Genomic DNA, 57,671 nt, shown 5'->3' with positions numbered 1-57,671 from the left:
GTGCAATTGATAATTGTGGGGGAATTAAAGTTGACTTTCCAGGGCGTTTTTCAATCATTCCTAACAGCAGTTCAACCATTGATTGGGCAATTTTTTTAAGCGGTTGCTGTACCGTGGTTAAGTATTGTAATGAAATCTGATTAATAAAGACGCCATCAAAGCCAGTTACTCCAACGTCAGCGGGAATTTTAATACCCAAGTGTAAAAGTTGTTGTAAAGCTCCAATTGCAATCCGATCAGTGGCCGCAACAATCGCACTATTATCAGTTATAATTAATTGCTCGATTAGGTTGGCTGCTGTCTGTTCAGTATTATCGATCCGAAAAATAGTTGGCATTTTATTTAATTCCGTCATGGCTTGCAAATACCCTTCCTCACGCGAAATCGCAAAAGCCTCGTTCAAATCAAGTCCAAAATAAAGCAAGTTTTGATACCCACACTTTGCTAAATAGTGTGTCATTTGATAGGTGCCTTGGAAATTATCAATATCAACATATTTAATCGTTTGATCAAGCTGACCATAAGATACGATCGGATCAGATGACTTGGTTAATAATGGCAAGTCTTGTTGTCTTGCACCGCTGACAAAGGTTCCATCAACTTGACTAGAATGATCAGTCAAATCATGACTAATCTCCAATGTATAACCTTGTTCACGCAAATAATCTGCAATATATAACAATAGCTTGGCATAGTATGGATCGACTTGTTGAATATCTTCTAAAATTAGAAATTGAATAGCAAATTGGCGTTGCTGTGATAAAGCTTGTCCAACTCGACTAGGCTTATAACCTAACTTGCTAATAGCTTGCTGAACAGCTTGTCTGACTTCATCTGAAACCTGTTCGGGATGATGCAACACTCTTGAGACCGTCATCGTTGAAACATGTGATTCTTTGGCAACATCAGCTAATGTTATCATGAACCTCACCTCCAAAATTATTTTACTATACTCTGTTAGCCGAAAAATCTTGTTAGCGCTAACAGAGTTTTAAGCGTTTTCGAAATAAAATTAGCGTGCTACAATTAATTTGTGAAATCGATTTCAACTATTTATTTTAGGAGTGTCTACAATGGAAAACAAAAATAAAACTACTTTGCCTAATTTGCCATTATCCACCATTTGGATGTTAAGTTTTGGTTTTCTCGGAGTTCAAATGGCGTTTTCTTTACAAAGTTCTCAAATGGGAAGAATTTTTCAAACTCTTGGAGCAGACCCAACCAAGCTTGGCTTCTTCTTTATTTTACCCCCATTAGCAGGAATGGTTGTCCAACCAATCGTTGGCTATTTATCTGATCGAACATGGAGTAAACGCTTTGGACGGCGAATGCCTTACTTGCTAGTTGGCGCTTTAGTCTCAGTTATTGTAATGTTTTTATTACCAAATTCAGGCAGTTTCGGCTTCAAAACTTCAACTGCCTTATGGTTTGGCGCAATTGCTATTTTATTTATGGATTTGAGTTCAAATGTTGCTATGCAGCCATTTAAGATGGTTGTTGGTGATATGGTCAACGAAAAGCAAAAATCATATGCTTATTCAATTCAAAGCTTTTTGTCCAATACCGGTTCTGTTTTAGCAACAATTTTTCCTTACCTTTTGACAGCTATCGGTGTGGCTAATACAGCAGCTGCAGGTCAAGTTCCTGATTCTGTTCGAATTTCATTTTATGTAGGAGCAGTAATTCTGGTTATTTTTTCTTTAATTTCAGTTTTTTCAGTCCATGAATATGATAATGATACTTACAAGAAATATCATGGTGTAGCTTTAAATGAAGACAACGCTAACGAAAAAAGCAAAAGTATGCTGCAGTTATTAAAAGAAGCACCAAAAACTTTTTGGAGTGTTACTTTAACTCAATTTTTCTGCTGGATGGCTTTCCAGTATCTTTGGACTTATGGTGCTGGCGACGTTGCGGCAACAGTCTATCATGCTGCTGATCCAACCAGTTCTGGTTATCAAGCTGGTGCTAATTGGTTTGGAATCTTATCAGCCGTTTATGCAGTTGCTGCTGTTATCTGGTCACTGGTTTTATCAAAAATTCCGGCTGGTAAAAATAAACTTGGCTACACCTTATCATTATTTTTAGGTGCAATCGGCTTTATTTCAGTTTTCTTCATTCATTCACAATTTGGCTTGTTATTCTCATTTATCCTGATTGGTATCTCATGGGCTGGCATGATGGCTTATCCTTTCATTATGGTTACCAACGCACTTGATGGTTATTCACATATGGGAACTTACCTTGGTCTATTCAATGGTTCAATTTGCTTACCACAAATTGTTGCTTCAGTCGCTTCGTTTGCAATTTTTCCAGCAGTTGGAAGTAAATTTCCTGCAATGATTTTAATCTCAGGAATTTTAATGTTAATTGGTAGTCTTTCAGTTTCATTAATTAAAGAAAAAATATAAGATAGAGAAAAAGGGAGCTGATTTAGATGACAAATACTCGTTGGTGGAAAGGTGAGATTGTCTATCAAGTTTATCCACGTTCATTTCAGGATACAAACAATGACGGAATTGGTGATCTACAAGGAGTCATTCAGCATTTAGATTATCTAAAATCACTGGGAGTTACCATGATTTGGCTTTCTCCTGTTTACCAATCACCGATGGTCGACATGGGATACGATATTTCCGATTATCAAGCAATTGATCCGCAATTTGGTACTATGGCTGACTTTGACCAACTGTTGGTCGAAGCCAAAAAAAGAGGAATCAAATTGATTATGGATTTAGTTGTCAACCATACCTCAGATCAACATACTTGGTTCAAACAAGCATTGGCCGATCCAAGCAGTCCTTATCGTAAATATTATATCTTCAAAAAAACTACCGATGGAAAAGTTCCGAATAATTGGCGCAGTATTTTTGGCGGTTCTACTTGGACAGAGGTCCCCAATGAGCCCGGAACTTATTATTTTCATACATTTGCTCCGCAACAACCGGAACTAAATTGGGAAAATCCTAAATTACGGCACGCAATTTATCAAATGATAAATTGGTGGCTCGATAAAGGAATTGCTGGTTACCGAATTGATGCGATTACTCACCTGAAAAAGGATCTTGATTGGGCTAGTCTACCACCAGACGGTGATGATGGTCTAGTTGCTGTAACTAAAAAGGGGCAAAACCGACCTGGTTTAAATAAGTTCCTTGATGAATTAAAGGCAGCTACTTTTGATAAATATAATGCCGTTACAGTAGGTGAAGCCTATGGTGTTCCGGCAGGTGATTTACCACAATTCATTGGTCCTGATGGCTATTTCTCGATGATTTTTGATTTCAGTTACCTTAATATTGATATTGCCAATGTTGACGAATGGTATCGTGGTAAGGCTGACTGGTCGATTAAAGAGTTGAAAGACACCATCTTTTCGGCCCAAAAATCAATTAAGCAAGCTGGTGGCTGGACGGCCAATGTCTTAGAAAACCATGACCAACCTCGCGTTCTATCAAAACTAATTCGCAACAAAGCTGAACAAACTCCTCAAGCTGCCAAAGCTTTAGCGGCCATGTACTATTTCTTACCAGGAGTTCCATTCATCTACCAAGGTCAAGAAATTGGCATGAAGAACTTTCAGCGAACTAAAATTTCTGAGTTTAATGATGTTTCATCAATTAACAATTATCAAATGGCTCTCAAAGCTGGCTTCCAGCCACAACAAGCACTAGAGCTTTTAAATGATCGTTCTCGTGATAATGCTCGGACACCAATGCAATGGGATAATACCAGCTTTGGTGGTTTCTCAAGGACTCAGCCTTGGTTAAGCATGGGAAATGATCGCCAAAAAATTAACGTAACAGATGAAAATTTAGATCCTACATCTGTACTGAACTTCTATCGAGCAATGGGAAAATTACGGCATAATCCGCACTATCGGTCAACCTTAATCGATGGCAAATTAATTGAACTCCCGGTTCCTGATGACGTCATCGCCTATCAACGCCAACTGGGAGAACAAATAATTAGTGTTTTCGTTAATTTGTCTGCCGAAAGTCAAAAAGTCTCCCTTCCTACCGGCTCACTTCTACTTAACAGTCAAACCAACTTAGTTCAAGATGCTACTAATTTAATTTTGCATCCTTATCAAGCGGTTGTTTTTGAAACGGATTAAAATTGTTTTCAAGCGGTAACTACAAAGTCAAACCTTTTAACTTTGTAGTTACCGCTTTTTTAGATTCCTTCTTATTTTTAAAAGGTAGATTGCAAATTTAATCCGAATTTTTGGACAAATTTGTCAGCATAACCTGATACGGTGTTTGCCAGTCGAGTATTTTAAGCGGTCGCTGGTTAATTTGGAGTAACGTCGTCGTTAAATCTTGAGCACTAATGTGCTCAAAACGAGTCCCTTTAGGATAAAAATAACGTAAATTCCGATTAAAGCGTTCATTACTACCACGTTCAGCTGGAGTATACGCCAACGGCAAGAATGTCAACCGCACATAACTAGCATCAGTGACTTGAAAATCGATTTCAGCACCCAAATTAGTGCTATACATCACGTCTCGATCCGCAATTTGCTTGACCGCCCAACGCCCCTGAAAGTATGCCGGCATCAAGGGTTGATTGGCCTGCGTTATTTGATAATCCACGTTTTTCCCTCCTATACCTCTTGTTTACTCAAACTCGATCATCCTATTTATTCTTCCGTTAACTTGTCATGAAACATGGTTAAAACGTGTTATTTAGTTGGCTTACTGTTCGTCAGCCGATGTGCGTCCTATGCCGACTTCCTGGGCTGGGTGCCAATTGCTGGAACGTAAGCCGACGTCGATTTGAGCTAACGCAGGCTTCAGTGGCACCGAGCACGTTTCGGTAAGCCGCTCGAATGGCTGATAAACAACCACCGAACTTAGCGCAATTTATCGTTGACTATTTTGATACTGGAACTTTAAACAAAGTGTTAGGTGCATTAGCACTTTGTCGGGAGATTAAATCTTACTACGCTGATTCAGAATTAGTGAGTTATCTCAATATCAATTTCAGTCTGACAGTCGATTGACACAATTACCGGTTATGAAAAGCAACGACAAAGCCATCAAATGTTAGGTACATCTTTGTCCGCCATTCGAACACTGTCCCGACTGGAAGGCGTTTCGGCCAATGCTCAGCGGTGAAATTCCACTTAGCAAGCGTCCTTGGCTTGGTTAGTGGAAGACCAGTATTTAAGACGTGGTCTTCGGCTTAAATCTGTGTCCACCGCGTTCCAGCAATTGGCAGAAATTCCTGGAAGTCGGTGTAGGACGCGCCAACTAAGCAATTTTACGCTAACTCGGACTTTTTCCAGCGGGCCTAAGCTGGCTGCTTTTGGATTTAAAAAATAGCACGTTTTAATCATAATCACTGTCAGCAATAATCAGCCCATCCGAAATTAATACTGTTATTTTGCAAAACTTGACGCCTATCAAGTTGCCATCAAGCTGAACTCACTATACTAGGGTCATCAAATCAAATAAGGAGTTGCAAATTATGAAATTCCAATTATTTCTCACTAAACATACGAATCAAATTACATTAGTTACGGGGATTCTGATTGTTCTTGGGATGCTCAGTAAATATCTCTTACAATTTACGCTCGGTTACCAAGTCATTTTAGCAGTTGCTTCAATTATTGCCGTCATTCCGATTGCGGTTCGTGCTTGGAGCGCACTTCGGAACAAAGTTTTCAGTATTGAACTGTTAGTTAGTATCGCAGTGATTGGGGCATTCATTATTGGTGAATTCAACGAATCCGCAATCGTTACTTTCCTCTTCTTGTTTGGCTCCTATCTCGAAAACAAGACCTTGCAGAAGACGCGGACCGCAATCAAAGGCTTGACTGACATGTCACCAACTACCGCAACTTTAGTTACTGATGATGGCACCGAAGAGGTCGACGTTGATGATGTGGACGAAGGTGACGTTGTCCTAGTTAAAACCGGGAGTCAGGTTCCCGTTGACGGGATTGTTGTTGAAGGTAACGGCTACCTTAACGAAGCCTCAATTACGGGTGAAGCACGCCAAATCAACAAGCAACTCAAGGACTCGGTTTACTCCGGAACAATGGTTGAAAATGGCTATCTGAAGATCAAAGCGACTCAGGTTGGCGACGACACGACTTTTGCAAAAATTATTGAATTGGTTGAAGAAGCTCAAGATACCAAGTCCAAAGCTGAAAAGTTCATCGACCGCTTTGCTCAATATTATACGCCTGCTGTCCTCGTTTTAGCAGTCCTAGTCTTCGCCTTCTCCCGTGACTTCCGCTTAGCAATCACTGTACTAGTTCTCGGTTGCCCAGGTGCCTTAGTTATCGGCGCCCCAGTGTCAAACGTTGCCGGAATTGGGAATGGCGCCAAGCGCGGTATCCTGATCAAGGGTGGTGAAGTCGTCGATACTTTTGCCAAAGTCGATACCCTGGTCTTCGATAAGACCGGTACTTTAACGGAAGGTAACACTGCCGTTACAACCATGCACACTTACACAAACAATGCGGATAATCAACTAGCTATCGCCGCCGCTATTGAGGGGGTTTCCGACCATCCGTTAGGCCAAGCAATCGCCAGTTATGCCGACCAGCAGTCAGCGGGGGGTGCTCCCGTCCTAGATGACACTGAAACCGTTAAGGGCCAAGGAATCTGCGCACAAGTCGGTAAGCAAGAAGTTGTCATTGGTAATCAAAAGATGTTGACAGCTCATAATATCAAACTAAATCCTACCCAACTCAAAGATCTCAATGATTTACAAGCTGTTGGTCAATCAACCGTTATCATGGCAGTCGACGGACAAGTTCAACTCATCTTCGGTATTGCCGATACGATTCGTCCAGGCGTGAAGGATTCCCTCGCCGCATTAAAAGCCCAAGGAATCAAAAAGCTCATTATGCTAACTGGAGACAATGAACTCACCGCTCAAGCCGTTGCTAACGAATTGAACCTAGATGAAGTTCACGCCAACCTCTTGCCAGAAGAAAAAGTCGAATACGTTAAGAAACTAAAAGCAGCCGGTAACACGGTCGCCTTTATTGGAGATGGAATCAACGACAGTCCTTCAATCGCTAACGCCGATATCGGAATCGCAATGGGTAGTGGGACTGATGTTGCCATCGACACATCCGATGTCGTCTTGATGCAATCAAGCTTCCCCGCATTAGTACACGCCCACGGTCTCGCCAAGAAAACTGTCTCGAACACTCGTGAAAACATCTTCATCGCCATTGCCACCGTGGCCTTCCTACTGATTGGGCTAATCTTCGGTTATATCTACATGGCCAGTGGGATGTTTGTCCATGAAGCTAGTATCTTAGCCGTTATCTTCAACGCTATGCGGTTAATCAATTTCCAAACCAGGTTCGACAAGCACCAACCAACTAAAACCATTCAAGCAGCCACAGCTTAATCAAGTCTCCCCAACTTGGTTACAGGCCTAGCCACCAATAGCGGCCCACCAACTAGTCTTCCCAGCTAGTCGGGGGGCCGTTTTAGGACTGGTCACATCTGGACAAATAACTTTCTTATAAATACCCAGGGGGTATATTGTTTAATGAATAATAATTACTAAGGAGTCATTCAAAATGATTAAAGAAATACATGACCAAGATTTTGCCAAAGAAACAGATACTGGTATCGCCGTTATTGATTTTCGCGCAGACTGGTGCCCACCATGTCGCATGATGGACCCAATTCTTAAGTCCCTTTCTGAAGACCCAGCTTACAAGGATCAGGTCAACTTCGTTTCATTGAACATTGACCATGACCAAGCTACGGCCAGTCAATTCCAAGTTCAAGGAATTCCAACCTTCCTGATTAAGAAAGATGGCCAAGTCGTCAGTCACATGGTCGGAGCACGTCCTAAGCCTGATTTTGAAGCCGAACTCAAAAAAGCACTTGCCTAATTACGAAGGGGGCATCATGAATCATGGCAACTACTGAAGAATATGTCACTAGCAAGCAGATCAAGACCCGGCTGAAACGCTCGGCTGGTCAACTGGACGGCGTTTTACGTATGATGGACGAAAATCGTCCTTGCGAAGATGTCTTGGTTCAACTTTCAGCAGTGAAATCAAGTATCGACAAGGCCATGAAACTCGTCATCGCCCGTAATATTAATAATTGTGTAGATGCGATGACCACGGCTGATGTTCAGAATCTTGAACACTCCTTGGATCTACTGCTAAAAACCAAATAACGCAAAAAAGACGGTGTCGTCAATCTCGCGGTAAAGCGAACCCCCTGATCTGGAGTAAATCCAAACTCAGGGGGTTTATTTTATTCCGAAGAAAACAATTTTTTGCTCCAGATTTATCAATCATTCGTCTCGTGAATTCTCACAAATCTACAAATGTGTTCACACTATATTTGCAGGCCTGTCCTATAAAATGAATGATTCTGATCTCTTATAAACATTTTCTTAGCCGGAGTATTCTGTGCAGAAAATCAAAAATATCTACGCTTTCCAAGCCACCATTAAACCCGGCGAAAGAAGCCATAACTGCTCAGAGTAACTATCAAAGTCACAGATTAAACTTTTCTGGGAAACAATATCATGAAAAAAATTCATTTAAATCTTCCTAATCATAATACGGAAATTTTTTGTCAAAATATCGCTGAATGCTTCGATAATGTTGTTTATTAAAGATTTCTGGTAAATCCCCTTGAGCAAAATATTGCAACTTGCTTGTCTCAGGGCTAGTCACATTCTCATGCCCACCAATTAACCGCACAACAAATTCGATAACAACGGCCTGTGCAACATCACCATTTGGATATTCTTGGATGTGATTAGTAGTGACTCCAAGTAAAGAATTGACTTCAACAGAGAGACCAGTTTCCTCTAGGTATTCTCTTTTACATGCTTCTGGGGCTGTCTCGCCAAATTCAATTGCACCACCTGGGAGACCCCATGCATCAAAATCTGTTCGTCTTTGTAAGAGAATCTCATGTTTATCATTTTCTAATATACCACCCGAAAATGCTAAAATAATCGGTTGGTGTCCAACACTTTTTCTCAAAGACCTTATATAATCAGTTCCCATTGAAGTTGCCTACTTTCTATTTGCAATCATCTTTTTGTGAATTCTGTTAGGTGTACTGGAATCTTGTGGAGTTTTGGTTATACCGTCTTTTTAGTACCAGTTGACGCAGTTAAACATCGTATCTGTCAGGCAACTTATCGAGTCAATCTTTCCAATCGCCCTTTTTCCAGTCATCATGGTTCCAATCATCGTCGTCATCACTGTGGGACTGCTCAGCATCCTTGGGCGCTCGTTTTGCTCGTTTCAACAGCACCGCCGTTGAAACCACCGTTACGAACCCAGTCGCAATAATAAAGACAAATGTCCACATCACAATATCGCTAATCGCCATCTCGGGGCTCTCCCATTAATTTAATTGTCGTTAGTATAGCGCAGGCCCGTTGTAATAGCAAAAACGCCCTGGATAGTTTGCCCACACAGTCGCTATCCAGAGCGTTTAATTTTTCAGCGACAACGACCTAATCGTTGTCATCCTCATCTTCTTCCTCCAAACCAGTTCGAGCATCGTTACCAAGATAAGCTTGTAATTCCCGAATATTGCAATTGTTACTGCCACGATAAGCAACTAACCAAGCCGCCAGTGCCGGCCGGGTTTCTTTTTCAGCAAGCTTGATAGCCCGGTCAACGAATAGGTTTTCCGTATCAAAATCCTTGATTGTTGCAGCCACGAGTTCATCAGCAGATTGATACTTGAAAGCCCCATTTTCTTCCAACATGGAATACTTGGTTAATTCAGCCGTTGTGGAAGATGGCTTCTGGTTTTCATCTAGGAGTAATTCGCCTAATTCAGCAAACTGACGGACATTCTGATCTAACAAACGTTGATATGCTGTCCGCAATGCCAATGATTGTGGTCCTTTAACGTACCACTTCACTTGGGTCAACTTAACATAAGCAACCATTAAGTTAGATAAAATGTGATTCGTCATTGCGCCCGCTGTTGGGACATGGTGATCAATGTCACTCTGTTTTAATTCCGCTGCGTATTGTTCGTCGATCGTCAGTTCACTCATCGTTTATTCCTCCTACTTAACCTTGACGTTTTCAACTTCGTAACCAAGTCCGGTAACAACTTGTGCCAAATCATCGGCATTCGTCACTTCAGGATCAAAGTTAGCCTTGACCTTGCTGGCATTGAATAGCACCTTAACATTCTCAACGCCGTCATGGTTAGCAACGGCCTTTTCGATCTTGGTCATGCATGATGGGCAAGTCAACGTTCCTAATTGCATAATAATTTTCATAATCAATTACCTCCGTGTCGTTCATTTGATGGTTCCATCATAACCGGATTTGATTGATCAGAACTTGACGGCCGTCAAGAAATTCAAAAAAGTTTTACGCTACAATATAGTTATTAAAACAGTAGGAAATTTAAAACGTCAAACCCTATCTACCAAGCAAAATCTGTTATAGTTAGGGTGAATTTATTCAGGAGGTGGGCCTTATGGCAGAACATGAATGTGTGCAGTTAGTCCCAATTTTTAGCGAACTCGGTAGTGAACAATTAGACACCATCGAATCGATCGTTCGTCACCACCACTATCCAGCCGGCAGCACTTTATTTGGTGCTGACGATCCACTGGATTCACTGATGATTGTTGCCAATGGGCAGGTTAAAGTCTATCAGCTAGCTGCCAATGGTCGCGAGCAGTTACTATACCTATTACAAACTGGTGATATCGATGGCGAAGCTGCCTTATTTAAAAATCAACGGCGAACCTCATTCGGTGAAGCCTTAGTAACGACGGATGTTTGCAGTATTCGCCGTTCAGACTTTCAAGACTTGATGCAAAAATATCCCAGTATCAGCATCAACGTCTTAAACGTCTTTGGCAAACGTCTCAGTCAACTGGAACGTCAAACAACCAGCACGGCCACTGAATCCGTCGAAGCCCGTTTAGCGAACTATATCACTGAAACAGCGGCAGCGCTCAAAACCGACACGTTTAAACTACCATTAAAGAAAAAGGACCTGGCGACGTTCCTCGGCACCACCCCTGAAAGCATCAGCCGTAAGCTCGCCTTATTCGAGCGTCAAGGCCTAATTACGCAAAAGCCTGGCAAGGTCATCGAAATTAACGATGCCGACCAGCTATTATTAACTGAATAATGACTACTAATTAAATTATCCTTAATCCCCCGGATGACTAGCGAAATCACTGTTAGTCATCCGGGGGCTTTTACGTCAACCATCACGCTGCCTCATAAGGTGATTTACAGGCACTAACAGCTCCTGCATGCCGATAATTCAGAAGTAATCTTGACCTTTACATTAACATTCACAACCCATCAGCTACTAATTCAGGACTATTAAGATGGTAGATTTATGCTGCCAATATTTTTCTTGTTATTGTGCAGTGTATCTGCATTAAATAAGTTAAGAGAGTTCGATAACTCCAGTGTTAGTGTAAAATTTTACTCGGTAGGACGTTCGGCCTTAACAAATTAAAAGAAGACCGTTAATCTTCTAATTGAGTCACTACAAACAATTAGGAAAGAAGAACGGTCTCCATGTCACAAATTGTAGCAGTTATTTTGAATAGTTTAAAGGGCGAATTGTCAAACTAAGTGCAACGGTTTGTCAATTCGCCGTTTTACATTTAAATTACAAGTGCATACCCCCATCTTCATGCCGGTTTCGAGTTTGGTGTTGCCGTTGCTTTTTCGTCATTTCCCACTCAGTCTCTTTTAAGCCGCGTGCCTGTTTTTGTCGTTCGTAATCTTCATCACGAGCATATAGAACAGTCATGATCGCGTCACTAAAGGCCGTCTTTAAGTAATAGTCTGGACTAACTGGCTTGTAATTTAGCGGTTGATAATGCCCCATATTTGCTTTTCTGTACTGGTCGTCCTTGGCTTGTTGCTCTTTTAACTGCTTTTGGATTTTCTCGATTTGACTGTTCTTAATCGTCGGATCAGCTTTGCATTCGCCAAAAAAGAGTTGTTTAGTACCATCATGCTTTAAAACCCGTTGTAGGTGATGATTCTCTAACTGATCTAAGCTCAGCTGTCCCGATAAATAAGCTAGTCCTTGTTGATGTTCTTGGGGACTGAACACCTGTGGTGGATTTGCTTGCCACTGTTCAATTGTTTCAGCCTGACATGGCTTTAAAACAGGATCATAGTACATCACGGCTGTATAGGCTTGTTCCTGTTTAATCATTGGTAATTCATTAAAATTGCCGTTAGGAAAGGCTCTTCTTAAAACTTCCTGGTATTGGGTTTGAATAACTTGCTTAACAGCCATGATTGTTCGCAAATCTTTGACTGCGCGAGTAATCTTTTGCTGCTCGGTTGGTGAATACTTTTCTAGTAGAGCTTGATCAACGTGTTCTAGACTTTCTAAGCTATCATCATGAATCATCAGCGTATATTTAAGCTCGATTTTGACTTCCTTTTCTTGTTGCATTAATAACTTCCAGCCAACGTATGGCCGTTTGGTAAAGGTCAATAATTGTCGGGTCAATAAATCATCACGAATATTCATTAAACGTTCGTTTAATTCACTGCCTTTGAAAATCGTTTGTTCACTATTAGTTTCTTTAATCAATTCCCGTCGTTCAGCCGCGGTTGTCTGTTCAAAATCAAGCTCTGGATAAAGTTTTTTAGTCGTGCGATCAACTACTTTATTTAAGAGCTCATCTGCTTTTTTTAGTGAACTTTCTTGTTGGTTAATTGTCAATAATTGCTTAGTGACATCTTCACCAACAGCGTGCTTAATTAAGGTACTGTTTTTCCAATTAAATAGCATGCGCCGCTTATCATCTAAACTTTCCAAACTAATATAAGTTTTCAGTTCGTGGCTTAACTCTTTGACCACTTTTTTCTCGTTAAACGAGAAGTGTTTACTTAGGCTATCTAAGTGACCTCGATTAGCTACTTTTTCCTGCATATTTTTATAGCTAGCTTTGGACTTACGATAGTTCTTAACTTGTTGATTAAATGCCTTTCTTTCATGCCGTTTGCTATTGATTCCCTCGTGTTGCATTGGTGTGTCAGCTATTCCCTGTTCCACAAATGATTTTTCACTGATCCGATCAGGAATGTTTTTTTGCTCTAAAGCCTGATTTACACTTGCCGCCCAATTGTGCCGCCATTCAGTTATTTTTTCTTTTTTATCCCAATCAACCAACCAAATTTTTCGGTTTCTCACATTCCCTGCAGGGGTCTTAGTTTTATTACCATGACTATCTAAAATGTATTCTGTTTTTGTTTTCTGTCCCCAAGTACCATCGGGGTTAAATGGGCGATTGGTTAACATCACGTGTGCGTGTGGATTATCTGGGTGATCACGATGAATCGCTACATCGGCTACCATGCCTTGATCAACAAAGTTTTCTTGCACGTATTTAGTTAATAATGTTTTTTGTTCATCTACACTTAACTCAATTGGTAAAGCCACGTTAAACTCTTTTGCATACCGTGAGTTTGATTTACGGTCTTTCTTTTCAACTTCATTCCACAACTGCTCTCGATCACTCGCCCATTCAGGTGAATTTTTTGGCGTCAAAATAAAGCTTTCTGGCATGATCGATCGGGCATAAAAATAGTGGCGACCTTCCTTATCATCAAATAGCTTTTCACCACTTCGATAAGCAGCACTGGCAATGGCACTTCGTCCTTTACCGGCACTAATATTACTAAAACTCATATGAAAGATTGCCATATCAGTCACCTTCTCACTTTGGTTCTATGGGTTTAACTTTGTTGTCGCCATCGGCGACTTCTAATACAGGTTTTAATGGGTTTAGCACAACGTCATTTTTGATGACGTGTAAGTGCGCATTGACCTCGTTTAACTCGAACAATGATTCCTTAATATCTATTATTATTTTACTATTTTTTTAGTGGGTATTCAACTAACCAGTTGTCATTAATTATTTTTAGTGATAATATTTAAGTGACTTTACTAAGCGATTTAGGAGGAAACTGTTATGTCATTAACCAAATTTCAAAAACAACAACAACAATTTGAAGAACTTAACCGAAAAATAAAGGCTGAAAAAGTTAAGATTGAACAGAACTTAGGTAAGCAAATTATTAAGCAAGCTAATTTAGACTATGCTAATTTATCTAATGCTGAAATAAAAGCCCTCGCTCAAAAAGTTTCTAACTTTCTAAAAAATAATCAAGCCTAAATTGGTGGTGTTTCAAATGACTAATCAATATGAAAAGTTGGTCAACCAGCAAGCACGTTTAAAGAAAAAAATAGAACAAGAGAATTTCAAACTTCGCCAATCAGAATATTATGAAAATGCTAAAAAAAGAAAAGAACGAACTAGATTATTAATTCAAAAAGGAGCACTCTTAGATAAATACTTTGAAATCGACAATCTTAATACTGATGAAACAGAACAATTTTTGAAAATTTTTTCTGACTATGTGAAAAACAAAAAGCCTGATAAGTTCAAAAAAGACAATCCTACAAACTAGGGCTGTATTTTTTGTTCTCTTTGTTTTTTTGTAAGCCTATTTCTGGATTCTTTTTAGCAAACTCTTTAAGTTGATTTTGAGTTCTATTACTGATTTCTTTTCTAATTAAATCTATTTCTTTTTGTTGCTTAGTATTTGCCTGATTCAGCTTAGTATACTCTTCATTCAATTGGGTATCATTTAATTTCTTTATTCGTTGTTCTTTAGAAACGGCTTCGTGGTCTTTTGAAGTAAATTGAACTCTTTCTTTTGAAATGCTTTTATCCTCTCGGACGTTTGATAAAAATTTAGCATACGTTCTCGTTCATTAGTTAATTTGTTTTTTGCATATTCAACTAGTCCTGGTACATCTTCGTTAACTTCATATTGGATATATTCATCACGATTTTTTCTTTCAATAACCAATATCGGTTCTTTTTTTAGAACCAAGCCATAATCAATCAACATCCTTCCTGTTCTACCATTACCGTCACTAAATGGGTGTATTCTTTCAAATTCAATATGTTTTTCCATTAAAGTAGTCAAAGTATCATCAAGGCTTTTATCAGTTTGAAATGCTTGATTAAGTTGATCACACCAGGCTTGTATTTTGTTAGATACCTCAAAGGGTTCTGCCGTTTTAAACTCCGCACCCTGAATATAGTTCGGCAGACTCTTATACTGTCCGCCGTCTGGTAGTATGTGATCGGTTAATAATCTGTGAAAATTACGCACTATTAACGGCAAAAAGGGTCTTTTGTCTGTTGCTTCTTTAAAAAGATAGTCAAAAGCTTGTCGGTGATTTTCTACCTCAAAAACCTCTTTTAAAGAATGCCCTTTTTCACTTGGAAGTTGGCCATACGCTAAAATTAATCTAGTATCATTTAAGGTTAGTGTATTTCCCTCAATTCCTGTCGAATGATACGCAAAACGAATTAGCACATCTTTTAAGTATTCTTCACTTTATGGACTATACATAATCTTCTACTCCCTTTTATTCTTGCTTTAAAGACCATTCAGCAAATTTTAGATTCGTCACATCCTTTTAATAGAATCAAATAAGAACGTCGCTACGCTACATTTTTTAGATTGTATAGTTACGCTGGCCAGCTTTGAAATTATTGAGTAACGAATCTTGAACCTCTTTGAGAACATTTGAATCTTTGATTGGTAAGACAACTTGTTGCATAGTCTTTTCTCCTTTTCTTGAAATATTAAAGCAGTTATGTTATTATTTTTGTAAGGAAAAAGTAAGGAGATGATATTGTGAGTGCAGGCAATGTAACTAAGGTTAGCTCGAAGATCACAAGTAAAAATCAGATTACAATTCCTAAAACAGTACGTGAACTGTTAAAAGTTCGGTCTACTGACACAATTGAATGGCAGATTGAACCAAATGGTAAAGTAATGATTGTTCGTAGTAAACCGGATCTATGGCAACTTGTTGATGAACAAGAAAAAAAGTTTGGAAATCTCAGTACAACAGAAGTTGATTGGGGTAAAGACGTAGAAAGTGAAGACTTTGATTAATGAAATTAAAACAAGGCGCTATTTTGTGGATTAATTTAGATCCGGCTAAAGGCACTGAAACTAAGAAAAAGCGACCGTGTTTAATTGTGAGCAACGATCACTATAATCGCTATTTTAATACGATCCTTGTTGTACCAATAAGTACATCTGATAAATATCGTACCCTGGAAAAGTATGTTAAATCACCGTTATTTATCGGGGTAGACAAGGAAGAAATTCACGGCACAGCATTATTGCAACATGTTCGTGCCATCGATCCAACAAAACGATCAGATGGCGAAGTTGTGGCCACTTTATCTCAGCAAGAAATTAGTTCAATTAGTACAAAGATCCAACAATTTTTCTGAAAAATAGACGTTATTTGTTAATGAAAGAAAAATAATAACACCCTATATATACATTATAGATATAGGGGTGCTATTTTAACAATGTTTTTAAGGGGTTATTTAATTACTTATAGACCCTCTTAAACTGCTTATTGGAAATTTATCTATCGCTCAACGCCCAAGTTACGTTAAATCCAAGATTTTCTAGGTTACGTTTAACGGTTTGCAAATAATGGAATAGTGTCCTTTTTATTATTTGCTTTCATAATTAAGAAAATAATTTCCCTTCTCAGTTGAACTAGTCGGTGCTAAATCCTTCTCTGTTAGTAAATTATTTATGGAATCAATAAAATCTGGTTCAATTTACGGTCGACGTAAAATAGACGTTGAATCAGTTTTTGGTGGATTGAAGGCTTGTTTAGGTTTTAGAAGATTTTCAGTTAGGGGGCTTGAAAAGGTAAAAAGGGAGGCTGGAATTGCCTTGATGGCAATGAATATTAGAAAATTGGTGGCGAAGAACACCAATTATAATTATTTTATAACACAAAAGAAGAGATTAGTGAAAATCAAAGAACGATTTTCACTAATCTCTTTTGTTTTGAAGGACTTATGGCACGGACCCTCTTCATAACGTGTAACCCTAAATAAAAATGCTCCTATGATGATATTTTACCAAACTAGCAAAACTAGTCCGGAATCTCATCATAAGAGCATGTATACTTGTGTATAGTAAGTTTGCTGAACTGCAACAAATACAGGAGGAACAAATGTTTTTAGCAATGAGAGAGATTAAAAAAGAAAAACTACGGTACGGCTTGATTCTAACAGTCGTCGTCTTAATCAGTTATTTGATTTTCATTTTAAGTGCCCTGGCGCTCGGGCTGGCAACAGCTAACACCGCTGCGGTGGACAGCTGGCAGTCTAAGTCCTTTGTAATGACCAAAGACGCTAATGGCAATGCCGGACAGTCATTACTGACAACGAAACAGGTGGATCAGTTAAGCGACGACAAAACCGCAACACTTGGCATTACACCAGTTAATATGAAAATTGGCGGAAAACGTGAATCCGCACAATTCGTTGGGATGAATAACGACGAGTACATCGCTAAAAACCTACAATTAACCAAGGGGCACTTGCCAAAGGCAGCTAACGAAGTCGTCCTCGCTGACTCAGTTGATAAGGATATTAAGGAACTAAAGTCACTCAATAATTTTTTTGGAACTAAAGTATAGGGGTCAATGGAACATCCATACGAAAAGTAGCGGTAGGATCCCGAACAAAAAATCAGAAACGTTGATTTAACAGCGTTTCTGATTTTTTATATTGGCTTTATTTAAAAAGAGCTCTGGAACATTCGTACGAAAAGTAGCGGTAGACTTTAAAAACCGAACAATCTTATTTTTCGTCTGCTTCATCCAATGGTCTTAAATGACCATTTTCTAACGCTTCATTATATTGGAACGTGTACTTACCGACAAAGTTAATGTGTTCAAACATCAGTGGCGATAATTTGCCGATCATGTCGTCAGAACAATCAAACCCTTCTGATTGCATCTGCGTCACAATCTTTTCCAGGTAAACGGTATTCCAATAAATAATGGCATTCGTGACTAAACTGAGAGCGTTTAGTTGTTCTTCCATACCATCAAAATACGTTTGATAAAGCTTCCCTTTCCGACCATAAAAGATGTTTCGACAAAGCGCGTGCCGAGCTTCACCTTTATTTAGCTGTTCCAAAATTTGACGCGCATAAATCTCATCTGAAAGATAGCGTAATTGATGTTTCGTTTTATAGACTTTGCCGTATTCATTAATCGCTTTACCCAAAGCGGTTGGGTGGCCTTCACGTTGCAAGGCCTGAGTTAATTCTGTCGCATTGACCTTACCAGACTTTAACGAACCGGCCACGCGTAAAATATCCTCCCAATGTTCTTCAATCAACCTTAAATTAATGCGGTTTTGAGACACCCCATTTAAGACTTGATAATCAGCGGTCGAATCAATCCGCCATAGCTTGGTTCCCTGACTATTAGCAATTCGGGGACTGAACTGAAAACCTAATAGGCCAAATAAGCCAAAGACTAAATCGCTATAACCGGCGGTGTCGGTCATAATCTGAGTGGGTTCCAAACTGCTGCCTTGATTTAAAAAGCCTTCTAATAGGTAGAGAGAATCTCGTAAGGTCCCTGCAACCACCATGCCATGAAAGCCGATATATTGATCAGAAACAAAATTGTAAAAAGTAACCCCGCGACCGCGGCCAAAGTATTTTGGATTGCTACGAGAATATAAAGACCTTTGGGGGGTAACGTAACGAATGCCATCGGCCGAAGCCATTTGACCGTCGCCCCAGATGAGCGCACTTTTTAATTTTTTATGCGCGTTAATAATGCGGCGATTGGCGGCGGCAAGGGTATCAATTCGCAAGTATTGATGGTCCACGTACATTAACCGATCGTATTTTAGACTATTTGAACTGTTTTTAGCCACTGGCGAAAGGCCAATGTTACAAGCCTCAGCTAATAAAACCGCTAAAATACTAATATCAACGTGTTTCATCTTCGTCCCACTTTCACTAACGTGACTAAAACATTGTGTTAACTGTAACTGTTGGTTAACCTCCAAGAGAATATCCGATAAATCAATTTTGGGAATTAAATGCCGAACCCGACTTTTAAAGGCCGCTTCGTCCTTTTGTTCACGGACTTTGCGTAATTTGGCCACAATAATTTTTTCTTGGCCGTCAACCTCTTTGACCTGGGCCATTTCTGAATCAGCCCAATTTTTTAGGGCCTCGGCATAGGATAAAGCTAAATCCTGTTTCACCGCTTCAACGGCTGCTTGACCAGTCTGCGGTAAATCAAGTTGTTGAATCAAAACGGCCTTTTGTTGACGCCAAGTAGACTTATCAATTAAGCAGGCCATGGGATCAAGATAGCGATTACTTTGCCGGACGTAAATATCATGACGCTTAAGACCATGAACCAGAAGCTCGATGCCGGCAATCAACACACACTGATTGGTTACTTGGGGGTTCTCACGAATATAATAACGCCATTTTTTCGGTAGTTTTTCGACGATCTGTTCAAACATCCGATAGGTAACCGGGCGCGGAAACCGTTGGCGAATAAACTCCCCAACCATCAGACAATCTTGGCCATTGGTAGTCCCTTCAAAAACAATAGTGGCTAAAATATCCGGAATGAATTTCCGGAATTTTCGATAAGCATTTAACAGTTCTTCAATGGCAATTGGTTCTCGCTCATTACGCACTAACTGATTAACCTGGGTAACGGCTGACTCAATTATTTCAGGTGGATAAGTTGCTAAAACTTTGTTTCTGAGATCTTGACTGCTGATCGTTTCGTCCATCAATAACCTGACAATCTGGGAGAGCGTTAAAGCTGCATGATCAAAATCTTTAATGGTTCGCAGCCGTTCCTTGGCTTCTTTATTTTTGGCCCGTTTAAAAAGCGTCTCGTAGAAGCGTGAAAGAGCTAGTAATTGTTCATCCATCGCTCGTTTGCGATACTCGGAAACAAAAGCGACCAATAACGCCGTTTGTCTTTTGACGGACATCCGTTTAATCAGACTGGCCTTGGCTTTAAAAGCATAGTTGGCCAGATTCTTTAACTTTCCTGCTGGAATTGCGCCTAATTGCCAATCCTCAGTTTTAAATTGTTGAAACTGTTTTAATCGAGTAAAGCCACGGTTAATTTCTTTGCGGCTTTCATCCATCAAAGGATTTCTTAAGAGATCCATTTTAATGGTGGCCCCATAGATGGGTTCCCCAACGGCAGTTAACAGATTTAAAAGTCGGTCCGTTTCTTCCGCTGAAGGGACGGCCACTAATTGACTATCCAAAAGGTCGGCGGCAACCTCCGTGACCCCATTAACAAAGCGTTCAAAGGTGGTCACCCCTGGTAAGAGAATTTTTTCATCCAAACATTTTTTTAGCAGCATATCAAAAAGTAGTTTTTCGGTTTCGTTTGTAAAACGCGCTCGCTCAAGCAGCCAGTCGTTCAGGCTCGCTTTGACCGCGGGATCAGTAAAGGCTTGATAATGATATTTTCGCTTAATCAGCGCCATATGTTGGCTAATGGTCATTTTTCGCGTGTAGCCTGCTAATGCCCGACCATCAATAGTTAACTGTTTAGCTAAATAATCAATTACCTCAGCTGGGACTTGTTGTAGATTAGTTGGAAAAGTTCCTAAAAATCTAACTGAGCTCAATTGAACGGCAAAGCCTAATTTAGTCGTTGCGGAACGCATTTCATCAATTAACGCGCGATCAAAATCAGTTAATTGAAAATACAGCCGCAGTTGATCGGCAGAAGAGATGCCCTCAAAAGTTCCGAAGCTTTGTTGGTGATGCGGGTTAGTCGGCATATTATTCTCCAATGTTTTTAAAAAACTATAGTTTTTGGAAAGGTTTCGCTATACTTTGATTAGGTTGATTTAACCGGGTTTTGAGTTTTCAAAAACTCATTATCAAAAAGTTTATAATAAACCATTGCCAAAAGATAGCTAAATTTACCCTGGCTATCAAAAAACTAAGGAGTCACTCATGATTATTGGATATGCACGGGTTTCAAAAGATGATCAGAATCTCAATCGCCAAATTGATCAATTAATGGCTTATGGTGCCGAAAAAATCATTCAAGAAAAGTTTACCGGGACCCGGCAAAGAAGACCGGGAATTACCCAGCTTCTCCAAACCATTCGGGCTCATGATGTCGTGGTCGTTGAAAGTATTTCCCGCTTGGGCCGCAATACGTTGGACATTTTAAATCTGATTCAATTACTGCACCAAAAACAAATTAAGTTTGTTTCTTTAAAGGAGCAGATGGACACCGAGACCCCAACTGGTCGAGCCATGCTGCAAATGATGAGTGTGATTGCGGAACTGGAGCGGAATTTATTAGCTGATCGGGTTAAAGAAGGGATTGCGGCCAGTCGTCGGCGTGGCGTGACAGTTGGCCGACCACGAATCGCCCAAGAAAAGTTGGATATTGCCATTCGGATGTATCAAAGTGGTGACTATTCAGTTAAAGAAATTTTGGCCACCAACCAAATTTCCTCAGGAACTTTTTACCGCGAAGTGAATCGGTTAAAACTAAAAAAGCTTAAAAGAAAAGATGACCCATCTGCTTCTCACAACTGACTTCTAAATATTATGGATTCCAAAAAAGATTTACGACCTTTAGTTTTAACAAAGTTGACAAGCCATTGGAGTAGCTCTTATACTATACATAGATGATCGTCTATGTAATGGAAGGAGAAAAAATGGATTATCAAAATTACGTTCAAATGCTAAAAGCAATGGCTGACCCGAACCGCCTAAAAATCATTGATCTGCTTTCATGTGGATCACTTTGTGCTTGTGATATCCTCCAGCATTTTGATTTTTCTCAACCCACTTTGTCTCATCATATGAAGGTTTTGCAAAATGCAGGTATTGTGTTTGCGGTAAAGGATGGGAAATGGCAACACTATTCCCTACAAAAAAGGTTTGTCCAAGAGTTTAAACAGAATACCGACCAACTGTTAGCCGCTGATGAGCACTGCCTTTGCCAACGGTCTGATTGTGAAAAAGATGTTGCCAATTAAGTTTTTTTAAGCAATACATAGACGCGTGTCTATATAAGGAGCTGAAAAATGATGGAAAAGTATTCGCCACAAGAGATTAATTTAACCAAGTACCTATTTTTTACCGGCAAGGGTGGGGTTGGCAAAACCACGGTTGCCAGTGCCACTGCAATTAGCTTAGCTGATGCTGGTCACCGAGTTATGATCGTTTCCACTGATCCAGCTAGTAACTTGCAGGACGTTTTTAAAGTTAGTTTAACCAATCAGCCAAAGCCGATTCCAAACATTTCCGGTTTGTTTGCTGCCAACTTTGATCCGGTCATTGCTGCGAACGAGTATCGCGAGCAGGTTATTCAACCTTATCGAGGCGTGTTGCCCAAAGAAGCCATTCAGAATATGGCTGAACAATTATCAGGCTCGTGTACGGTTGAAATTGCTGCATTTAATGAATTTGCCAACTTTCTAACTAGTTCCAAGATTAATCAGCAATTTGACTATATTATTTTTGATACCGCGCCGACCGGCCATACCTTAAGAATGCTGCAATTGCCTTCTGCTTGGAGTAATTACCTGGATAAGAATGATCGTGGTGCATCCTGTCTCGGCCAACTAGCTGGCTTAAATGATAAGAAAGCTATGTATCAAAAAGCGGTTGAAACTTTAGGCAATCCTCAAGCGACGACTTTGTTTTTAGTTACCCGACCACAAAAAGGCGCCCTTCTGGAGGCACAACGCGCTTCACATGAGTTGGCAGCCTTAAACATTAAGAACCAGCAACTAATCATTAACGGTATCTTAAATCAGCCAACCGACGCAGTTTCTCAGACTATTTTTAAACAACAGCAAGCTGATTTGCAGAATATGCCAGTCACTTTAGACCAGCTACCCAAGTTAGCAATCCCATTGCGAGCATACAACGTATTGGGATTAGCTAATTTACGACTACTATTGAAAGACCAGCAGCCGCAAATCACTGAGGAACCGGTTACTGCTAGTCACTTTCCTGATCTGGATGTTGTCGTGAAGAATTTAGTGCAGTCAAATAAAAAAATTATCTTCACCATGGGCAAAGGTGGCGTTGGTAAAACAACCGTTGCCGTTCAAATTGCCCAAAAGATAGCTGCTCAACACAAAACCGTGCACTTGGCTACCACTGACCCAGCTGATCATTTGAAATACTTCAAAATCACAAGTCCGCTGATCAAGGTGAGCCATATTGATGAGAAAAAGTCTTTAAAAGAATATCAAAACGAAGTTCTCACTACTGCTAAAAAGACCATGAAGTCTAATGATGTTGATTATGTCGCTGAAGATTTGCGTTCACCATGTACTCAAGAAATTGCTGTCTTCCGAGCTTTTGCTGAGTTAGTCGCCCAAAATGATAGTGACGTCGTTGTGGTTGATACGGCTCCGACTGGTCATACACTCTTACTGTTAAACTCGACCCAAAGCTATGCTCAAGAAGTTGCCCATACCTCCGGCAGCGTCCCACAAGCAGTCGTTAATCTGTTACCAAGACTACAAGATCCTAAGCAAACTGAAATTGTTATGGTAACGCTACCAGAAGCCACGCCGGTTTATGAATCAATGCGGTTAGATGACGATTTGAAGCGAGCCAGTCTAGCTCATACTTGGTGGGTGGTCAACCAAAGTATGTTGGCAACTCAAACCACTGATCCATGTTTGCTGGCTCGAGTGCAAAGCGAAGTTAAATGGATTGATCAGGTAAAAGAGCTTTCGAATAATCATTTTGCTGTTATGCAATGGCAACCAAATTACGAAAAAACGCTTTTAACGGTTTAATTAATTAAAGGAAAAAAATAATTAATCAGTTTAGGAGGTATCATGCAAGTCTTTTTTGCCGTTGGAATTTTCTTACTCACATTATTATTCGTTATCTGGCAACCTAGAGGATTATCAATTGGATGGACAGCCGTTGGTGGTGCAATTTTAGCATTATTGTTTGGCGTGGTGAGTTTTAAAGATGTTGGAACAGTTACCGGAATTGTCTGGAATGCCACCTTATCTTTCGTGGCTATTATTCTGATTTCACTCATTTTAGATCAAATCGGATTTTTTGAATGGGCCGCCTTACACATGGCTCGCTGGGCAAACGGTCACGGTATTCGCATGTTTATTTTGGTGACCACCTTAGGCGCCGTCGTTGCTGCCCTTTTTGCTAATGATGGGGCTGCTCTGATTCTTACCCCCATTGTTTTAGCAATGGTTCGTGCCTTACACTTTGATGAAAAGCAAGTTTTCCCTTTTATTATTGCCAGTGGCTTTATTGCCGATACCACTTCTTTACCAATGATTGTTAGTAACTTGGTAAATATTGTCTCTGCAGACTTTTTTGGAATTTCCTTTTCAGCGTATGCGTTAAGAATGTGGATTCCTGATCTATTTTCGCTGTTAGGTAGTATTGGTATCCTGTATCTTTACTTTCGAAAAGCATTGCCACGAAAATTTGATGCCACTCAGGTTGCGGAACCCAGTTCTGCACTAAAAGATCAGCGACTTTTCAAGTTTTCATGGGTCGTCTTAATCCTCCTATTGATTGGTTACTTTAGTAGCGGTTTCTTAGGAATCCCCGTCTCCTTTATCGCACTGAGTATTGCGGCTATTTTTCTGATAGTTGGTCAAAGAAGTTCCCATGTTAATGCGATGGCAGCGATTAAAGGAGCTCCTTGGAACATTGTCTTTTTCTCAATCGGTATGTATGTCGTAGTCTACGGCCTTCAGAACGTTGGTCTAACAACATTATTATCAGGTGTCATTACCGAAATCGCAAAAGGTGGTCGGTTTGCTGCCACAATGGGCATGGGCTACTTAGCAGCACTTTTATCGTCATTAATGAATAACATGCCGACCGTCATGATTAATGCACTATCAATCAAAGGCGCTGACGTTTCAGGGCTCATCCATCATACGTTAGTGTACGCAAACATAATCGGCTCAGATTTGGGACCTAAGATTACCCCAATTGGCTCTTTGGCTACATTAGTCTGGCTACATGTGTTAGCTCAAAAGGGAGTTAAAATTAAATGGGGGACTTATTTTAAAATTGGAATTGTAACCACGATCCCAGTGTTGTTTATTACCCTATGTGGCCTCTGGTTATCATTATCGATTTTTGGTTAGAAAATATAAATCACAATTACTTTGGAGATGAATAGAATGAAAAAAATAGAGCTTTTTGAACCAGCAATGTGTTGTTCAACCGGTGTTTGTGGTCCCAGCGTTGATAAGGAATTGATTCAAACAACGGCCATTCAGCGGTATGTCAGTGTGAATGCACAGGGGCAGGCCATGTTCATTCGTCGTAATTTAGCCCAGAACCCCGATGCCTTTGTTCGAAATCCGATTGTTGCCCAAGAACTAAAACGTCAGGGTATAAATGCTTTACCAATTACGTTAGTGGATGGTCAGTTGGTAAAAACCGGTGAATACCCAACCATTAACGAGTTTAGCAGTTACTTAGACATGGATTTAGTAGCTGCTTTGGTTCACTAATAGTTTAGATGGAGGATTAATGATGACACAAATTTATTTTCTATGTACTGGAAATGCTTGTCGAAGTCAAATGGCTGAAGGATTCGCTAAAAAAATTTTAGGCAATGATTGGCGCGTTGCCAGTGCGGGAGTCGAGGTGCATGGCTTGAATCCATTGGCTGTTAAAGTTATGGCTGAAAAAGGAATAGATATTTCCCAGCAAACATCAAAGTTAATTGATCCCGATTATTTGCTTCACAGTGACCTAGTTGTCACCTTATGTGGAGACGCTCGTGATCGCTGTCCAGTCACCCCACCAACGGTCAAGAAAAAGCATTGGCCACTTCCAGACCCGGCTTTAGCAGCTGGATCCGAACAGGATAGAATAGTAGTTTTTCGGAAGGTCAGAGATCAAATTGAGCAGCAGATTATTGACTTAGCAAAAGTCGGTAACCTCTGAGGAATCAGTAGGTCCGTAACCAATACGAATTTTAAAATAGCGGTAGAAAACCGTATATTCAGATAACAAACATTCTGAGTGTTCGGCTTCCTACCGCTACTTTTCGTATGGATGTTCCATTAACCCCGTATAGGACGCTTGACTAAGTCCAGCCAATAACCCCCAAAAAACAGCCATAGGTGCTAAAGATAATGTATTTAAATGTCCTTTGGTTACCAACAAAATTGTACCGATCATTGCAATAATAATTGAAATACAGTCTATTCTACGGGGAAACTTTAATTGTCTTAATGCAATAAAAATTATAATGAACAGTGGACCAGTGAATTGTAAAATAGTAGCAGTTGCAGCATTCCCATACTTAATTGCCATAAAATATGTGAACTGTGATGGAAGCATTCCCAAAAATGAAAAGGCTAACAGTAACATAACACTATTTTTATTTTGCCAAATATTTAATATAGGCTCCTTTTTAATAAATAATACAAACGCCAATAGTAAAAAACCTGATGTTAATAATCTTATACCTACCAACCACTGTGGAGATAGACTATAATTATTAAATAAAAATTGAGCTACCGTCCCTGCAGCGCCCCAAAAAAATTCACCAATGATTGCTAACCAAATGCCTACTGTTCTATTTTTCACTATTTATTCTCCAATTAATATTATTACGTTTAATTCAATTTCCACTTGATTTTATTTATTTTGTTTTTTTTGGTCGTGATACGTTTTTGACTAACTAATTTCATGGATATTTCTTCGCAATTAATTGGCTTAGTATCAAATAATCAATATCAGTATCTTTATATCCCAACCTATTTAGCTGTTCTTTTTTAACTCTGGGTTGTTTCAAATCTGGGTTAATCTTTTTCTTTGTTTTTTCGCACATCTAAACCTTGAATAGCATTATCATACGTCCACTGTTTAATTTTTGTCATATCATTGGTACGATAATAATCAGCAATTAACTCATTCCATTTATCCCACTTATCCAAAGGAACGTTAATCAAACCAGCACCACCATCAATCATAATTTTATTAGCACTTAAAGTAGCTGTTCTTTTGTTACCATCCCAAAAGATTTGTTGGCGCATATTATGATACATGACTGTCAGAGCCTTATCAGTAGTTGTTATCTGTGAATCAGTCAATATTTTTTGTAAAAAAACTTGTTCCTGTTGTTCATCAATTAATGGTGGTTCAAAAAATTCTTCACCACCTAAATTAACCCCACCTTGACCCTGTCGTAAATCACCAGGAACTAAGGCATCTTCCGCCGCCACAATTTTGTTAATCTGCTTTTCCATTGCTAACGTTAAAGGTTCATCTTGGACAGTCACATACTGCCAACCACGCTTTAAATTAACAATAGTTAAAACATCTTCTACTGGCACCCCTGCAACACTCATACCATCCATAATAGTTTGTGTTTGCGGTAAAGTGGTATTAACCCCCTCAAAACGAGCATTCGTATGCACTAACTTTGTAAAATTCGAGCGTGCAAAACGTCGGTTCTCTTCAGAAGTAAAACAATACTTATCGATATACTTTTGTATTTCATTCATCTTCTAACCCCCTTTCTACGTTATAATTTCCATATAAAAAAAATGAAAAATAAACTTACTATCTTTATACAATGTATTGAATTTTTATTCTGTTGAAATTTAAAAGTTTACATAATCCCGATTAGAAAAAGTAACTATATCCCTATTACCAACCTCTATCTAACAATTTAATTCATTCTATTTTTTCACAAACTAAACATAAATTGGTATACCTCTAAACTACTTAATTTAACAACCTTTTGACTTTGTGAATTTCATTATATATTTGTTCAAATTTTTTCAATATATTCAACAATATTCATTGACAACTGGAATGTAGACTGCTTTACTTTTGAGATGGTAGTTCTGAACGAAAGCAAAATTTTTCCCTTGTTTTTGAAAGAGAAAAATTTAATCTACTTTACTTTCTCGAAGTATAGTCGTCACTCATTTAACAATCAATTTCTAGCATTTCTGCTAATCATGTAACTTTCAACTGCGTATCTATCTACTAAAAAACGCCCTAGCAGACGTCATAATCATTATTTTTATTTGTTCGATCATGACAGTTACATGATTCTGTATTTCTACCGTTTTACCACCAACCTTTTAATAGTAGTTTCTAGCCTACAAGCAAGGTCAAGCTTGCCCTTAAAACTGGATTGTTCAATCTTAAGAGCACTCAATTTTTTTTGTGAAGTAGTCGCTGAGTTCACGACTTGTCTACTTGAATTACTTTCAACTGTAAGCAGCTGTCACATATCGAAATATGAAACCTACAATATACTAGCATTACCTACTTAGCTTGTCTCCTAAGTCTTTGAAATCACACACATTTACAATATCGGTAAAATATTGTATAATACAACTACATAATATTGAATTTGGTTGCTGTCTGATACGCCAATATCAGGTGGCTTTTCTTTTTATGAAGGTTATCTCTTTTGAGATAGCCTTTTTTCTATGCTTAAAATATACACCCTTACAGCCTTTTTGTAAAGCTAAAATGCAAAAAATCTCCTTTTTACAAAAAGTGTACTAATCTCTTATTCTCCTAATCTCTTTTTCTCCTAATCTCTTTTTCTCTTAAGAGACTATTCTCCTTTTCTCCTAATCTCCTTTTCTCCTTTTTTTATTAAAAAAGCCTATCTAAGAACAATTACAAGCCGAAAAGTCTCCTTTTCTCCTAATCTCCTTTTCTCTTAGTGTATTATTCTCCTAGTCTCTTATTCTCTTTTTCTCCTAAGAGACTATTCTCCTTTTCTCCTTTAGACAAAAATATCAAAAGGAGATTTATTACATTTTATTTTACATTCCCTTATAATTGAGTTATATTTATTTTTGGAGGTGGCATAATGACATATACGATCATAAATGCCCAGCAAAAGGGCGGAGTAGGAAAAACAACTGATACTGTAATGGAAGCTATAGTAGCTGCTACTATATTTAATAAAAAAGTTCTAGTTATAGATACTGATCTACAAGGAAATGCAACTCAATTCTTGTCAAAAACATTTGGAAATCCTGAAATACCGAATACATTAATGGCTTGTTTAGAAAAAGAAGATTTATCTCTAGGCATTGTTAATTTATCACCTAAAATTGATATGATTGGTTGCGATTATGATATGCGTAACTATACAGAGTTTTTAGACAAAAAATTTAAATCATTAGCTGACAAAACATTTTATCTGAAAAAGCTTTTAGACAAAATAAAAGATTCTTACGACTTCATTTTTATTGATGTTCCACCATCAACGGATATTAAAGTTGATAATGCAATGGTTTGTGCTGATTACGTTATCGTTATTCAAGAGACCCAACAATTCTCTTTTGATGGTTCAAAACGCTTAATACTTACATATTTACAAACACTAGTTAATGATTTTGGAGATTTAATCAATGTACAAGTTGCTGGTGTGTTACCAGTCTTATTGCAGGCACGTAGGCCTCTACAGCAAAAAATAGTTGATGAAACTATTGAATATTTTGGACGTGATAATGTATTTAATAATATTATTAATAACCATGCCAGATTAGAATGGTATACAGCTCAAGGGGTTCAATTTGAAGATTATCATGATAAGCGAATATTTTCACTGTATGCTGATATATTTAATGAACTTCTAAAACGTATTGAATCGTTTGAAAGCACTGGAGATGTTGAAGGTTTCCATTATGAACATGAATTCATTAATGGGAATAGACTAACTGAAAAGGGAAAGAAGTTGAAATTAGATGGCTTTACTGAAAAGGGATAATAATGTACAACCGAATATCAAAAACACTGCTGATGTTAGTAGAGACTTGTCAATAAAAAAAGAATATAAAGCTACTGAACGAAAAACAATTAAAGTTGATCCACCAGTTTATGATTTAATCAAAAGTATGTCCATTGTTACAAACACAAAAATGTATGATTTAGTTAAACAAATGTGTGAGGTTTATCTGGACAATAATGTATCGCAACGCCAAAAAGAAACAATATTACTAATGATCAAAGAAAACGAGAAATAACCTTTATATGGTAGATTGTAAAATTAATCCGAACGCTGTTCGGACAAAAAAGATCAGCTTCCTTTAAAATGGTGTTTACCACAAACCCATCTTTTAGGAGCTGATCTTTTGTCTAGTATAACCTATTCTGAACGAATTAAAATCGAAACCTTTTGTGAACTAGGGCTGTCCAATATCCAAATGGGCGTTCGGCTGAACCGATCACCGTCAACAATTTCTTATGAATGGCAGATTGCAAGAAATAATTTGAACGAATTTAATGACGTAAATTAAGCAAGAAGATCTCGATTGGTGTATGCCAATTAAGACATTTAAGTGGCCGTGAATTCAGATACCAATTAATTTGAACCAGTTGGTAATCACTTAGTTCTTCAATGGCTTGGCCTTTGGGAATAAAGCGCCGCAAAACTCGGTTACGGTTCTCATTACTGCCTCTTTCAAGCGGTGAATAGGCATGGGCAAAATAAACCTGTGTACCAGTTCGCCGTTCAATTGTCTGATAGTTAGCGAACTCTTTACCATGATCTACGGTAAGCGTCTTGAGCTTGTCTTGAAGTTGACTAGCTAGTTCAAGTACGGCTTGAGTCATGGACTGACTGTCGCGACCATGGAGCCGTTTAAGAATTGTCAGGCGACTCTTACGCTCCACAAAAGTAGCCACAGCTTGACCTTTACGTTTACCAGAAAGTACGGTATCAGCTTCAAAGTGGCCGAATTCCTGGCGAGTTTCGACTTTATGAGGCCGCTCCTCAATGGAGCGGCCGTGATTGAACGTACCACGCTTTTCTTTAGCATGATGACGACGAATTCCATGATCAGGCAAATCGGGCAACTGTATATCAAGCCATCCTTGATTAATCCAGTTATAGACCGTCTTGTAGGCAATCCCCACCACATGGGCAACTCGTTCAGGGGACCACTTCTGGACTTGAATCTTTTCCTCGATCAAGTGTTTAAGGTTTTTAGTGAGCGAAGACTTCCGCCCCCGTTGACTAACCTTTCGTTCAAAGTCAGTTTGCGCTAGCTCAGCCTGGTACTCACCATTTAGTCGGTGAAGTTCGTTAAAGATGTATCGCAAGGGACGTCCTTCATTATGAAGCGTTTCAATGACAACACGGTTCTGGAATAATAAAATAGTGGTGCTCATCAAGGTCCTTCTTTCTAATGGATTGTGTGGTAACACCATTAAAGACCTTGATGGGTTTTTCTGTCCATTTAAATGTTCAACTTAAATTTTACAGTCTGCCTTTTATCGGTGAAATTAAGATTAATTTTGCACTGATAATTAGTTCATTGAACTAAAAAAACGCCTAAAAAGGCGCTCTCTAAAACAATTAACGAACTAAATTATAACATCCCCCGCCCCGTCTTTAATTCAGAAAGAGCGCACACATTGCAACTGTCTCATCCGTAAGCACTATTTTTGAACACTTTACCCCAGGGGGGTATGTATTACATAACATATATCAAATAACACATAATACTTACAGTCCCAAGGGATACAGTAATAATTTATTTTAACTAGAAGTGATAATGCAAATAAAAACGTGCCCTTTTTAGAGGGGGGGTCGGACTGCGCTAAAAGGGGCCACGAATGTGCGCATAGCCAGCTACACGGCTTAAAATCAGCCTTTAAAGATCGGCCATGAGCCTATCAGGAAACCCAAGCCGAAGCGATCACGTATGTTGCCATGCAAAATATTGGCGTTGATACCAGCAACTACTCACTCGGTTACGTGGCCACCTGGGCCAAAGATAAAGCCGTGATCCATAATGCTTTAAGTGAGATCCAGCAAGTGAGCAACAAAGTGATTGAACTTAGCGATGGCTTAACCAAACAATTAGGCTTACAAGAAGCCCAAAAAGAGCCTGAGCATAATCTAAAAAAGCTATCAGCCCATGATCTTAATAAGTCCTATCAAGGCTTGCAACAACAAGTTCAGCAAGCGACTAATCCACAACAAAAGTTAGGACTAAAAAATAAGTTAAATGATGTACACCATGAAATCAGTAATCGAACGCAAAAACAACTGAAAGCATTTTCTGAACAAAACCCGGCAATTAAACAACCAGAACATAATGCAGCTAAAACATTGAAAAGATAGGGGGGTTAACACTATGAAAATTGTTCTTTTAGATGGATATGAACTAAACAAAGATTTAAATTGGAAAAGCTTGCAAGAATTAGGCGACTGCACTTTATATGATCGTACCCCAGTTAACGATAACGCTGAAATCATAAAACGAATTAAATATGCTGATATCGTCATTACACACAAAACACCCCTAGATCATGAAGTGATTAGCAAAACATCACGATTGAAGTATATCGGAATCATGGGAACCGGTTATGATGTCGTTGATATTGAGAGCGCACACCAGAACAAGGTTGTGGTGACTAACATTCCCACATATGCAAGTGACGCAGTGGCAAAATTTACTTTCTCGTTATTATTAGAAGTGACTAGCCAAGTTGGATTGCATAATCAGCTTGTTCATGAAAACCGATGGGCACAGGCTCCTGATTTTACTTTTTGGGAAAAACCGTTATTAGAATTAAAAGGGAAAACTTTAGGACTAATCGGTTATGGCCATATTGCGCAAAAAGTTGCTAAAATAGGACACGCTTTTTCTATGAAAGTTATTTTCTATAATCATCGTCCTAAAAAGGTTCCTGAATCATGGATTCAGCAGGTTTCATTTGATGAACTATTAAGGCAATCTGATGTGCTTAGTCTGCATGTGATCCAAACACCAGAAACAATTGATTTAATTAATAATGATACGATTGCCAAAATGAAAACTGGGGTTATTATATTGAATACGGCCCGAGGCAAATTGGCTAATGAAGCGGACATCAAGAATGCCTTGAATGAAGGCAAAATTTATGCCTACGCCACTGATGTTGTTAAAGAGGAGCCCATTGCTAGTGATAGCCCATTATTACAGGCCAAAAATTGTTATATTACCCCACATATTGCTTGGGCACCATATGAGACAAGAGAACGGTTGTTGCATATGACTGTTGATAATATAAAAGCATATTTATCAGGAGATCTGAAAAACGTTATCAATTAATGGCAAAGGTCTGTGAATTCTTTTGCCTACATTGAAGTAAAACTGTCTAAAATAAAGCAATTAGAAAAAACGGCTCTGTCAACCTTTAGCTGACAGGGGGATTTTCTTGATAAAAAAACTAATTTTCTTTTAATGAGTAAGCATGTTTGAGCATCAATGGTGCAAGTAATGTTGTCAGAATAATTGCTGTGATTATGGCTGAATAATATTCAGAGGACAGTAAGTGAGCACTATAGCCAATTTGTGCGATAATCAAAGCCATTTCACCGCGGGACACCATGCCGGCACCGACAATGTAAGAATCTTTCCAGGTAAAATGGGCCAATTTAGCTCCTAAACCAGCGCCAACTAATTTTGTCATGGTTGCTAAAATTGTTAGTAAAGCGATGAATAAAAAGTCATCAAGAAAGCCATCAAACGACATTGAAAGACCAATGCTAACGAAAAAAACAGGAATAAAGATGGCGTAGCCAATCGGTTCAATGTTTTGCTCAACCTCGTGCTTTACACTAGTTTGAGAAATTGCAATTCCTGCAAAAAAAGCGCCAACGACTGAACTGAGCCCAATTGAGTCCGCCACTAATGCCATACCTAAGCACAAAATAAGTGCCACAATTGTTGGCCCCCCTGGAATGAATAATCTCTTTCCAATTTGAGCTAAGAAAGGTGCCAGAAATTTAACCACGAAATAAATAGCGATAAAAAACACAATTTGGCTTGCAAAAGTGAACAACAAATTACTGCTATCTGCTGCACCTGCTTTTGTTCCTAGCAAACTGACCATTACACTTAAAATCACCACGGCCAAAACATCGTCGACTACAGCTGCACCAAGAATAGTTGCTCCCGCTTTTCCGTGCAGACCATCTAATTCCTTTAAAACTGCAACTGAAATTGAAACTGATGTTGCTGCAAAAATGACACCAATAAAAATACTTTCTGTTTGGTCTAGTTTAAAGGCAATGCTTAAGCCATAAACTACCAGAACTGGAATGATGACTCCTAGTGAGGCCACCAGAATACTTGGTCGCAAATATTTTTTTAATAATTTGAGGTCACTTTCCATTCCAGCACTGAACATCAAAATGATTACTCCAATTTCAGAAAATAGGTGGGTAAATTCATCACCCTTGATCCAACCAAAAATAGCTGGACCAACAATAATTCCAACTAGTAATTGTCCCACCACTGCAGGTAATCCGATTCTGACACTGTAATGACCAGCAATCGTGGTAGCAATTAAAATTAAACATAGTTCACCAATTGCTTGCATTAATTTTTTCCTTTCAACAAAAAATAAAAAGCCCAAACTTCAAGACTTTCTCACACCCCTGAGAAAGTAAAGTCCTTGAAGCTTGCGCCAACCGATTTGTCCTATTCATTTACTAGTTAAACATTACCATAGTTCCACCTAGCTGTCACATGCTTAGACTTTTTGTGTGGCTGGGGTTGATTAAATTGGTAGTTGAAATAAATGAAAAACAACTTATAGCATGGCATTAATCATTACACATTATTTGACTTATACAGAATATTTTTGTAATAATAGATCCAATTAGTTTTTTTGCGTATATCGCATAACCGGTCATTTTAAATATGTTTGTTTTCAAAATGAAAGCAACGCTAAATGTAACTGAATTTAACTAAAGGAGGATGCATGACTAAAAAAGTTGAAGTAAAAAATTTAACCAAAATATTTGGGAAACGTAGTCCGCGCGTCAAAGAATTAATTACACAGGGCAAAACAAAAGCAGAAATTCTAGAACAAACAGGTGCTACTGTCGGGGTTAATCAAGCTAATTTCCATGTTAATCAGGGCGAAATTTTTGTAATTATGGGATTATCTGGTAGTGGTAAATCGACTCTGATTCGAATGATAAATCGGCTAATTGAACCAACTCAAGGAACGATTTCTATTGATGGGCAGGACCTAATGACACTCAATAAAAAAGAGTTACGCGAAGTGCGCCGACAAAAGATGAGTATGATCTTTCAAAACTTTGCGTTGTTTCCTAATCGCACTATTTTGGAAAATACTGCCTATGGTCTTGAAATTAAGGGTGTCGAAAAAAATGTTCGGGAACAAAAGGCCCATGAAGCGTTGGAGTTAGTCGGGTTACATGGCTACGATCATCAATTTCCACAACAGTTATCTGGTGGAATGCAACAACGAGTTGGTTTAGCTCGTGGCTTAGCTAATGATGCCGAAATTCTGCTCATGGATGAAGCTTTTTCTGCATTGGATCCATTAAATCGAAAAGACATGCAGGATGAATTGCTCGATTTACAAGAAAAAATGCATAAGACAATTATCTTTATTAGTCATGATTTGAATGAAGCCCTTAGAATTGGTGATCGAATTTTGATCATGAAGGATGGTGTGATCGTTCAAACCGGGACCCCTGAAGATATTTTGACCCATCCAGCCGATGATTACGTTAAACGATTCATTGAAGACGTGGACCGGACAAGAGTCTTAACCGTGGCCAATGTCATGATTCGTCCTAATACAATTAACATTGACAAGGATGGGCCCCGGCTGGCACTACGACGGATGCAAGAAAATGAAATTTCGTCCGTTTATGTGGTCGATAGTGCGCGTAAATTTGTTGGCTTTGCGGATGCCAAAGATGTTGTTGGCCTGATTAGAAAAGAGAGTCGTGATCTCAGATCGGTCGTTCAAACTAGTGTCCCGACCACTCATCCCGACGTGCCAGTTAACGACTTAATGGATAAACTATCAAGTACCCCAATTCCGTATGCTGTCCTTGATGACGATCACCATCTAGTCGGAATTATTGTGCGTGGTGCCGTGTTAGGTGCCATTGCCGGAAATGGAGTGGCACAAGAATGACAATTTTAATTAGCAAGTTACCATTGTCTGACTGGGTGAACTCATTTGTCACTTGGTTGACGCAATTTACAGGCTTTTTCAATGGGATTACAAGTTTTATTGGTGGAATTGTTAATGGCTTTCAGTGGGTATTTGATTTGTTACCCGTCTGGTTGTTCATTGTGATCGTTTTGGCGATTACTTGGTATGCAACTCGCCATGGTAAAAAATGGGGACTGTTACTTTTTGAACTAGCTGGGTTGCTATTAATTTGGAACTTAGACTATTGGCGTGATATGACACAAACTTTGACGCTGGTCCTTACCTCGAGTTTGATTGCATTAGTAATCGGGATTCCGTTAGGTATTTTAATGGCTAAAAGTCATACATTTGAAGCAATTATGAAACCTATTTTGGATTTAATGCAGACTATGCCAGCCTTTGTTTATTTGATTCCAGCAGTGGCATTCTTTGGGATTGGAATGGTTCCGGGTGTTATTTCATCAGTAATTTTCGCGATGCCACCAACAGTACGAATGACTAACTTAGGAATTCGTCAGGTACCGGTTGATTTAATTGAAGCAGCTGATTCATATGGATCCACTAGCTGGCAAAAATTAATTAAAGTGCAATTACCATTAGCAAAATCAACTCTAATGGCTGGGGTAAACCAGAGTATGATGCTGTCATTATCAATGGTGGTTATTGCATCAATGATTGGTGCATTAGGTCTAGGAACCCAGGTTTACTTCGCTGTGGGGCGTAATAATGCCGGTAATGGATTTACTGCTGGTCTGGCGATTGTTATTTTAGCCATTATTTTAGACCGCATTACACAAGCATTTAATCGTGCGAAACACTAGGAGGTAACTATGACACGTAAACTAAGAATTTTAGTAGTTGGATTGTCACTGTTGCTTCTGACGATCGGGTTATCCGCTTGCAGTAGTAAACCTGCTGCATATAACCCACATAAGAAGTTAGGTCCGCAGATTAACTATACGATTACAGGAATTGATGCGGGTGCTGGTGAAATGGGCGCTGCGCAAAAGGCACTGACTGCCTATGGCTTGAAAAGTAAAAATTGGCAGTTACAAACTAGCTCTACCGCCGCAATGACCAGTACATTGGATAAAGCAATCAAAAATCACCAAGCAATTGTAATTACTGGGTGGCAACCACACTGGATGTTCACCAAGTATCCAATAAAATTTTTGAAAGATCCGAAAAATGTTTTTGGTAAAACAGAGAATTTGCACACCATTGCTAGAACCGGTTTCAAACATGACAATCCTGGCGCTTATAAACTATTGTCACAGTTTCATTGGACTAAATCAGAAATGTCTGAAATTATGTTGAAGGCTAACGATGGGCAAGATCCTGCAAAAGCGGCGAAGAACTATATTAGCAAACATCCAAAACAGGTGGCAAAATGGTTGGCTGGGGTTCCTGAAGGTCATGGAAAAAAGGTCAAACTAACCTACGTTGCCTGGGATTCTGAGATTGCTTCGACTAACTTAGTCAAGCAATTATTAGACAGCAAGGGCTACGATACGACGATTCAGTCACTGGAAGCACAGCCGATGTGGGCTTCAATCGCGACTGGAGCGGCGGATGCGTCTGTTTCAGCTTGGTTACCAACAACACACGGATTGTATGCTAGACAGTACAAGGGTGAGTTTGTTGATGTGCGGGTGAATTTGAAGGGTGCCAAAACTGGTTTAGCCGTGCCAAAGTATATGAAAAATATTAATTCGATTGAAGATCTAAAAAATAAATAACAACAAAGTTGAAGCTTGAAATTTACTTCAGCTTTTTTATTTACTTTTAAAAAGTTACATTCTAGTGGCTGGAGTGGTACGCTAAACTTTATAATAGTTGAATTAAACAGAAAGAAGAGTGATTGTGATGTCAATTTATGATTATGACGTTACCTCGGAAGATGGTAAAAGCTATTCAATGGAAAAGGGGTCTACACTTTCTGGTGTTGAGAAATAATCAGCACTGAACGTTGGATTGAAGTCAATATTTGAGACAGGTTTTAAGAGACATTCAGAACCGCGTTTACCTTCCACAGCTCAAATAAATCATTAATCGCGATTAATAACTTATTTGAACCCTGGAAAGCATTAAATCAGGCGGCCATTTGGCTCGTAAGTGTTGCAATTTCAACTTGTAAGAAGCTGTCCAAGATCTATGATTTTTGATATACTTCTATGTAAAAAGCGAGTTTAAGCTATGAAAAATTATCCCAGCAATATTACTCGGCAACAATTTGAATTAATTCGACCAGCTTTAGAAAATTTTCGTAAGCGAACTAAGCCTCGAAAATATGACCTCTACGAGGTCTTCTGTGCGGTCCTATATGTCTTGAAAACCGGTTGCCAATGGCGTCAAGTCCCCGGTGATTTCCCAGAATGGCGGTCAGTTTACAACTATTACAAAATTTGGTCAACTAAAGCTGAGCCTACGGCTGATTCTTTATTGGAACAAGTTTTAAAAAAATTGTCATTGCTCGGCGAACTTACCAAGGACGTTCAGCTTTAACTTCCTTTATTATCGTTGACGCTCAGAGCGTCAAAAACACCGCTACTGCTGAAAACAAAGGTTACGACGCTGGTAAGAAAATCTCGGGGATTAAGCGCCATCTGGTAGTTGATATCAATGGCTTTCCGCAGGCCATTCACATGACGCGAGCGAACGTCTCTGATCGAGACGGGGCCAGTGCAATGATCGCTTTACATGCCATGCATTTACGCCAGGTTCAAAATGTCTTAGTTGATGGTGGTTATTCAGGCGTTAATTTTCAGCTCGATGTAGCCAGTAATTTAAACGCAACCGTGCAGGTTGCGAAGCGCAATGAGTTGCATCGATTCGAAGTCATGCCCCAACGTTGGGTAGTCGAACGATCTTTTAGTTGGCTAGAGAATTGTCGGCGACTTTGGAAAAATTGTGAGCGTCAATTAACCACCAGTCTGCAAATGGTCGTTTTAGCGTTTTTAGCACTATTACTTAAGAGATTTTAGACAGCTTCTTAGCGGTATGACACCCCTTCTCTGTGAAAAATAACTACTAGATTTCATCGAGATATTGCCTAGTTTAATTAAGCACTAAATTATATAATATTGGTTATAATGGAGGATTAGTTATTTGATACAGCTTGTAAAAGAAAAATTTGACGTTACTCGTTTGCGATTTGTTTTACTCGGCCTGCTTGTGGGTTTAATGAGTGGCACCGTTGTTAGCTTATTTCGCTATTGTATTGAGATAGGGCTGCACTATAGTCGATTGGTATATAGATACTTACGAATCGCGCCATTTGTTTGGTGGGAATGGGCATTGTTGATTGGCATCAACCTTGGTTTAGCTTTAATTGTGGCTCGACTTCTCAAGAGAGAACCTTATATCTCTGGTTCCGGAATTCCGCAAGTTGAAGGTCAATTGGCTGGCGAATTGGAAATGCACTGGTGGTCAATTCTTTGGCGAAAATTTATCGGTGGTATTCTGGCATTGGGACCTGGATTATTTCTCGGACGAGAAGGACCGTCGATTCAATTAGGTGCGTCAGTTGGTCAAGGTTTCGCTGCTGGGTTTAAGTTATCAGGAACTGATCGCCGACTGCTAATTGCATCAGGCGCCGCTGCTGGATTAGCAGCGGCGTTTAATGCTCCCATTGCTGGAACTCTATTTGTCTTAGAAGAGATTTACCATAATTTTTCACCGCTGGTTTGGTTAACAGCATTAGCCGGAGCAATTGGTTCAAATTTTATCTCGCTGAATGTTTTCGGACTTGTTCCCGTGTTACATTTAAATTATTCACGTAGTTTACCAGTATCAAATTATTGGCACTTAATTTTACTCGGCATTGTTTTGGGATTGTTTGGTTACTTATATCAACGGGTCTTGTTAGTTATGCCTCGGTGGTATCATCAACTGACACATTTGCCACGCCCAATACAAGGTATCGTACCATTTCTGCTGGTAATCTTAGTTGGTTACTTTTCGCCAAATTTACTTGGTGGTGGTAATGGATTAATTGTTGGATTTGGCCAGTATGTTCCACCTTTGTTTGTACTAATTGCAATTTTTATTATACGATTCGTCTTTTCAATGATTTCATATGGTTCCGGATTACCTGGCGGTATTTTTTTGCCGATTCTTTCTTTAGGTGCTGTGATTGGTGCGGTTTATGGCGTCTTAATGAATCAATTAGGATTATTATCGCATGTCTATATCATGAACCTAATCATTTTTTCCATGGCCGGTTACTTTGCTGGAATTGGAAAAGCTCCCTTCACAGCTATCTTGCTGGTAACAGAAATGGTTGGCAATTTAACACATTTAATGCCATTAGCAGTCATATCGTTAACTTCTTACCTTGTTGTTGATTTATTAGGCGGTGCACCAATCTATGAAGCATTGTTTAAGCAGATGACAATGCCTAAAACTGTTCAGCAACTTCATCGACCTGATCATTTGGAAATACCGGTTTTCTTTGGCAGTCCCTTAAACGGCAAAATGGTCCGAGACATGCCATGGCCTAAAGAAGCACTGCTCATTGGAATCCGGCGTGGTGAACAAGAAGTGATTCCACATGGTGACACCTTGATTCATGAAGGTGATACGTTAGTACTGTTAACTGATACAACCCAACGAACCCGAGTTAAACAACGGATTGATGCATTATTAGCAACTTTAGAAAAAAAACACCGAGACTAAGTTAATAGGCAAATTGGTCTATCATAATAATAAATATTAGATTAAGTGGGTCCGTTGCCAGACATAAACATATTGGGAAACTATATACAAATACGGCGAAGTACGAAAAACGCTGAAAAAGAATTAGTTGAACCTATTTTTGAAAAATACAAAGATAAATAATAAGCTGAAAATGCCTTGCTACCCAATTTTTCATAGTCATGCTATAACGAAAAAGAAAAAGGAAGTCCCACGTGAACAGGACTTCCCGTGTAGAGCCGTTAAAGGCGGTGGCAGATATTAAAACAACACTAGTTCGCCCCATAACCGGTCAAAGTTATGTGAAGTGCTTCATAATTGTTAGACAAAGAGTCTAATGATTGTGAGGTACTTTTTTTATGACCAAATATAGTTCAAAATTAAAAGCAGAAGTTGTATCCGTATATTTGAATAGTAATCTCAATGCCTCGGAAGTAGCTTCTAAATATGACTTACCCGGGCGTCAAGTCCGAAAATGGATTCAACTGTATAAATTAGGTGGTGTAGAAACTTTTAATCGAAAAAGACACAAGCGATATTTCTCATCAGAGTTTAAATTAGATGTGATAGACTACTACCAAACTCATGATGATTCTTTAGCCATTGTTGCTATGAAATATGATATTTTAGCCGCACAAATAAGTATTTGGCGAAAAGTGTTCATCCGTGATGGTATTATGGGCTTAAGATCTCATCCTAAAGGCAGGCCATCTAAAATGAAACGTAAGAAAAAACAAGTTCGTCAATTAGAAAAGCAAAGTGAACTTGAACGTTTACGAGCGGAGCTCGTTAAGAAGAAGCAGGAACTCTACAATACGAAATTGGAGAACGATATTCTAAAAAAATCAATGACCCTGTTCGGACCTTCAAAGGACGTCAAAAAACACAAATAGTGGATCAGATCAGGGTGGACCAAGCACAGCTTCCAAAGGCACAGCGTTATAAAATTGGTGATATTCTTGACGCCATAGGTCTCAAGAAGGCTACCTATCATGATGAACGTAAGCGTATCAAAAATCATGTCGATAAGTATATTGATATCAAAGCTAAAATTCTAAAAATCACCAATGATGGAAAATGGCGGGGACGATTAACCTACGGTTATCGACGAGTTCAAGAGGAACTAGTCAAACTGAATATTCATATTGCCGACAAAGTAGTTCGTCATTTGATGGATGAGTTGAACGTTCAAGTGAGTATGTACAATCGTCGTAAAAATGGTAAATATTCTTCATATCGAGGAACTGTTGGTAAAATAGCAGAGAACGTTTTGAAACAAGATTTTAGTCACACAAAACCGTATGAAGCCTTACACACTGATGTGACTCAAGTTCGCTTAACAGATCGAAAATGGGCATATATTTCCGTAATTACTGATGAAGCTAGCAAAGAAGTTTTGGCCTTTCAAGTTAACGATAGTCCTAACCGTGAACTGATTACCAATACGCTTGATGAATTAATCGCTAAGCTTCCGAAAGGAAGCAACTCTATCATTCATTCTGATCAGGGATGGCACTATCAATTAGGTTATTATACACAAAGGCTTCTAGATAACGATTTTATCCAGAGCATGTCTAAAAAAGGAAATTGTCATGATAATGCACCAATCGAGAGTTTCTTTCATATTTACAAAACGGAATGCTTGAGTGGCTTTCCCCCTTACAAAGATATTAAGTCACTCACAGAAGCTTCGCTGAATTATGTCAGTTGGTATAATAATCACCGAATTTCACTCAAAACAAAAGGCATGTCCCCAATTGAGTATCGAGAACATACCTTAGCAGCATAAAAATATCTATTTTGTCTAACTTTTGTGTTGCACTTCATATGTGGGGCGGCTTTTTCATTTGTGGTGTTTGTCGATATAGCTGAGTAGCGCGATTAAAAACGTGCCAAACAGCAACATCAACGAGAGTGTCTGAAAGACGCTCATTGACTGTGAAGCCTTCCTGAAGATTATTCCATGTTCCCATGAGCCTCACCTCGCAAGGGAAAAGACAATCATTGCCATTAAAGCTTCTTGCTTAATCTATTATACAGGGAAATGGGGATAGAATAGTTTCTATGCATAATCAGCTTTCTTTAATCTTCGAGCCATAAATAGCCAAGCTATTAACGAAAACAACGGGACTATAAATACCGTGATGTAACTCGTGTTTCCGTGATAAGTTAAAGATTCGATCCAAAAAAAATTAAGACAACTAGGATATTCACGAGAAACCTTGTTTCCAGATGAAAAAACATTTGATGGTAAATACAGGGAAACGATAAATTCAATTAATAATTCGCACTAAGCTTAAAGGCCAATAGGGTATACTTAGTTGCAACAAAAATGACCGTCTACTTTTTGGTAGGCGGTCATTTTTGTAGATGCAAAGCACGAATTCGCAGCTATACCGCTTTCTTCGCGACTTCCTTTGGTAACGTCAACGCCAACAGCAAGCCAATCAGGCCCACGCCAGCAAACACAGCGAAGGTAACAGCAAAACCGCCAGCATGACTTCGCAGCGTGGTTTGCATGCCATCCAACAACACTGTGGCGAACATGACACCGGCAGAACCGAATAACTGACGAGCCGTCGTTGTAACCGCAGTGCCGTCTGCCACGAGCTCATTCGGCAAAGCATTCGCGCCAGCCGTCACTGAAGGCATCATCACAAAGGCATTGCCGGCTTCAGTCGCCATCGCCAACATAATTGTCCCAATCAGCGGTAAATGATGGGCAAAGACTGCTAACAGACCAAAGCCGCCAGTAATCAACAACATGCCAATCATGGCCACGACACGCGGTCCAAAGCGATCCAGTAGGCGCCCGCTAATTGGATTCAAAATACTCAGCAACACCGCAGCTGGCACTAAGGACAAGCCAGAAATCAACGGTGACAAACCAAGTAGCGTTTGAAAGTAAAGCGGCATCAGGATAGTGGTGACAATCAAACCGACGTATGAAATTCCGGTCAGAAACACCGCTTTAGTAAACATACCAGTGGCAAAGACTCGCATTTGCAACATTGGTGGTTGGCGATTCAATTGCCGAACAACGAAAATACCAGCTGCCAGAACGCCTAAAATCAACAAACCAACCACGCCAACAGTTAAGCCTTTTTTCGACAAAGCACCCAAGGCATAAAGTAGAGTTGGAAAACTTGCGGATAAAAGGAAGGACACCCAGTCCAGTTGCGTCGGTTGCAATGGCATGACAGACGCAATGGTCACCGTTGAAACGGCCAGCACAAGCAGCGAAACGACCAAGAAGAACAAGAATAAAGCCTGCCAAGGGAACCATGTCAGCAAAACACCGGAAATAATCGGACCGACTGCCAAGGCTGAGCCCATGACCAATCCCGCCGTGCCCATCACCCGACCACGCCCACTATGCGGCGTAATCGTCAGCAACACGGTCTGGAAACTCGGGAAAATGATCCCGACCGCAATCGCTTCAAGCAACCGGCCAATCATGAGCACGGTAAAACTCGGTGCCCAGATACATAAGCCTGTCCCAATGGCAAAAATGAGTTCAATCGCTTGGAAAAGCCGTTGGAAAGTAACATTATGCAACAGCCATGGGCTAACCGGAATCATCAAGGTCATCACCAACATAAAGCCGGTTGTCAGCCAAGCAACTGTATCCGCTCCTAAACCAAAAGCTTTCATAAAAGCAGGATAAGCGGTGCTTAAAGAAGACTGAGAAATTGACATCGAAAAGGTACCTGTCAGTAACGTGGCGACAAAAGCCCCGCGATGTTTGATCGTTGGAGAGTGCATATTAAAATCATCTTTTTCTATATTAATATTGTGGGACGTTTACATTTTCATTCCCATTTTTTCATAAGACTGCATACCGCCCATCCAAATCTCAGATGGTTTGACGCCACGTTCTTTAGCCAAGGCCATCATTAACGTATTCATATCCATCAATTTATATTCTTGCTTTGGCTTGGCTGGATCGAATGTTTCAATCTGTGCCATCATACCGCCATCTTCGTGCTCAATGATATGGCAGTGATACATATAAACCCCTGGCAAATCAAAGCGAACCAGCAGCCGAACCGTTTCACCAGGATTCACGCCAACGGTATCTTTGAAACCATGTTCATTTGGATACGGCGCATGCCCATTCCGCGACAAGACTAAGAATTGGGTTCCATGCACATGGAATGGATGAACCATTCCAGGCGCATCATTGCTATTGGTAACATCCCAGTACTGGGCTTTGCCAATTGGTTGAGTGGCATCAATCCGCTGCATGGCAAACTTTTTACCATCAATCGCAACACCTTCGTCCATCCCCTGCATCACAACGTGGCGAACTGGCAAAGCCGGGTCAACCACTGGTGCCTTCACATCGAACAACTTATCAGGCAAGGTAGTCTGATCCGGTTTGAACGCATGAATGCGGAACTTTAGCAATGGCACATCATCCGTATATAAGGTGACCTCGTCGCCTTCATGGTATTGGCCAAAATCAACAATCACTTCGGCACGCTCAGCACAAGTCAGCATCAAATGGGTAAATTTGACCGGCTCCGGTAACAGTGAGCCATCCCCGCCAATTTGCGTAAATGGCAGGTCATCGGAAAAATGCAACCGCCATTCACGGCGATTAGCACCATCCAGAAAACGCAACCGGACCTTTTGCGTGGTGACATCAAAATAGGGATTGATTGTACCGTTAATCATTGCAGTTGGCCCAGCAACACCGTCAGGATCATAATCAGCCCGGTAGTCCCACTGGTTGTTCTCATGAAAACGCCGGTCTTGCAAAATGACCGGAATATCGTCAACGCCATAGTTCCTTGGCAATGGCAGGCTGGCTTCATGGTCGTCTTTGACAATCACCATGGCAGCCAAACCATGCCAAACCTGCTCGGCTGTGGATGGGCACGGATGCGCGTGCAGCCACAAAGTCGTCGCCGGTTGTTCCAATGTGAAGTCGATATGCTTACTTTCACCCGGATAAACAGGCGCATGGCATCCGCCATCAACATAAGGGCCACTGACATTAGCCCCATGCCAATGAAAAGTGGTCAACTCAGGCAGGGTGTTTTTCAGTGTCACATGCGTATGCTGACCACGGCGATACACAATCGTCTGACCTAACAGACTGGTATTATAGCCCCACGTCTTGGTCTTCGCCCCAGGTAACAGTTGCGTTTCCCCAGCCTCTGCTGTCACCGTGTAATAAACGTCGGTCGCCGTCTCTTTATCCGGTTTCAACAACGGCGGCACATTTAAGGGCTTCTCAGGCGCATCACTGACCTCAAGCGGCATGTACCCGCCATCGTGGAGATCAAACGCTGGCTCATCAAAGAAATAGTCCGTATAGGTTTTCATCGTGATTTCCCCCTCTGACAAGAATTTTAACACTTTTTAGGGTTGCCATAAACATAATTTAGAATTAATCTAAAGTAGTATCGAAAAATGGTATAGGTCTTATCCATACACTTGAGGAGGATTTTCATGCAACAAATGTCGAAAACAATGGGCTGGCTCATGCTGGCGTTAAATGTGGTGCTGCTGATTCTAATTGGTACCAGGCACAATATGGCAGCGATGTGGTTAATGGGTCTGATTATGACTTTGGACGCTGTGACAGGGTTAGTTGCCGCTTATCGGCCCCAGTCAAGTCAACAACACGCCCACCAGCACTAGTTTGTTAAGAAGTTGCTGCAAGACCTTTCAAGGAGTCATTGATCGGCGTTATATGTTGGCATATACATATGTTGAATATATCATGTGTCTGTACTTAGATGAACAGTCACATGAAAGAGGGTCGTTTAATGCAGCAACTGTCAATGACGCAGAAACAAACCATGACGTCAGCCTTACGGGTTGAATATTTTTCAACGGCATGGATGGCATTTGAGTGGTAGATTGCAAATTTAATCCGAATTTTTGGACAAATTTGTCAGCATAACCTGATACGGTGTTTGCCAGTTGAGTATTTTAAGCGGTCGCTGGTTAATTTGGAGTAACGTCGTCGTTAAATCTTGAGCACTAATGTGCTCAAAACGAGTCCCTTTAGGATACAAATAACGTAAATTCCGATTGAAGCGTTCATTACTACCACGTTCAGCTGGCGTATAAGCATGGCAGTAATAGGTCTTAATACCATATTGTGATTCAAGTGATACTAGCCCACTAAACTCAGTGCCACGGTCCACAGTAAAGCTGTGCACCGGACCATTAAAAGTGGTTAGGAACTTAGTTAGTGCTTCATTAACAGTCGCTGTCGTCCGATCTTTTAACCGGTATGCCCAAAGGAACCGTGATTTTCGATCGATTAAAGTTAATAAAACTGCCTTACTATGCCCACGAGGACCAACGACTGTATCTAGTTCAAAATCGCCGATGCGCTTACGTTGATTAATCATCATGGGACGCTGTTCAATTGATCGCCCCAAAGATTGATTATATTTGGATCGTTGGTCAACGTTACGCCGTTGGCGTACGCCATGTTCAGGTGGATCATTCAAGGAGAAACCAATTCTCCCCTGATTTAGCCAATTATAAATAGATTTAGTAGCTAGTTTAAATTCGTGAGCAATCATTCCTGATGACCAGCTTAGACGTAAATGGTTGAGAATTTTTTGCTTTAACTCATCGCTCAGCTTAGTTTTCCGACCACATCGTGATCGCTTGTATTCGGCATCTGTTTGTGCTAATTCAGCCTGATAAGGTTGACATCGAGATAATTCATAAGAAATTGTTGACGGTGATCGGTTCAGCCGAACGCCCATTTGGATATTGGACAGCCCTAGTTCACAAAAGGTTTCGATTTTAATTCGTTCGGAATAGGTTATACTAGACAAAAGATCAGCTCCTAAAAGATGGGTTTGTGGTAAACACCATTTTAAAGGAAGCTGATCTTTTTTGTCCGAACAGCGTTCGGATTAATTTTACAATCTACCAAACGGGATTGTATTTTTATTTAGTAATTAGTTTAATCACTATTATTTGGTTATTTATATCTTTAACAACACCTAAACCGAAAAATATTATAGTTGCTGCACAGAGAAGTCAACTTTCGGTTCAGTATAAAGCTAGACCGGAAACAATACAACCAGGTACGATTTTAACAGAATATGTTAACCTTCATGCCTCCGCCAACTATTTTTCTGTGCAGATTCATGATAAGTCAATGGTGAAAGTATCATTGCAAAATCTTAAAACCCACCAAAAATTTATCTTTGATGATACAGGATCAGTATACAAATTGAGACATCAACTTTCTACTGGATGTTATCAGCTCAAAGTTAGCAACAGCAGTAGCAAGCCACAAGTTATTGATATTGTGCATACGTACCATTACTATTTAAATAAGTATCCACTAGTTGTTAATGGAAAAGCAAGTAAAACAGCTTCTTTTATTTTTACAGCCATGAAAAAAAATAACTTTGTACGGTAAAAATTTAGTCTGTTTATAGTCTGCTTAGGAAAAGGTAATCAGGGTAGTTGAGCAAGTCATTCGAACCGAATACCGTGCTTTTTACAAATGGTAATTTAGATGATTTTTCACTAGTTAGACAATAACAGGGTTATGCAACCGTGATATATTATGATCCAGATTTAAAACCCTGTAAGGTTGAAATGATTGGACAATGGCAAGAAAAACCATCAATGATTTTTAGTACCCAAGAGCATCAACAAGATTTAGTTTATTTGTCTAGTCAACTTAGCTTAGTTCAGCTAGAAAAGGCACCACATACCGTATCTTAAAGCATGACAAAACTAAATAAATTTTTCTTGGTGAATGTAAAACTGATCTTATTATTAAGACTAGTTAGATTGAGAAAATTTAAAAACAATTAAAAGAGCAACAAGATATGGACGATCAGTACGAAAAACAAATATAGGATGTTATCAACCATTAAACTACAAACCGGTTAGCCTAAAGACAACTTTAATGCTGCATTATTAACGCACTAGGTGAAGATTACAAGCAACAAAAATAAAATACAAAGTAGGAAATAACGAAAAAGCGACGGCAACATCAGATTTAACTGATCGGAAATTGGGCAGTTCTAATTCACAAAAGGATGCGATTTTAATTCTTTTAGAATGGTTATACTAGAAAAAATACCAGCCCTTAAAGAATGTGTTTGTGGTAAGCACATTCTTTAAGGGCTGGTATTTTTTCTAAAAGCGTTCAGATTAATTTTACAATCTACCTTGGGAGCTTGAAGAAAATAAAGTACTCGTGTCATTGGCCAAAAAGATTTATGGACATGTTGATGTAATCTTTTTAAATGCTGGCATTATGCCCATCGCTCCTCTATCAGCTTTAAAAATTAATGAGTGGAATAACATGATTGATATTAACATTAAGGGAGTTTTAAATGGTATTGCTGCTGTTCTGCCAGAATTTATAGCTCAGAAGTCAGGACATATTATTGCTACATCATCTGTTGCCGGTTTAAAAGCTTATCCAGGCGGTGCCGTTTATGGCGCAACCAAGTGGGCAGTTCGTGATTTAATGGAAGTTCTGCGTATGGAATCAGCGCAAGAAAAAACGAATATTAGGACCGCTACATTATATCCGGCAGCTATCAATACTGAATTGTTGGGGGCTATTACTGATAAACAATCAGCTCAAGATTTTGATTCGATTTATGAACAATATGGTATCACACCAGATCGAGTTGCATCAGTTGTTGCTTTTGCGATTGATCAACCAAACGATGTCAATGTTAATGAATTTACTGTTGGGCCAACAACACAACCTTGGTGATCAAGTAAAAAAACAAAGATAAGAATGAAGAAGGCAATCAAATGCGAAAAGTAGTTTTTGCTGTACTTTGTTCTTTTCTTTTTATTCTAGTAGTAGTTATCGACATCAATCAAGGTTACACGCATTTTCGAGATTCAAATGATATTCGTTCTGCTACTAAAAGGAAAGGGACGACGTCATCAGCTAGTAGTCAAAAGAAACCTTTAATTATTTATTTTTCACGTTCCGGAACTAATTATCCAAATGTTCATCTCAAAATCGGACATACAAAACAACTGGCGATGTTTATTTCAGATAAGACTCATGGAGACCAATATGAGATTGTTCCTGCCAAACCATATCCCAAAAATTATCAGAGAACTGTTGATCAGGCACAAAGAGAACAGCAAAATAATTTGAGACCATCAATAAAAGGAAAGCTTCATGATGTTTCTAAATATCGAACAATCTTTATTGGTTATCCTATTTGGTGGAATGAGCCCCCTATGATTGTTAGAACTTTTATGGATCATGAGAATTTAAACGGTAAGACTATTATTCCGTTTTCAACAAATGAAGGATCGGGATGGGGTGATTCATTACAAATTATAAAAAGATATTATCCACAATCTCATTTTTTAAAAGGCTTTTCTGTCACGGGATCAGCAGTGGATAATGATCATAGTCGTGTGAATAGATGGTTAGCTAAACTCGGTTATTAAATTGAATAGGGAGTTGACAGTTTGTTAAAAAGATACCCTTTGGCATTATATACTCTTTGGTTCACAGCGATGGTAATATTTCCACTACCTTTAATTCTGTTGATTAACCATACAATGCTTACTTCTAGCATCAATCAATTGTTTTTGATTGACATCGGGGTAATTGCCTATTCTTGGTGGCTTTTTGAAGTTTATTTATCGCTGAGACCTAGATGGCTGGATCAATTAATTGGACTTCCTGCATTATATTTTGTGCATAGTTTTCTTGGCATTGGAGCTCTGTTACTCGGATTTATTCACTGGCATTATTTATTATCTATGGATCAATGGATTACTTTGTCAGGTGAGGCAGCTTGGTATATGGCCTTTGGGGTTGCCCTTTATTCAATCTTCTTTATGTCCGGTTGGATTGTAGATCATTTTAAGATAGCAAATGATATAAAAAGAAAATTACAAGTTTTTTAAAACATGAATTGTCTCTTTGGATCCATCGTTTAAACCTTTTGGCGATTGTATTAATTCGGTTGCATGTTCATCTTATTGGTAGGATTAATATCCATACTTCATTTATGTTGTTATTTGACACGTATACATTTGTGATTATTAGTAGTTATTTGTGGCATCACGTAATTTGTAATAGAAATACGTCTTTAGGATATGTGTTTGATACCGTAAGCATTAGTCCAACAGTAATACAAGTACAAATCAAACTGACAAACAATGATGTAATATATCAAGCCGGTGATTACTTCTTTTTATCTTTTGAAGGTGTTAATGGTATCTCCAGTGAGCCGCATCCATTCTCTGTTACCAATATTCCCAATATAGATCATCCAATTGTTTTTACGATTCGTAAACTAGGGGACTTTACACAGAGCTTAAGTACTCTAAAAAGAGGGGATAAAGTATTGTTGGAAGGGCCTTTTGGACAATTTTCATCAATCATTGAACAAGATAAAAGTCAAGCACCGCTTATCATGATTGGTATGGGCACTGGTATTGCACCATTACTGGGATTGGCACAGCAATATATTAAAAGACGAAAAATTAGAGTCATTTGGACAACTAAAAACAATTTTGAACAGTATATTGATTATCAGTCTTGAAATGTCAAATTAAGTTAGAAATAACATAACTGTTTATCTGTGATATTTTCCATGAATACCTCAATTGGTGTTTTATAATTTAATGATTTTCTTGGAATATGATTACGCCGGCTACTGACTTGTTGAACTAAAGCATTTGGTAAATTGCGAAAATCCATGCTCGCCTTAGTTATCAGTTTTCTCGTTGCCCTCACTGTGGTTTTGCATCGCTGATTAAAAATGGTACTACTTTGACAAAACTCCGTTTGCCGACACTCAATGGCCCAATGAATTTATTGTATCTGCGAAAACAAAGTTATTTTTGTAAATCTTGTCAGACTACTTGTGGTGCCAACACTCCAATCGTTGAAAAGAATCATTCTCTTACCAGAGGTCTCAAATCTGCTGTTGTTAAATTAGCCAAACAATCACTCCCTGTTACGACGATTGCCAAACTAGTCGGGATCTCTCCTAGTTCAGTTACACGGATTTTATATCATGATTTTCAAAGGCCTCAGCGCCTAGCCAAACTTCCTGAACATCTTTGTTTTGACGAATTCAAATCAGTTGCCAGATCGTATTCATTTATTGCCATCGATGCCAAAAAACACAATTTGATCTCAATTCTTGATGACCGCTTGTCTAAAAATATTTGTGCTTACTTTGAAAATCGCTATTCTCTAGAGGAACGTTCAGCTGTCAAATCGGTTGTCATTGATTTAAATGCCAATTACCAGCTTTTCATCAGACGACTTTTCCCGCATGCTAAAATCATTATTGATCGCTTTCACATTGTTCAATTGGTAAATCGGGCTTTCGATCAGCTTAGGGTTACAATTTTAAAGCAACAAAGCGATAAGTATAGCCGGATTTACAAAGCTTTAAAAATCAATTGGCGTTTGTTTCATAAAGATACTGAAAAAATCAATCGTTCAAAAACACAATACTTCAGAGGGCTTAACGAATATATGACGCAACAGAACCTGATTGATTTAGGGCTTAGTACTAATTCAAAGCTTAAATACACCTATGAAACAGCTCACCAAATCCAAGAAGCAATTAAAAAACAAGATTCAAAAAAGCTCAGACAAGTTCTAACTAATTACCAAAAACAACAATCTCCAATGGATACTTCAATTACAACCCTAAAGAAAAATCTAAAATATGTTTCAAACAGCTGTGAATCATCACTTTCCAATGGACCTATCGAAGGAATCAATCGTAAAATCAAAGCACTTAAACGGATCTGTTACGGATTCAAAAACATGGATCATTTTTATGCCAGAATTCTTTTAATTGTAAAATAAAGAAGCCCCCTATTCAGAGGACTTCATGGCTTCACCAATACGATTTGACGGAGACCCCTTAAAAGCTAACTTTCATCTGTTTAGTGTTATATAGTGAACCTATCTCAACTTTTTTCTGGTTAACTCTATAAAAGAACGCGTAACTTTTACCTATGACTACACGGTATGTTGGTTGATTAAAACCATATTTTGTTGCTATATTTTCGGCTAGGTATGGATACCGTTTCAACGCTTCTGTACTTTTATAAATACTAGAAACAAACTCGCTGATTTTATCATCTGATAGTTCAAGTTTTTGTTGCCAATATGATATTGTAGCTTCTAATGATTTTTGAAATGATTCTGAATATCTTAGTTCATACATTATTTGCCCCAACCATATTTTCCAAACTTTTGTTTCATAGCTTCTTCATTAATCCATTTTCCTTTTTCAAAATCCTCAAAGCTTTTTTCAATCATTTCTCGATCACGTTTGATATTTATAGATTCAAGATCTAAAATCAATTTTTGACCATCTTGTTTGTACTCTATTTTATCTCCTTCGTTTAGGCCAAGATATTTAGGGAAAATGCTACCAGTGGAATTTCCAATTCTACGTATTGTTAGTTCAGGCATATTTATGCACCTCTTTTTTCTTTAAATTATAACATGTTATAACATTGCTGTAAAATGGTTAAAAACTAATAAGTGTGCGTTTGGAGTGTACCCTATTGTAACTATCTAGAAAGTGCATTATTATTAGTTACATATAAGTGACCCGGAGGTGCTCTGAAAATGACTAAAATTGGTTATGCGCGTGTTAGTACCCGAGATCAAAATCTAGCACGCCAACTTGAACAACTAAAAAGTGCTGGAGTGACCAAAATCTTCCAGGAAAAAATTTCTGGTAAAGATGCTGATCGTCCCCAGCTGCAAAAAATGCTGAACTATTTGCGTGATGATGATGAAGTAATTGTCGTTAGCTTGGATCGCTTAGGTCGTAACTCTAAAGATCTGACCGATATTATCGAAGCAATCCGCCGCCAAAACGCTACATTAAATGTTTTAAATTTACCAAGCTTTGCTGGCGTTGAGGATCCTAATCTACGAAACCTGATTACTAACATTATTGTTGAGCTTTACAAATATATTGCCCAGGAAGAACGCGAAACAATCCGCGAGCGCCAACGACAAGGAATTGAGATTGCTAAAAAACAAGGTAAGTATAAAGGAAAGGTCCGTGAGTATGGGCCCAATTCCCCTAATCGCCAAAAGCGTTATATTTACAAAGAAGCTTGTAAGCTGTTAGACCAAAAAAAAACCGGCAAAGCTGATCTCACGAAGAGACAGATTGCCAGAATGTTAGGGATTGCTCCCATTACTTTGTATCGGATTGAAAAGTATCATGCAGAGGAGGAAAGGTTATCCCTATAGTTCGTTTTCTTTGGTACACTTGATAAAAAAGTTAATGGAGTTGATTTTATTGAATAATGATCACGTAAGTATACCCTTCTTTTAGAGCTTCAACTTTGCGTTCATCTAATTAATGGTCTTGTTTTTAAAAACCATGATTCATCATTTTCAAAAATCATAAATAGCGCTGAACTATCCAGCAAAACTTGATAACCATCATCAGATTTATCAACTTTAATATCTCTAGATTCAATTTTTAAATTATTGTTTGCTATTACACTTGAAATACAGTTTCTTATTTCTTCTGAAATCTGATCTTCAGAAGCACTATTAAGTGTCCTACTAATGCTTGAATGAACTACACCATACAGTAGACCCTTAACATGGGGGTTTCCGAAAATAGTACCTGAAAAAAGGGAGCATTTGTTGTCTTCTAATATGAAATACAAACTACATAAATGTAAATATATATAGTTCAAATATTGGCCAAGGACTATTAGGTTTATTACCTTAGGGGATTCCCTATCGTCAGTGAAGTCAATTGGTAAATTATATTTACCTCTTACATCAGTTGTGTATCTAAATTCATCACTTTTTGGACTTAGCTTATCAATAGACTCTATAATATCAAAAAGGGAGTGTCAAGAAGTTTGTGTAAATGGGAATCCCTTTCCCCTGTAAAATTAAACTATTAATCGAAAAGTGATTCTAACGTGTCTTTGACTTGACCAAAACCACGATGACTACGATTAAAGTATTTTTCGTTGTAGCTTATGACTTGAACTCCGATAAAATTGTCTAAAGATTTTTCGTTTGGAAACTGTTCTTTGGGTTTGGTCCTGCGTTTAATTCTTTTGTTCAGTGATTCTAAGATATTGGTTGAATAAATTGTTGGTCGAATAGCAGGAGGAAAGCTCAAGAAAGCTAAGAGTTCATTTTCAATGGATTTAAGTTGCTGGATCAGATTAGAATACAGTTTCTCCCAAGCACCATAAAAATCATTTAAGATCTTGTGTGCTGCAGTTACATCGGTCGCTGAATGCAATTCTTTAAAATCATTTAAGATTGCTTCACGATCTTTTAAACGCACATGCGAACCAATATTACGCATAACATGTACTAGGCATCTTTGGAATTTGGCTTTCGGGAAAGCGTGCAATAATGCTGGCTGCAGACCAACCATTCCATCTGCGATGATCAACTGGACTTGCTTTAATCCTCGTTGTTTAAGATCTTCTGCCATTTCTGACCAAACTCCTGCGTTTTCACTTGGAGCGATTCGATAATCAAGAACTTCTTTGATGCCGACAGGTGTAATACCTAAAGCAATATAGACTGCCTCTCTTTGAACTGAATCACGGCGTAGAGGTAGGTAAGTTGCATCTAAGAAGGGGCTGTGCCATAAGTCCCTAAGTGAAAGAGCTTCACCAGAGAAAGTAATGATTTTTCTGGTGAAGCTCTTTTGGTATAATTAAAAATAAAAAAGCACTGGTTACAGCCAGTACTTTCAAAAACAATACCCCTATAGAAAGGATAATCAAAATGTACAATAATTATAACATAAATCAGACTGTACTTAGTATTAAAACTGACTGGGAGCCAAAAGAAAATCATCCTGCACGGATGATTAATCAAATAGTTGAAGACCTTAAAATTAATGATCCTTACATCTTTGGACGACCGCGTAAGTATGATCTGCGTGTACTTTTAAAATTAATTTTGTTTGCGTACACAAAAGGTATCTTTAGTAGTCGCCGTATTAATACCTTGGCAGAAGAGAATTTGGCAGCCCGTTGGCTGACACAAGAACAGGTTCCAGCCTACCGAACAATTTGTCGTTTTAGAATTTCAGATGAAGTTGAGAGCTTGATTAATCAATGTATTCTAAAACTAACCAAATATCTGAAACAAAACAATTTTATTGATGAAGTTACTTTTATTGACGGGACTAAAATTTTAGCTGATGCCAATAAATATAGTTTTGTTTGGCGTAAGAATACGATTCGTTTTGACAAGCTTAATCGCTCTGCGATTATAACCCTTCTGGAAGAATTAAATGACGCTAAGTTTAAGTGTCAGCTCCCAGCAGAGACAGATCTTACTTTAGAAATGCTTGATGAAATTACCTTGCGGTTAGAAAATGACTTGAAAGATTTGAATAAAAAGATTGAAAAAGAACATATCTCTCCAAACCCAGACAAGTCAAGGCGTCGAAAACTAAAATCTTTAAAACGAAAACTTAAGTTACGGCAAACTAAATTATTAGCTCATAAAATACAAACCAGAATTTATGGTAAAAGAAATAGTTATTCAAAAACAGATCATGATGCAACTTTCATGCGTGTTAAGGAAGATCCAATGCTCAACGGACAGCTAAAACCGGCTTATAATCTACAAATCGCCACAAGTAAACAATTTGTAACTGCCTTCGGCATTTTTCAAAATCCAGGAGATACCAAAACATTAATTCCTTTTTTACAGCAACAAAAAGCAGCTGGAACTTTAGGTAAGTATATTGTGGCTGATGCAGGATACGGTTCAGAATCAAATTATCGATATCTCGAAGATGAATTACCTGAACATACAGCGTTAATTCCATATGGGACAATGTTAAAAGAAAATAGTCGCAAATGGAAAAGTGATGACCGTAAGGTCATGAATTGGGCGTATCATCCTAAAGACGATTATTTTATTGATCTGCAGGGAGTTAGATTTAGTTTTTATGCTTACCGTAAGCGCAAAGATAAGTACGGATTTGTACGTGAATTTAAAGAGTATCAGGCAAACAAATACGATAACGATTTTAAAATTGATCACCGAGCATTCACTAAAAACGGAAATCCTCGTAAAATAAGTATTAATAGCGCATGGGAGTATTTCAAAGCTAAGGAACGCAAGTTGCTTTCAAATCACCAAACTGGTTCAATTTACGGACAACGTAAAATAGATGTTGAATCAGTTTTTGGTGGATTGAAGGCTTGTTTGGGTTTTAAAAAATTTTCGGTTAGAGGTCTTGAGAAGGTAAAAAGGGAAGCTGGAATTGCCTTGATGGCAATGAATATTAGAAAATTGGTGGCGAAAGGCACCAATTATAACTGTTTTATAAACAAAAAGAAGAGATTAGTGAAAATCAAAGAACGATTTTCACTAATCTCTTCTATTTTGAAGGACTTATGGCACAGCCCCAATAGCTCGTTGATGAAAAGCTTCAATCTGTTTTGTTACCTGAGCAGTGATATTAGAAACAGTAGTAGGTGAATAATAAGAGCCATACATTTTTTCAATCAAATCTGCAATTTCACGGGTCGTAACGCCCTTGGAATAAAGCTGAATGACTGTTGTTTCTAAAGCGTCCTGACGACGAGAATAGGCTGGAAGCAGGTGGTTATGAAAATGGCCCTTACGTCACGCGGCACAGCAATCTTCAACTTACCATATTCAGAGTCAATTAAGCGATAATACTGGCCATTGCGAGAATTGCCCGAATTAAAGCCGCAGCGGTCATAAGGATCATAACCAAGCAAAGCTGTTAGTTCAGCTTGCAAGATTCGATTAATAGCTGTTTCGAGTTGTTGACGAAAAAGTTCTTTAACATCTCCATTTGATAATAGAGTTTTGGTTAAATCTTTGGTAAACTGGTCCATGGGGAATCCCTCCGTTTTGGTTTGGTTTGACGATTTAATCATACGGGGAAGGGATTCCCTTTTCAATAGGATTTTTATTCATTTACACAAACTATTTTATACTCTCCAATCTAACAAAAAATAACTACTACTCATTCTTATCATTGAAGTGAACCCTTAAAATTGGACATATGATTTATGCTACTTTCTGAACGGCGAGTTCCCGGTACTTTACCGGTGACTTACCGTTCAGTTTTGTTTTAATACGACGTTTATTGTAAAAATCAATCCA

57 protein-coding genes and 10 pseudogenes (1 of these 67 running past the window's edge) are annotated in these 57,671 nt (G+C 38.9%); 41 read left to right on the top strand and 26 right to left on the bottom strand.

The genetic code is table 11. The features are described 5' to 3' along the window. On the bottom strand, positions 1–922 hold the 5' portion of the coding sequence (locus FFX44_RS10435) for a LacI family DNA-binding transcriptional regulator (RefSeq protein WP_289980711.1). Its footprint begins 29 nt before the window's first position; only the first 922 of its 951 coding nucleotides appear in the window; it begins with the start codon at positions 920–922; the stop codon falls past the left edge of the window. A 151-nt stretch (positions 923–1,073) separates the two neighbouring features. Here FFX44_RS10435 and FFX44_RS10430 point away from each other — a divergent pair, with 151 nt between their 5' ends. Together FFX44_RS10430 and FFX44_RS10425 are read left to right on the top strand one after the other, a co-directional pair. Beyond that, the gene (locus tag FFX44_RS10430; RefSeq protein WP_289980710.1) at positions 1,074–2,411 is read left to right on the top strand and encodes an SLC45 family MFS transporter; all 1,338 of its coding nucleotides are present in this window, start codon (positions 1,074–1,076) and stop codon (positions 2,409–2,411) included. A 26-nt stretch (positions 2,412–2,437) separates the two neighbouring features. Continuing rightward, entirely contained in the window at positions 2,438–4,117 is a 1,680-nt protein-coding gene (locus FFX44_RS10425; protein WP_289980709.1) for an alpha-glucosidase, read from the top strand. Between the two features lie 97 nt (positions 4,118–4,214). On the opposite strand, the pseudogene FFX44_RS10420 reads toward FFX44_RS10425, so the two are convergent. Together FFX44_RS10420 and FFX44_RS12660 are read right to left on the bottom strand one after the other, a co-directional pair. Further along, positions 4,215–4,421: pseudogene (locus tag FFX44_RS10420) on the bottom strand (IS30 family transposase); the annotation flags it as partial. Beyond that, positions 4,416–4,595 (bottom strand): annotated as a pseudogene (locus FFX44_RS12660) (endoglucanase); the annotation flags it as partial. The pseudogenes FFX44_RS10420 and FFX44_RS12660, both read right to left, overlap by 6 nt. A gap of 236 nt (positions 4,596–4,831) precedes the next feature. Here FFX44_RS12660 and FFX44_RS10415 point away from each other — a divergent pair. The 4 genes from FFX44_RS10415 to FFX44_RS10400 all read left to right on the top strand — a co-directional run bounded on the left by FFX44_RS10415 (position 4,832) and on the right by FFX44_RS10400 (position 8,166). Further along, positions 4,832–5,005: a hypothetical protein gene (locus FFX44_RS10415; RefSeq protein WP_134813758.1), complete on the top strand. Its 174-nt coding sequence runs from the start codon at positions 4,832–4,834 to the stop codon at positions 5,003–5,005. A gap of 467 nt (positions 5,006–5,472) precedes the next feature. After that, positions 5,473–7,377, top strand: coding sequence for a heavy metal translocating P-type ATPase (locus FFX44_RS10410; RefSeq protein WP_224289078.1), 1,905 nt, complete (start codon positions 5,473–5,475; stop codon positions 7,375–7,377). A gap of 175 nt (positions 7,378–7,552) precedes the next feature. Beyond that, positions 7,553–7,873 carry a thioredoxin family protein gene (locus FFX44_RS10405; protein WP_003643543.1) on the top strand — a complete coding sequence of 107 codons (321 nt, stop codon included), beginning with the start codon at positions 7,553–7,555 and terminating at the stop codon, positions 7,871–7,873. Between the two features lie 23 nt (positions 7,874–7,896). Beyond that, a complete protein-coding gene (locus tag FFX44_RS10400; protein ID WP_003643024.1) occupies positions 7,897–8,166 on the top strand; it encodes a metal-sensitive transcriptional regulator in 270 nt (89 codons plus the stop codon). 382 nt (positions 8,167–8,548) lie between these two features. Here the strand turns inward: FFX44_RS10400 and FFX44_RS10395 are convergent, their stop codons facing one another. The 4 genes from FFX44_RS10395 to FFX44_RS10380 form a co-directional block, all read right to left on the bottom strand. Then, positions 8,549–9,013 carry an NUDIX hydrolase gene (locus FFX44_RS10395; RefSeq protein ID WP_224289080.1) on the bottom strand — a complete coding sequence of 155 codons (465 nt, stop codon included), beginning with the start codon at positions 9,011–9,013 and terminating at the stop codon, positions 8,549–8,551. A 142-nt stretch (positions 9,014–9,155) separates the two neighbouring features. Beyond that, a complete protein-coding gene (locus FFX44_RS10390) occupies positions 9,156–9,344 on the bottom strand; it encodes a hypothetical protein (RefSeq protein ID WP_265246882.1) in 189 nt (62 codons plus the stop codon). A gap of 127 nt (positions 9,345–9,471) precedes the next feature. Continuing rightward, positions 9,472–10,026 (bottom strand): DNA starvation/stationary phase protection protein, encoded by a 555-nt coding sequence (locus FFX44_RS10385; protein ID WP_057869874.1) that lies wholly within the window; start codon positions 10,024–10,026, stop codon positions 9,472–9,474. 12 nt (positions 10,027–10,038) lie between these two features. Further along, positions 10,039–10,260: a heavy-metal-associated domain-containing protein gene (locus FFX44_RS10380; protein WP_024272221.1), complete on the bottom strand. Its 222-nt coding sequence runs from the start codon at positions 10,258–10,260 to the stop codon at positions 10,039–10,041. A 200-nt stretch (positions 10,261–10,460) separates the two neighbouring features. On the opposite strand from FFX44_RS10380, the gene FFX44_RS10375 reads away from it, so the two are divergent. Further along, complete coding sequence (locus FFX44_RS10375; RefSeq protein WP_057869873.1) at positions 10,461–11,126, top strand: Crp/Fnr family transcriptional regulator; 666 nt, start codon at positions 10,461–10,463, stop codon at positions 11,124–11,126. Between the two features lie 495 nt (positions 11,127–11,621). Here the strand turns inward: FFX44_RS10375 and mobQ are convergent, their stop codons facing one another. Then, the gene (mobQ, locus tag FFX44_RS10370; RefSeq protein WP_289980696.1) at positions 11,622–13,682 is read right to left on the bottom strand and encodes a MobQ family relaxase; all 2,061 of its coding nucleotides are present in this window, start codon (positions 13,680–13,682) and stop codon (positions 11,622–11,624) included. Between the two features lie 268 nt (positions 13,683–13,950). Here mobQ and FFX44_RS10365 point away from each other — a divergent pair, with 268 nt between their 5' ends. Beyond that, the gene (locus tag FFX44_RS10365) at positions 13,951–14,154 is read left to right on the top strand and encodes a hypothetical protein (protein WP_057869871.1); all 204 of its coding nucleotides are present in this window, start codon (positions 13,951–13,953) and stop codon (positions 14,152–14,154) included. 16 nt (positions 14,155–14,170) lie between these two features. Continuing rightward, positions 14,171–14,449 (top strand): hypothetical protein, encoded by a 279-nt coding sequence (locus tag FFX44_RS10360; RefSeq protein ID WP_057869870.1) that lies wholly within the window; start codon positions 14,171–14,173, stop codon positions 14,447–14,449. Here the strand turns inward: FFX44_RS10360 and FFX44_RS10355 are convergent. The 3 genes and pseudogenes from FFX44_RS10355 to FFX44_RS10345 form a co-directional block, all read right to left on the bottom strand. Further along, positions 14,439–14,618, bottom strand: coding sequence for a hypothetical protein (locus FFX44_RS10355; RefSeq protein WP_057869869.1), 180 nt, complete (start codon positions 14,616–14,618; stop codon positions 14,439–14,441). The two genes, FFX44_RS10360 and FFX44_RS10355, sit on opposite strands and share 11 nt — an antisense overlap. Before the next feature lie 20 nt (positions 14,619–14,638). Continuing rightward, positions 14,639–15,370 (bottom strand): Fic family protein, encoded by a 732-nt coding sequence (locus FFX44_RS10350; protein WP_289980690.1) that lies wholly within the window; start codon positions 15,368–15,370, stop codon positions 14,639–14,641. 145 nt (positions 15,371–15,515) lie between these two features. After that, positions 15,516–15,617 (bottom strand): annotated as a pseudogene (locus tag FFX44_RS10345) (site-specific integrase); the annotation flags it as partial. Between the two features lie 77 nt (positions 15,618–15,694). Here FFX44_RS10345 and FFX44_RS10340 point away from each other — a divergent pair. The 4 genes and pseudogenes from FFX44_RS10340 to FFX44_RS10325 all read left to right on the top strand — a co-directional run bounded on the left by FFX44_RS10340 (position 15,695) and on the right by FFX44_RS10325 (position 17,519). Further along, positions 15,695–15,958 carry a type II toxin-antitoxin system PrlF family antitoxin gene (locus tag FFX44_RS10340; protein ID WP_001748062.1) on the top strand — a complete coding sequence of 88 codons (264 nt, stop codon included), beginning with the start codon at positions 15,695–15,697 and terminating at the stop codon, positions 15,956–15,958. Further along, positions 15,958–16,305 carry a type II toxin-antitoxin system PemK/MazF family toxin gene (locus FFX44_RS10335; RefSeq protein WP_057869868.1) on the top strand — a complete coding sequence of 116 codons (348 nt, stop codon included), beginning with the start codon at positions 15,958–15,960 and terminating at the stop codon, positions 16,303–16,305. The genes FFX44_RS10340 and FFX44_RS10335 overlap by 1 nt, the downstream gene beginning before the upstream one ends. Before the next feature lie 340 nt (positions 16,306–16,645). Further along, positions 16,646–16,915, top strand: a pseudogene (locus tag FFX44_RS10330) (transposase); the annotation flags it as partial. Between the two features lie 136 nt (positions 16,916–17,051). Further along, positions 17,052–17,519 (top strand): hypothetical protein, encoded by a 468-nt coding sequence (locus FFX44_RS10325; RefSeq protein ID WP_261909596.1) that lies wholly within the window; start codon positions 17,052–17,054, stop codon positions 17,517–17,519. Positions 17,520–17,682: 163 nt separating this feature from the next. On the opposite strand, the gene FFX44_RS10320 is transcribed toward FFX44_RS10325, so the two are convergent. Next, positions 17,683–20,676 (bottom strand): Tn3 family transposase, encoded by a 2,994-nt coding sequence (locus tag FFX44_RS10320; RefSeq protein ID WP_289980687.1) that lies wholly within the window; start codon positions 20,674–20,676, stop codon positions 17,683–17,685. A 178-nt stretch (positions 20,677–20,854) separates the two neighbouring features. Between FFX44_RS10320 and FFX44_RS10315 the strand changes: the two genes are divergently transcribed. The 6 genes from FFX44_RS10315 to arsC all read left to right on the top strand — a co-directional run bounded on the left by FFX44_RS10315 (position 20,855) and on the right by arsC (position 25,828). Beyond that, the gene (locus FFX44_RS10315) at positions 20,855–21,451 is read left to right on the top strand and encodes a recombinase family protein (protein ID WP_003582117.1); all 597 of its coding nucleotides are present in this window, start codon (positions 20,855–20,857) and stop codon (positions 21,449–21,451) included. A 122-nt stretch (positions 21,452–21,573) separates the two neighbouring features. Continuing rightward, positions 21,574–21,897 carry a metalloregulator ArsR/SmtB family transcription factor gene (locus FFX44_RS10310; RefSeq protein WP_003582114.1) on the top strand — a complete coding sequence of 108 codons (324 nt, stop codon included), beginning with the start codon at positions 21,574–21,576 and terminating at the stop codon, positions 21,895–21,897. A gap of 51 nt (positions 21,898–21,948) precedes the next feature. Continuing rightward, the gene (arsA, locus tag FFX44_RS10305; RefSeq protein WP_016373382.1) at positions 21,949–23,679 is read left to right on the top strand and encodes an arsenical pump-driving ATPase; all 1,731 of its coding nucleotides are present in this window, start codon (positions 21,949–21,951) and stop codon (positions 23,677–23,679) included. A gap of 42 nt (positions 23,680–23,721) precedes the next feature. After that, positions 23,722–25,017 carry an arsenic transporter gene (locus FFX44_RS10300; RefSeq protein ID WP_003582109.1) on the top strand — a complete coding sequence of 432 codons (1,296 nt, stop codon included), beginning with the start codon at positions 23,722–23,724 and terminating at the stop codon, positions 25,015–25,017. Positions 25,018–25,053: 36 nt separating this feature from the next. Next, positions 25,054–25,389 (top strand): arsenite efflux transporter metallochaperone ArsD, encoded by a 336-nt coding sequence (gene arsD / locus FFX44_RS10295; protein WP_025013532.1) that lies wholly within the window; start codon positions 25,054–25,056, stop codon positions 25,387–25,389. 22 nt (positions 25,390–25,411) lie between these two features. Then, complete coding sequence (gene arsC, locus FFX44_RS10290) at positions 25,412–25,828, top strand: arsenate reductase (thioredoxin) (RefSeq protein ID WP_004563097.1); 417 nt, start codon at positions 25,412–25,414, stop codon at positions 25,826–25,828. A 96-nt stretch (positions 25,829–25,924) separates the two neighbouring features. Here the strand turns inward: arsC and FFX44_RS10285 are convergent, their stop codons facing one another. Together FFX44_RS10285 and FFX44_RS10280 are read right to left on the bottom strand one after the other, a co-directional pair. Beyond that, a complete protein-coding gene (locus FFX44_RS10285) occupies positions 25,925–26,476 on the bottom strand; it encodes a DMT family transporter (RefSeq protein ID WP_289980651.1) in 552 nt (183 codons plus the stop codon). Between the two features lie 215 nt (positions 26,477–26,691). Continuing rightward, entirely contained in the window at positions 26,692–27,396 is a 705-nt protein-coding gene (locus FFX44_RS10280; RefSeq protein WP_261909597.1) for a Fic family protein, read from the bottom strand. Between the two features lie 1,334 nt (positions 27,397–28,730). Here FFX44_RS10280 and prgP point away from each other — a divergent pair. The 3 genes and pseudogenes from prgP to FFX44_RS10265 form a co-directional block, all read left to right on the top strand. Further along, positions 28,731–29,636 (top strand): ParA superfamily DNA segregation protein PrgP, encoded by a 906-nt coding sequence (gene prgP / locus FFX44_RS10275; RefSeq protein WP_057870419.1) that lies wholly within the window; start codon positions 28,731–28,733, stop codon positions 29,634–29,636. Further along, positions 29,614–29,892, top strand: a complete 279-nt coding sequence (gene prgO / locus FFX44_RS10270) for a DNA segregation protein PrgO (RefSeq protein WP_057870418.1) — start codon at positions 29,614–29,616, stop codon at positions 29,890–29,892. The genes prgP and prgO overlap by 23 nt, the downstream gene beginning before the upstream one ends. Positions 29,893–30,000: 108 nt before the next feature. Then, a pseudogene (locus tag FFX44_RS10265) lies at positions 30,001–30,117 on the top strand (helix-turn-helix domain-containing protein); the annotation flags it as partial. 31 nt (positions 30,118–30,148) lie between these two features. Here FFX44_RS10265 and FFX44_RS10260 read toward each other — a convergent pair. After that, positions 30,149–31,039, bottom strand: coding sequence for an IS30 family transposase (locus FFX44_RS10260; RefSeq protein WP_261909598.1), 891 nt, complete (start codon positions 31,037–31,039; stop codon positions 30,149–30,151). A gap of 442 nt (positions 31,040–31,481) precedes the next feature. On the opposite strand from FFX44_RS10260, the pseudogene FFX44_RS10255 reads away from it, so the two are divergent. Both FFX44_RS10255 and FFX44_RS10250 read left to right on the top strand, forming a co-directional pair. After that, a pseudogene (locus FFX44_RS10255) lies at positions 31,482–31,997 on the top strand (hypothetical protein); the annotation flags it as partial. Between the two features lie 13 nt (positions 31,998–32,010). Continuing rightward, the gene (locus FFX44_RS10250) at positions 32,011–32,970 is read left to right on the top strand and encodes a D-2-hydroxyacid dehydrogenase (RefSeq protein WP_261909599.1); all 960 of its coding nucleotides are present in this window, start codon (positions 32,011–32,013) and stop codon (positions 32,968–32,970) included. Between the two features lie 118 nt (positions 32,971–33,088). Here the strand turns inward: FFX44_RS10250 and FFX44_RS10245 are convergent, their stop codons facing one another. Next, positions 33,089–34,243: a cation:proton antiporter gene (locus FFX44_RS10245; protein WP_219482742.1), complete on the bottom strand. Its 1,155-nt coding sequence runs from the start codon at positions 34,241–34,243 to the stop codon at positions 33,089–33,091. A 384-nt stretch (positions 34,244–34,627) separates the two neighbouring features. On the opposite strand from FFX44_RS10245, the gene FFX44_RS10240 reads away from it, so the two are divergent. The 7 genes from FFX44_RS10240 to FFX44_RS10210 all read left to right on the top strand — a co-directional run bounded on the left by FFX44_RS10240 (position 34,628) and on the right by FFX44_RS10210 (position 42,329). Further along, positions 34,628–35,824, top strand: a complete 1,197-nt coding sequence (locus FFX44_RS10240; RefSeq protein ID WP_125554292.1) for a glycine betaine/L-proline ABC transporter ATP-binding protein — start codon at positions 34,628–34,630, stop codon at positions 35,822–35,824. After that, entirely contained in the window at positions 35,821–36,666 is an 846-nt protein-coding gene (locus tag FFX44_RS10235) for a proline/glycine betaine ABC transporter permease (RefSeq protein ID WP_044010985.1), read from the top strand. The genes FFX44_RS10240 and FFX44_RS10235 overlap by 4 nt, the downstream gene beginning before the upstream one ends. Before the next feature lie 9 nt (positions 36,667–36,675). Beyond that, positions 36,676–37,584, top strand: coding sequence for a glycine betaine ABC transporter substrate-binding protein (locus FFX44_RS10230; RefSeq protein ID WP_125554290.1), 909 nt, complete (start codon positions 36,676–36,678; stop codon positions 37,582–37,584). A gap of 457 nt (positions 37,585–38,041) precedes the next feature. Continuing rightward, a protein-coding gene (locus FFX44_RS10225) for an IS5 family transposase (protein WP_261909600.1) occupies positions 38,042–38,829 on the top strand; the annotation gives its coding sequence in 2 pieces (ribosomal slippage) (positions 38,042–38,300 and positions 38,300–38,829; 789 coding nt in all). 124 nt (positions 38,830–38,953) lie between these two features. Further along, positions 38,954–40,522: a ClC family H(+)/Cl(-) exchange transporter gene (locus FFX44_RS10220; protein ID WP_261909702.1), complete on the top strand. Its 1,569-nt coding sequence runs from the start codon at positions 38,954–38,956 to the stop codon at positions 40,520–40,522. 377 nt (positions 40,523–40,899) lie between these two features. After that, complete coding sequence (locus FFX44_RS10215) at positions 40,900–41,433, top strand: transposase (RefSeq protein ID WP_152134776.1); 534 nt, start codon at positions 40,900–40,902, stop codon at positions 41,431–41,433. A 14-nt stretch (positions 41,434–41,447) separates the two neighbouring features. Further along, positions 41,448–42,329: an IS3 family transposase gene (locus tag FFX44_RS10210; protein ID WP_240143877.1), complete on the top strand. Its 882-nt coding sequence runs from the start codon at positions 41,448–41,450 to the stop codon at positions 42,327–42,329. 54 nt (positions 42,330–42,383) lie between these two features. Here FFX44_RS10210 and FFX44_RS10205 read toward each other — a convergent pair whose 3' ends face one another. From FFX44_RS10205 to FFX44_RS10195, 3 genes are all read right to left on the bottom strand, one after another. Continuing rightward, the gene (locus tag FFX44_RS10205; protein WP_222843308.1) at positions 42,384–42,446 is read right to left on the bottom strand and encodes a putative holin-like toxin; all 63 of its coding nucleotides are present in this window, start codon (positions 42,444–42,446) and stop codon (positions 42,384–42,386) included. A gap of 485 nt (positions 42,447–42,931) precedes the next feature. Beyond that, on the bottom strand, positions 42,932–44,305 hold the full coding sequence (locus FFX44_RS10200) for an MFS transporter (protein ID WP_261909701.1): 1,374 nt from the start codon (positions 44,303–44,305) through the stop codon (positions 42,932–42,934). Between the two features lie 39 nt (positions 44,306–44,344). Continuing rightward, positions 44,345–45,874: a multicopper oxidase domain-containing protein gene (locus tag FFX44_RS10195; protein WP_289980624.1), complete on the bottom strand. Its 1,530-nt coding sequence runs from the start codon at positions 45,872–45,874 to the stop codon at positions 44,345–44,347. Between the two features lie 126 nt (positions 45,875–46,000). On the opposite strand from FFX44_RS10195, the gene FFX44_RS10190 reads away from it, so the two are divergent. Beyond that, on the top strand, positions 46,001–46,192 hold the full coding sequence (locus tag FFX44_RS10190; RefSeq protein WP_261909699.1) for a hypothetical protein: 192 nt from the start codon (positions 46,001–46,003) through the stop codon (positions 46,190–46,192). A 230-nt stretch (positions 46,193–46,422) separates the two neighbouring features. Here FFX44_RS10190 and FFX44_RS10185 read toward each other — a convergent pair whose 3' ends face one another. Further along, entirely contained in the window at positions 46,423–47,352 is a 930-nt protein-coding gene (locus FFX44_RS10185) for an IS30-like element ISLpl1 family transposase (protein WP_261909698.1), read from the bottom strand. A gap of 26 nt (positions 47,353–47,378) precedes the next feature. Between FFX44_RS10185 and FFX44_RS10180 the strand changes: the two genes are divergently transcribed. The 6 genes and pseudogenes from FFX44_RS10180 to FFX44_RS10155 all read left to right on the top strand — a co-directional run bounded on the left by FFX44_RS10180 (position 47,379) and on the right by FFX44_RS10155 (position 51,078). Next, positions 47,379–47,948, top strand: a complete 570-nt coding sequence (locus FFX44_RS10180; RefSeq protein ID WP_261909678.1) for a hypothetical protein — start codon at positions 47,379–47,381, stop codon at positions 47,946–47,948. A 46-nt stretch (positions 47,949–47,994) separates the two neighbouring features. After that, positions 47,995–48,492 (top strand): annotated as a pseudogene (locus FFX44_RS10175) (nickase); the annotation flags it as partial. Positions 48,493–48,722: 230 nt separating this feature from the next. Then, positions 48,723–49,271: pseudogene (locus FFX44_RS10170) on the top strand (SDR family oxidoreductase); the annotation flags it as partial. A 41-nt stretch (positions 49,272–49,312) separates the two neighbouring features. Continuing rightward, positions 49,313–49,972 carry a flavodoxin gene (locus FFX44_RS10165; RefSeq protein ID WP_261909679.1) on the top strand — a complete coding sequence of 220 codons (660 nt, stop codon included), beginning with the start codon at positions 49,313–49,315 and terminating at the stop codon, positions 49,970–49,972. A 21-nt stretch (positions 49,973–49,993) separates the two neighbouring features. Beyond that, a complete protein-coding gene (locus FFX44_RS10160) occupies positions 49,994–50,437 on the top strand; it encodes a hypothetical protein (RefSeq protein ID WP_261909680.1) in 444 nt (147 codons plus the stop codon). Positions 50,438–50,475: 38 nt separating this feature from the next. After that, a complete protein-coding gene (locus FFX44_RS10155) occupies positions 50,476–51,078 on the top strand; it encodes an FAD-binding oxidoreductase (protein WP_289980618.1) in 603 nt (200 codons plus the stop codon). Between the two features lie 14 nt (positions 51,079–51,092). Here the strand turns inward: FFX44_RS10155 and FFX44_RS10150 are convergent. Continuing rightward, positions 51,093–51,239, bottom strand: a pseudogene (locus tag FFX44_RS10150) (IS30 family transposase); the annotation flags it as partial. On the opposite strand from FFX44_RS10150, the gene FFX44_RS10145 reads away from it, so the two are divergent. Next, positions 51,222–52,364: an ISL3 family transposase gene (locus FFX44_RS10145; RefSeq protein ID WP_354669256.1), complete on the top strand. Its 1,143-nt coding sequence runs from the start codon at positions 51,222–51,224 to the stop codon at positions 52,362–52,364. The pseudogene FFX44_RS10150 and the gene FFX44_RS10145 overlap by 18 nt on opposite strands. A 58-nt stretch (positions 52,365–52,422) precedes the next feature. On the opposite strand, the gene FFX44_RS10140 is transcribed toward FFX44_RS10145, so the two are convergent. Further along, entirely contained in the window at positions 52,423–52,728 is a 306-nt protein-coding gene (locus tag FFX44_RS10140) for a type II toxin-antitoxin system RelE/ParE family toxin (protein WP_261909682.1), read from the bottom strand. Then, the gene (locus FFX44_RS10135) at positions 52,728–52,979 is read right to left on the bottom strand and encodes an AbrB family transcriptional regulator (RefSeq protein ID WP_261909683.1); all 252 of its coding nucleotides are present in this window, start codon (positions 52,977–52,979) and stop codon (positions 52,728–52,730) included. Before FFX44_RS10135 ends, FFX44_RS10140 begins: the two co-directional genes overlap by 1 nt. Positions 52,980–53,138: 159 nt before the next feature. Here FFX44_RS10135 and FFX44_RS10130 point away from each other — a divergent pair, with 159 nt between their 5' ends. Next, positions 53,139–53,777 carry a recombinase family protein gene (locus FFX44_RS10130; protein ID WP_261909684.1) on the top strand — a complete coding sequence of 213 codons (639 nt, stop codon included), beginning with the start codon at positions 53,139–53,141 and terminating at the stop codon, positions 53,775–53,777. Between the two features lie 670 nt (positions 53,778–54,447). On the opposite strand, the gene FFX44_RS10125 is transcribed toward FFX44_RS10130, so the two are convergent. After that, on the bottom strand, positions 54,448–55,197 hold the full coding sequence (locus tag FFX44_RS10125) for an IS256 family transposase (RefSeq protein ID WP_289980716.1): 750 nt from the start codon (positions 55,195–55,197) through the stop codon (positions 54,448–54,450). Positions 55,198–55,298: 101 nt separating this feature from the next. Between FFX44_RS10125 and FFX44_RS10120 the strand changes: the two genes are divergently transcribed. Next, positions 55,299–57,014, top strand: a complete 1,716-nt coding sequence (locus FFX44_RS10120; protein WP_289980613.1) for an IS1182 family transposase — start codon at positions 55,299–55,301, stop codon at positions 57,012–57,014. Here the strand turns inward: FFX44_RS10120 and FFX44_RS10115 are convergent. Further along, a pseudogene (locus FFX44_RS10115) lies at positions 56,943–57,400 on the bottom strand (transposase); the annotation flags it as partial. The gene FFX44_RS10120 and the pseudogene FFX44_RS10115 overlap by 72 nt on opposite strands. Positions 57,401–57,575: 175 nt before the next feature. Next, on the bottom strand, positions 57,576–57,668 hold the full coding sequence (locus tag FFX44_RS12655) for an IS3 family transposase (RefSeq protein WP_354669255.1): 93 nt from the start codon (positions 57,666–57,668) through the stop codon (positions 57,576–57,578). Positions 57,669–57,671: the final 3 nt, after the last annotated feature.

Source organism: Lactobacillus sp. UCMA15818 (assembly GCF_030400225.1).
In the GTDB taxonomy this organism is placed as follows: Bacteria; Bacillota; Bacilli; order Lactobacillales; family Lactobacillaceae; genus Liquorilactobacillus.
The sequence above is the reverse complement of the archived record's forward strand: the minus strand, read 5'-3'. Positions and strand labels throughout refer to the sequence as shown.

Coding starts and splice junctions, on each gene's coding strand:
- FFX44_RS10430 (WP_289980710.1), top strand. CDS start 1,074: ATGGAAAACAAAAATAAAACTACTTTGCCTAATTTGCCATTATCCACC.
- FFX44_RS10425 (WP_289980709.1), top strand. CDS start 2,438: ATGACAAATACTCGTTGGTGGAAAGGTGAGATTGTCTATCAAGTTTAT.
- FFX44_RS10415 (WP_134813758.1), top strand. CDS start 4,832: ATGGCTGATAAACAACCACCGAACTTAGCGCAATTTATCGTTGACTAT.
- FFX44_RS10410 (WP_224289078.1), top strand. CDS start 5,473: ATGAAATTCCAATTATTTCTCACTAAACATACGAATCAAATTACATTA.
- FFX44_RS10405 (WP_003643543.1), top strand. CDS start 7,553: ATGATTAAAGAAATACATGACCAAGATTTTGCCAAAGAAACAGATACT.
- FFX44_RS10400 (WP_003643024.1), top strand. CDS start 7,897: ATGGCAACTACTGAAGAATATGTCACTAGCAAGCAGATCAAGACCCGG.
- FFX44_RS10395 (WP_224289080.1), bottom strand. CDS start 9,013: ATGGGAACTGATTATATAAGGTCTTTGAGAAAAAGTGTTGGACACCAA.
- FFX44_RS10390 (WP_265246882.1), bottom strand. CDS start 9,344: ATGGCGATTAGCGATATTGTGATGTGGACATTTGTCTTTATTATTGCG.
- FFX44_RS10385 (WP_057869874.1), bottom strand. CDS start 10,026: ATGAGTGAACTGACGATCGACGAACAATACGCAGCGGAATTAAAACAG.
- FFX44_RS10375 (WP_057869873.1), top strand. CDS start 10,461: ATGGCAGAACATGAATGTGTGCAGTTAGTCCCAATTTTTAGCGAACTC.
- mobQ (WP_289980696.1), bottom strand. CDS start 13,682: ATGGCAATCTTTCATATGAGTTTTAGTAATATTAGTGCCGGTAAAGGA.
- FFX44_RS10365 (WP_057869871.1), top strand. CDS start 13,951: ATGTCATTAACCAAATTTCAAAAACAACAACAACAATTTGAAGAACTT.
- FFX44_RS10360 (WP_057869870.1), top strand. CDS start 14,171: ATGACTAATCAATATGAAAAGTTGGTCAACCAGCAAGCACGTTTAAAG.
- FFX44_RS10335 (WP_057869868.1), top strand. CDS start 15,958: ATGAAATTAAAACAAGGCGCTATTTTGTGGATTAATTTAGATCCGGCT.
- FFX44_RS10325 (WP_261909596.1), top strand. CDS start 17,052: ATGTTTTTAGCAATGAGAGAGATTAAAAAAGAAAAACTACGGTACGGC.
- FFX44_RS10320 (WP_289980687.1), bottom strand. CDS start 20,676: ATGCCGACTAACCCGCATCACCAACAAAGCTTCGGAACTTTTGAGGGC.
- FFX44_RS10315 (WP_003582117.1), top strand. CDS start 20,855: ATGATTATTGGATATGCACGGGTTTCAAAAGATGATCAGAATCTCAAT.
- FFX44_RS10310 (WP_003582114.1), top strand. CDS start 21,574: ATGGATTATCAAAATTACGTTCAAATGCTAAAAGCAATGGCTGACCCG.
- arsA (WP_016373382.1), top strand. CDS start 21,949: ATGGAAAAGTATTCGCCACAAGAGATTAATTTAACCAAGTACCTATTT.
- FFX44_RS10300 (WP_003582109.1), top strand. CDS start 23,722: ATGCAAGTCTTTTTTGCCGTTGGAATTTTCTTACTCACATTATTATTC.
- arsD (WP_025013532.1), top strand. CDS start 25,054: ATGAAAAAAATAGAGCTTTTTGAACCAGCAATGTGTTGTTCAACCGGT.
- arsC (WP_004563097.1), top strand. CDS start 25,412: ATGACACAAATTTATTTTCTATGTACTGGAAATGCTTGTCGAAGTCAA.
- FFX44_RS10280 (WP_261909597.1), bottom strand. CDS start 27,396: ATGAATGAAATACAAAAGTATATCGATAAGTATTGTTTTACTTCTGAA.
- prgP (WP_057870419.1), top strand. CDS start 28,731: ATGACATATACGATCATAAATGCCCAGCAAAAGGGCGGAGTAGGAAAA.
- prgO (WP_057870418.1), top strand. CDS start 29,614: ATGGCTTTACTGAAAAGGGATAATAATGTACAACCGAATATCAAAAAC.
- FFX44_RS10260 (WP_261909598.1), bottom strand. CDS start 31,039: ATGAGCACCACTATTTTATTATTCCAGAACCGTGTTGTCATTGAAACG.
- FFX44_RS10250 (WP_261909599.1), top strand. CDS start 32,011: ATGAAAATTGTTCTTTTAGATGGATATGAACTAAACAAAGATTTAAAT.
- FFX44_RS10245 (WP_219482742.1), bottom strand. CDS start 34,243: ATGCAAGCAATTGGTGAACTATGTTTAATTTTAATTGCTACCACGATT.
- FFX44_RS10240 (WP_125554292.1), top strand. CDS start 34,628: ATGACTAAAAAAGTTGAAGTAAAAAATTTAACCAAAATATTTGGGAAA.
- FFX44_RS10235 (WP_044010985.1), top strand. CDS start 35,821: ATGACAATTTTAATTAGCAAGTTACCATTGTCTGACTGGGTGAACTCA.
- FFX44_RS10230 (WP_125554290.1), top strand. CDS start 36,676: ATGACACGTAAACTAAGAATTTTAGTAGTTGGATTGTCACTGTTGCTT.
- FFX44_RS10215 (WP_152134776.1), top strand. CDS start 40,900: ATGACCAAATATAGTTCAAAATTAAAAGCAGAAGTTGTATCCGTATAT.
- FFX44_RS10200 (WP_261909701.1), bottom strand. CDS start 44,305: ATGCACTCTCCAACGATCAAACATCGCGGGGCTTTTGTCGCCACGTTA.
- FFX44_RS10195 (WP_289980624.1), bottom strand. CDS start 45,874: ATGAAAACCTATACGGACTATTTCTTTGATGAGCCAGCGTTTGATCTC.
- FFX44_RS10190 (WP_261909699.1), top strand. CDS start 46,001: ATGCAACAAATGTCGAAAACAATGGGCTGGCTCATGCTGGCGTTAAAT.
- FFX44_RS10165 (WP_261909679.1), top strand. CDS start 49,313: ATGCGAAAAGTAGTTTTTGCTGTACTTTGTTCTTTTCTTTTTATTCTA.
- FFX44_RS10140 (WP_261909682.1), bottom strand. CDS start 52,728: ATGTATGAACTAAGATATTCAGAATCATTTCAAAAATCATTAGAAGCT.
- FFX44_RS10135 (WP_261909683.1), bottom strand. CDS start 52,979: ATGCCTGAACTAACAATACGTAGAATTGGAAATTCCACTGGTAGCATT.
- FFX44_RS10130 (WP_261909684.1), top strand. CDS start 53,139: ATGACTAAAATTGGTTATGCGCGTGTTAGTACCCGAGATCAAAATCTA.
- FFX44_RS10120 (WP_289980613.1), top strand. CDS start 55,299: ATGTACAATAATTATAACATAAATCAGACTGTACTTAGTATTAAAACT.